The organism is Dietzia papillomatosis NBRC 105045, from assembly GCF_001570845.1.
Taxonomy (GTDB): domain Bacteria; phylum Actinomycetota; class Actinomycetes; order Mycobacteriales; family Mycobacteriaceae; genus Dietzia; species Dietzia cinnamea.
The window spans coordinates 1-43,874 of the sequence record NZ_BCSL01000031.1 but is presented as its reverse complement, the minus strand read 5'-3'; the positions used below and the strand labels follow the sequence as shown (position 1 = coordinate 43,874).

37 protein-coding genes and 3 tRNA genes are annotated in these 43,874 nt (G+C 71.1%); 13 read left to right on the top strand and 27 right to left on the bottom strand.

The features are described 5' to 3' along the window. Positions 1–11 precede the first annotated feature (11 nt). Positions 12–1,241 (bottom strand): L,D-transpeptidase, encoded by a 1,230-nt coding sequence (locus DPA01S_RS11635; protein ID WP_106385790.1) that lies wholly within the window; start codon positions 1,239–1,241, stop codon positions 12–14. Between the two features lie 235 nt (positions 1,242–1,476). Here DPA01S_RS11635 and DPA01S_RS11630 point away from each other — a divergent pair. Continuing rightward, positions 1,477–1,549: transfer RNA gene (locus DPA01S_RS11630), tRNA-Lys, on the top strand. 221 nt (positions 1,550–1,770) lie between these two features. Here DPA01S_RS11630 and DPA01S_RS11625 read toward each other — a convergent pair. Beyond that, on the bottom strand, positions 1,771–2,046 hold the full coding sequence (locus DPA01S_RS11625; RefSeq protein WP_061230180.1) for a DUF3618 domain-containing protein: 276 nt from the start codon (positions 2,044–2,046) through the stop codon (positions 1,771–1,773). 148 nt (positions 2,047–2,194) lie between these two features. On the opposite strand from DPA01S_RS11625, the gene DPA01S_RS11620 reads away from it, so the two are divergent. Both DPA01S_RS11620 and DPA01S_RS11615 read left to right on the top strand, forming a co-directional pair. After that, positions 2,195–2,701 carry a peroxiredoxin gene (locus DPA01S_RS11620; protein WP_061916409.1) on the top strand — a complete coding sequence of 169 codons (507 nt, stop codon included), beginning with the start codon at positions 2,195–2,197 and terminating at the stop codon, positions 2,699–2,701. Between the two features lie 7 nt (positions 2,702–2,708). Next, the gene (locus DPA01S_RS11615) at positions 2,709–3,455 is read left to right on the top strand and encodes a TetR/AcrR family transcriptional regulator (RefSeq protein WP_007626718.1); all 747 of its coding nucleotides are present in this window, start codon (positions 2,709–2,711) and stop codon (positions 3,453–3,455) included. Positions 3,456–3,510: 55 nt separating this feature from the next. On the opposite strand, the gene DPA01S_RS11610 is transcribed toward DPA01S_RS11615, so the two are convergent. The 3 genes from DPA01S_RS11610 to DPA01S_RS11600 all read right to left on the bottom strand — a co-directional run bounded on the left by DPA01S_RS11610 (position 3,511) and on the right by DPA01S_RS11600 (position 14,457). After that, complete coding sequence (locus tag DPA01S_RS11610) at positions 3,511–4,089, bottom strand: holo-ACP synthase (protein WP_061229723.1); 579 nt, start codon at positions 4,087–4,089, stop codon at positions 3,511–3,513. Continuing rightward, on the bottom strand, positions 4,086–13,535 hold the full coding sequence (locus tag DPA01S_RS11605) for a type I polyketide synthase (RefSeq protein ID WP_061916406.1): 9,450 nt from the start codon (positions 13,533–13,535) through the stop codon (positions 4,086–4,088). Before DPA01S_RS11605 ends, DPA01S_RS11610 begins: the two co-directional genes overlap by 4 nt. Before the next feature lie 358 nt (positions 13,536–13,893). After that, complete coding sequence (locus tag DPA01S_RS11600) at positions 13,894–14,457, bottom strand: hypothetical protein (RefSeq protein WP_061229721.1); 564 nt, start codon at positions 14,455–14,457, stop codon at positions 13,894–13,896. Between the two features lie 147 nt (positions 14,458–14,604). On the opposite strand from DPA01S_RS11600, the gene DPA01S_RS11595 reads away from it, so the two are divergent. Both DPA01S_RS11595 and DPA01S_RS16390 read left to right on the top strand, forming a co-directional pair. Further along, positions 14,605–16,278, top strand: coding sequence for a sodium-dependent transporter (locus DPA01S_RS11595; protein WP_061229720.1), 1,674 nt, complete (start codon positions 14,605–14,607; stop codon positions 16,276–16,278). 3 nt (positions 16,279–16,281) lie between these two features. Beyond that, positions 16,282–16,422, top strand: coding sequence for a methionine/alanine import family NSS transporter small subunit (locus DPA01S_RS16390; protein ID WP_082767821.1), 141 nt, complete (start codon positions 16,282–16,284; stop codon positions 16,420–16,422). Between the two features lie 47 nt (positions 16,423–16,469). On the opposite strand, the gene DPA01S_RS11590 is transcribed toward DPA01S_RS16390, so the two are convergent. Further along, complete coding sequence (locus DPA01S_RS11590; protein ID WP_061916401.1) at positions 16,470–17,864, bottom strand: glucose-6-phosphate dehydrogenase; 1,395 nt, start codon at positions 17,862–17,864, stop codon at positions 16,470–16,472. Positions 17,865–17,986: 122 nt separating this feature from the next. Here DPA01S_RS11590 and DPA01S_RS11585 point away from each other — a divergent pair, with 122 nt between their 5' ends. Together DPA01S_RS11585 and DPA01S_RS11580 are read left to right on the top strand one after the other, a co-directional pair. Next, complete coding sequence (locus DPA01S_RS11585; protein ID WP_061916398.1) at positions 17,987–18,826, top strand: maleylpyruvate isomerase family mycothiol-dependent enzyme; 840 nt, start codon at positions 17,987–17,989, stop codon at positions 18,824–18,826. Positions 18,827–18,840: 14 nt separating this feature from the next. Further along, on the top strand, positions 18,841–19,410 hold the full coding sequence (locus DPA01S_RS11580) for a gluconokinase (protein ID WP_083961537.1): 570 nt from the start codon (positions 18,841–18,843) through the stop codon (positions 19,408–19,410). Between the two features lie 28 nt (positions 19,411–19,438). Here the strand turns inward: DPA01S_RS11580 and DPA01S_RS11575 are convergent, their stop codons facing one another. From DPA01S_RS11575 to DPA01S_RS11565, 3 genes are all read right to left on the bottom strand, one after another. Further along, positions 19,439–19,963, bottom strand: coding sequence for a DUF421 domain-containing protein (locus DPA01S_RS11575; protein WP_061916395.1), 525 nt, complete (start codon positions 19,961–19,963; stop codon positions 19,439–19,441). A 70-nt stretch (positions 19,964–20,033) separates the two neighbouring features. Further along, complete coding sequence (locus tag DPA01S_RS11570; RefSeq protein WP_165001104.1) at positions 20,034–20,588, bottom strand: CAP domain-containing protein; 555 nt, start codon at positions 20,586–20,588, stop codon at positions 20,034–20,036. Positions 20,589–20,635: 47 nt separating this feature from the next. After that, positions 20,636–20,717: transfer RNA gene (locus DPA01S_RS11565), tRNA-Leu, on the bottom strand. A 59-nt stretch (positions 20,718–20,776) separates the two neighbouring features. Here DPA01S_RS11565 and DPA01S_RS11560 point away from each other — a divergent pair. Together DPA01S_RS11560 and DPA01S_RS11555 are read left to right on the top strand one after the other, a co-directional pair. After that, positions 20,777–21,340, top strand: coding sequence for a hypothetical protein (locus tag DPA01S_RS11560; protein ID WP_061229616.1), 564 nt, complete (start codon positions 20,777–20,779; stop codon positions 21,338–21,340). Further along, positions 21,337–21,711, top strand: coding sequence for a DUF3817 domain-containing protein (locus DPA01S_RS11555; protein ID WP_007630182.1), 375 nt, complete (start codon positions 21,337–21,339; stop codon positions 21,709–21,711). Before DPA01S_RS11560 ends, DPA01S_RS11555 begins: the two co-directional genes overlap by 4 nt. Positions 21,712–21,717: 6 nt before the next feature. Here the strand turns inward: DPA01S_RS11555 and DPA01S_RS11550 are convergent, their stop codons facing one another. The 7 genes from DPA01S_RS11550 to clpS form a co-directional block, all read right to left on the bottom strand. Further along, complete coding sequence (locus tag DPA01S_RS11550) at positions 21,718–22,404, bottom strand: non-canonical purine NTP pyrophosphatase (protein WP_061229615.1); 687 nt, start codon at positions 22,402–22,404, stop codon at positions 21,718–21,720. A 2-nt stretch (positions 22,405–22,406) separates the two neighbouring features. Further along, on the bottom strand, positions 22,407–23,192 hold the full coding sequence (gene rph / locus DPA01S_RS11545; protein ID WP_061229614.1) for a ribonuclease PH: 786 nt from the start codon (positions 23,190–23,192) through the stop codon (positions 22,407–22,409). Between the two features lie 46 nt (positions 23,193–23,238). Continuing rightward, positions 23,239–24,018: an MBL fold metallo-hydrolase gene (locus DPA01S_RS11540; protein WP_061229613.1), complete on the bottom strand. Its 780-nt coding sequence runs from the start codon at positions 24,016–24,018 to the stop codon at positions 23,239–23,241. A 73-nt stretch (positions 24,019–24,091) separates the two neighbouring features. Beyond that, positions 24,092–24,907, bottom strand: a complete 816-nt coding sequence (gene murI / locus DPA01S_RS11535) for a glutamate racemase (protein WP_061916392.1) — start codon at positions 24,905–24,907, stop codon at positions 24,092–24,094. Beyond that, the gene (locus DPA01S_RS11530; protein WP_061916389.1) at positions 24,904–25,593 is read right to left on the bottom strand and encodes a rhomboid family intramembrane serine protease; all 690 of its coding nucleotides are present in this window, start codon (positions 25,591–25,593) and stop codon (positions 24,904–24,906) included. The genes murI and DPA01S_RS11530 overlap by 4 nt, the downstream gene beginning before the upstream one ends. A 55-nt stretch (positions 25,594–25,648) precedes the next feature. Beyond that, positions 25,649–26,269 carry a DUF2017 domain-containing protein gene (locus tag DPA01S_RS11525; RefSeq protein WP_061916386.1) on the bottom strand — a complete coding sequence of 207 codons (621 nt, stop codon included), beginning with the start codon at positions 26,267–26,269 and terminating at the stop codon, positions 25,649–25,651. A 4-nt stretch (positions 26,270–26,273) separates the two neighbouring features. Then, positions 26,274–26,567, bottom strand: a complete 294-nt coding sequence (clpS, locus tag DPA01S_RS11520) for an ATP-dependent Clp protease adapter ClpS (protein ID WP_061916382.1) — start codon at positions 26,565–26,567, stop codon at positions 26,274–26,276. A 104-nt stretch (positions 26,568–26,671) separates the two neighbouring features. Between clpS and DPA01S_RS11515 the strand changes: the two genes are divergently transcribed. Continuing rightward, positions 26,672–28,030, top strand: coding sequence for a nicotinate phosphoribosyltransferase (locus tag DPA01S_RS11515; RefSeq protein ID WP_061916377.1), 1,359 nt, complete (start codon positions 26,672–26,674; stop codon positions 28,028–28,030). Between the two features lie 33 nt (positions 28,031–28,063). Beyond that, positions 28,064–30,172 carry an ATP-dependent DNA helicase gene (locus DPA01S_RS11510; RefSeq protein ID WP_061916374.1) on the top strand — a complete coding sequence of 703 codons (2,109 nt, stop codon included), beginning with the start codon at positions 28,064–28,066 and terminating at the stop codon, positions 30,170–30,172. 69 nt (positions 30,173–30,241) lie between these two features. Here DPA01S_RS11510 and DPA01S_RS11505 read toward each other — a convergent pair whose 3' ends face one another. From DPA01S_RS11505 to ctaD, 3 genes are all read right to left on the bottom strand, one after another. Continuing rightward, positions 30,242–30,883: an aminoacyl-tRNA hydrolase gene (locus DPA01S_RS11505; protein WP_232303113.1), complete on the bottom strand. Its 642-nt coding sequence runs from the start codon at positions 30,881–30,883 to the stop codon at positions 30,242–30,244. A gap of 104 nt (positions 30,884–30,987) precedes the next feature. Then, positions 30,988–32,217 (bottom strand): phosphoserine phosphatase SerB, encoded by a 1,230-nt coding sequence (gene serB, locus DPA01S_RS11500; protein WP_174705782.1) that lies wholly within the window; start codon positions 32,215–32,217, stop codon positions 30,988–30,990. Between the two features lie 137 nt (positions 32,218–32,354). Next, positions 32,355–34,115: an aa3-type cytochrome oxidase subunit I gene (ctaD, locus tag DPA01S_RS11495; protein ID WP_061916368.1), complete on the bottom strand. Its 1,761-nt coding sequence runs from the start codon at positions 34,113–34,115 to the stop codon at positions 32,355–32,357. A 264-nt stretch (positions 34,116–34,379) separates the two neighbouring features. Here ctaD and DPA01S_RS11490 point away from each other — a divergent pair, with 264 nt between their 5' ends. After that, positions 34,380–35,516 (top strand): ABC transporter substrate-binding protein, encoded by a 1,137-nt coding sequence (locus tag DPA01S_RS11490; protein WP_232303112.1) that lies wholly within the window; start codon positions 34,380–34,382, stop codon positions 35,514–35,516. Positions 35,517–35,615: 99 nt separating this feature from the next. Here the strand turns inward: DPA01S_RS11490 and nrdF are convergent, their stop codons facing one another. The 5 genes from nrdF to ykgO form a co-directional block, all read right to left on the bottom strand. Beyond that, positions 35,616–36,632, bottom strand: coding sequence for a class 1b ribonucleoside-diphosphate reductase subunit beta (nrdF, locus tag DPA01S_RS11485; protein WP_007627783.1), 1,017 nt, complete (start codon positions 36,630–36,632; stop codon positions 35,616–35,618). Positions 36,633–36,687: 55 nt separating this feature from the next. Continuing rightward, positions 36,688–38,769, bottom strand: a complete 2,082-nt coding sequence (gene nrdE, locus DPA01S_RS11480) for a class 1b ribonucleoside-diphosphate reductase subunit alpha (RefSeq protein ID WP_061229619.1) — start codon at positions 38,767–38,769, stop codon at positions 36,688–36,690. Positions 38,770–38,837: 68 nt separating this feature from the next. After that, positions 38,838–39,284 carry a class Ib ribonucleoside-diphosphate reductase assembly flavoprotein NrdI gene (gene nrdI / locus DPA01S_RS11475; protein ID WP_007627785.1) on the bottom strand — a complete coding sequence of 149 codons (447 nt, stop codon included), beginning with the start codon at positions 39,282–39,284 and terminating at the stop codon, positions 38,838–38,840. Between the two features lie 50 nt (positions 39,285–39,334). Continuing rightward, on the bottom strand, positions 39,335–39,565 hold the full coding sequence (gene nrdH, locus DPA01S_RS11470; protein ID WP_007627786.1) for a glutaredoxin-like protein NrdH: 231 nt from the start codon (positions 39,563–39,565) through the stop codon (positions 39,335–39,337). Positions 39,566–40,280: 715 nt separating this feature from the next. Next, positions 40,281–40,403 (bottom strand): type B 50S ribosomal protein L36, encoded by a 123-nt coding sequence (gene ykgO / locus DPA01S_RS11465; RefSeq protein ID WP_007626209.1) that lies wholly within the window; start codon positions 40,401–40,403, stop codon positions 40,281–40,283. 213 nt (positions 40,404–40,616) lie between these two features. On the opposite strand from ykgO, the gene nadE reads away from it, so the two are divergent. After that, a complete protein-coding gene (gene nadE / locus DPA01S_RS11460; protein WP_061229604.1) occupies positions 40,617–41,483 on the top strand; it encodes an NAD(+) synthase in 867 nt (288 codons plus the stop codon). Positions 41,484–41,505: 22 nt separating this feature from the next. Here the strand turns inward: nadE and DPA01S_RS11455 are convergent, their stop codons facing one another. The 3 genes from DPA01S_RS11455 to DPA01S_RS11445 all read right to left on the bottom strand — a co-directional run bounded on the left by DPA01S_RS11455 (position 41,506) and on the right by DPA01S_RS11445 (position 43,659). Then, positions 41,506–42,600 (bottom strand): serine hydrolase domain-containing protein, encoded by a 1,095-nt coding sequence (locus DPA01S_RS11455; protein ID WP_061229603.1) that lies wholly within the window; start codon positions 42,598–42,600, stop codon positions 41,506–41,508. 95 nt (positions 42,601–42,695) lie between these two features. After that, positions 42,696–42,768: transfer RNA gene (locus DPA01S_RS11450), tRNA-Ala, on the bottom strand. Positions 42,769–42,921: 153 nt separating this feature from the next. Then, positions 42,922–43,659: a DsbA family protein gene (locus DPA01S_RS11445; protein WP_082767804.1), complete on the bottom strand. Its 738-nt coding sequence runs from the start codon at positions 43,657–43,659 to the stop codon at positions 42,922–42,924. Positions 43,660–43,874: the final 215 nt, after the last annotated feature.

Below are 43,874 nucleotides of genomic sequence, written 5' to 3'. Positions count from 1 at the left end.
TCACCCGGGGCTCAGGCGCCCCGGTCGGCGTTGCCGGCCTTCCAGGTCTCCCACGGGACGTTCCAGTCACCGAGGCCGTCCCAGCCGGGCAGCGTGGGGCCGACGGTCCCGGTGACCTCAAAGATGTCACCGCGCTTGGCGTTGTCGTAGAACCACTTGGCGTCCGCCGTGGTGACGTTGAGGCAGCCGTGGCTGGTGTTCTGGCTGCCCTGCGCCCACACCGACCACGGCGCGGCGTGGACGAAGATCCCGCTGTACGACATCCGCGTGGCGTACTGCACCGGCGTGCGGTAGCCCTCCGCCGAGTCCACCGCCACGCCGTACGTGGACGAGTCCATGATCATCGAGGCGTGCTTCTCGCCGATCACGTAGGTGCCGTTGGGCGTCGGGGTGGCGTCCTTGCCCATCGAGGTGGGCATGGTCTTGATGACCTCGCCGTTGCGCTCGACGGTGATCATCTTGGTCGAGTCGTCCACCCGGGAGATCACGGCGTCGCCGATCTCGAAGTTGCTGTGGGCGTCCTGCTGCCCGTACATCCCGCCGCCGAGATCCTCGCCGTAGATGTCCACGTGGACGTCGATCTTGGTTCCGGGCGCCCAGTACTCAGCGGGGCGCCAACGGACCTCCTGGTCGGAGACCCAGTAGAACGCGCCCTCGACCGCCGGCTCGGTGGTGATGTGGATGTTCTCCTGCGCCGCGCGGCGGTCCGCGATGGGCTCGTCGAACATCACCGCGACGGGCTGGCCGATCCCCACCACGGACCCCTCACCCGTGGTCAGGTAGGCGGCCGTCATGATGTTCGGCGTCAGCGTGGTGAAAGTGATGTTCTTACGCGTCACGAGCCCGGCCTCGTCAGTGGCCGTGGACTCCAGCGTGTACTGCCGGCCGTAACCGAGATCCTCGGTCGTGCGCCACTCGGTGAACTCCGGGTTGAACTCGCCCTGCACCTGCACGCCCTCGGGGTTGCGCACCACGACGGAGTCGAGCTTGCCACCCTCGGCGGTGAGGACGATCGGCTCGGCGGGGTTTGCGTCGGTGGCGCCGTCCGCGACCGACAGGTCGATCACCGCGGCCGGATCCGCCGGCGCCTCGGCCACGGGGGTGTCCTCCACCGTGCCGTCGCCGATAGTGCAGCCGGTGAGGACCAGCGCGCCGGTGAACACGGCGGCCAGACCGAGACGGGCCCTCGACCGGGCCCCGGTCGCCCGCCGCGCCTTCCGATCCGTTGTGCGCAGGTTCACTGAGGGCCCCTTCCAGCTGTCTCTTCCGCCCGGACGCGGCCACGACCGGAGGATTTCTACACCAGTATGCCTGCCGGGCTGCGCGCATTCCATATCGAGTCACCGGAGGGTGTCACATCACGCACCTCCCGAGTCGGATGGCGACACGGTCGATGACCAGGCGATTTCGTGATCCGGACTCACGGCTGTTACTGTTTCTCTCGCACCACGGAAGGCCGCGAGGCCGGAAGAACAAGCGCCATTAGCTCAATTGGCAGAGCAGCTGACTCTTAATCAGCGGGTTCGGGGTTCGAGTCCCTGATGGCGCACAGAGCGAAAGCCCCGGGTTTCACGACCCGGGGCTTTTTCGCGTGCGCCGGGGGCCGCGTGGGGCCCGGCGGGGCCGCTGCACAACGAGAGGAGCGTCCCGCACACGTCGCCCGAGTGGAAGTGCGCGGGACGCTCTTCTGGAGGGAGCCGAGCGGAAGCCGGACCGACGCCTGAGTCGTGGCCCGACTCGACCTGACCGAGTCCGTGCCGAGCAGCGGGCTCAGAGGGCCCGGCGGGCCGCCAGGTACGCCTCGATGCGCTGCCGTTCCTTGCGCTTGTTGGCCATCGACACCGTGATCCCGCCGACGACCAGAGCCGCTACCCCGCCGAGCACGGCCAGTACCCGCGGATCCTTCAGGGCCGCGGTCGCGCGCTCCTTACCCTCGGTCGCGAGGTTCTTGGGATTGACCCGGTCGATGATCTCGTCCAGGGTCGTCGCGAGATCGTCACGCGCCTTGGCGATATCGCCCTCGATGCTGTCGTAACTCCTGGACACCAGACCTCCGTCGATCGCTCGTCCGCGGGTGCCCCGCGGGTCTTGACCACGCCCACGCTACTGCACACCGACGGGATGCGCGCCCGAGCGCCGGTGCATCGGATAGGTTGGGAGGGTCCGACGCCCCGACTCGACCCCAGGAGCACCGGTGACCACACCACGGCTCGAGGTGGGCCAGCCGGCCCCCGCGTTCACCCTCCCCGACGCCGACGGCACGCCCACGTCGCTGCAGGATCTCCTCGCGGAGCACGGGAGGGTGCTCGTCTACGTCTACCCCGCCGCCATGACGCCGGGGTGCACGACCGAGACCGTGGACTTCGAGAACGCCCTCCAGCAGCTGCGGGACGCGGGCATGGGCGTCGTCGGCGTCTCCCCCGACGCGCCCGAGAAGCTGGCCCGGTTCCGGGACAAGTACGGCATCACGTTCCCGCTCCTGTCCGGTCCCGACAAGACGATGCTCACCGAGTGGGGCGCCTTCGGCGAGAAGAAGAACTACGGCAAGACCGTCATGGGAGTGATCCGCTCGACCTTCGTGGTGGAGTCGGACGGCACCATCTCGATGGCCCGGTACAACGTCCGCGCGAAGGGGCACGTGGCGATGGTCGCCAAGCTGCTCGGTGTGGAGCTCCCCGAGCCGCAGCCGGCGGAGGGCTGAACCACCCATGCCGACCGAATCGTCCGAGCGCGCCCACGAGCCGTCACGGGATATCACCGACGAGGCCGTCCAGGACGAACCGAACATCCTCGTCCCCCGCCGCCGACCGATCCAGGAGCGCAGCCGCCGGAAGTTCCAGGCACTCCTGTCGTCGGCCCGGGAAGTGCTAGTCGAGGTCGGCTTCGACTCGTTCACCTGCGAGGAGGTGGCGTCGCGCGCGGGCGTGCCCATCGGGACGCTGTACCAGTTCTTCGCCAACAAGTACGTCCTGGTCTGCGAGCTCGACCGCCAGGACGCGCACGGGGTGATCGAGGAGGTCGAGCGCTTCGCGCAGAAGATCCCCGCGCTGGACTGGCCGGAGCTGCTCAACGACTTCCTCGACCATCTGGCCGACCTGTGGCTCCGGGATCCGTCCCGGCGCGCGGTCTGGCTGGCCACGCAGGCCACTCCCGCCACGCGGGCCACGGCCGCCGTGAACGAGCGCGAGATCGCCCGGATGATCGCCAGCGTCCTCGCGCCGCTCATGCCCGCCACCGAGCGGGAACGCCGCGCGTTCATGGCCGAGGTGTTGGTGCACGTGGCCTACTCGATGCTGAACTTCTCCGTCAGCGCCGGCCCGGTGCCCGGCGGCGAAGCGGGTGACACCGTCGGCTCCGCCGGCGGCGAGGACATGCACGACGCGACCGTCACCGAGCTCAAGCGGATGCTCACCGCCTACCTGTGGCTGGCGGAGAAGGAAGCCCAGGCCGACTGAGGCGGCCCCGCCGCCAGGCCACCTTTCGGTGAGCCCACAGACCGCTACGGAGCGCCTACCCGCGCAGCGGCCCCTCGAGCACCACGAACGCGATCGCGGAGCCGCCGTCGTGGCTGAGGGAGACGTTCCACCGCGTGTCGTCACCGAGGGTCGCGGCCACCTGCCGGGCCACCTCTCCCCCGAGACGCACCGTCGGCCGGCCCCAGGCGTCGCACACCGTCTCGATCTCGGCCCAGCGCAGCAGGTCGGGCGGGATCGGAGGGGGCATGCCGTACAGTGCCGCGGACCACGCCTTGATGACCGCCTCTTTCGCGGCCCAGCGTGCGGCGAGGTGGCGGGCCAGCGGGTCCTCGTGGCGGCGCGGGGTCACCGTCCCGGGCGGAGACGACATCCCCGGTGGAGACGACGCCGCGGGAGACGAGGACGCGGGAGACGCTGACGTAGATGACGACGGCGACGACGACGTGAACCCGGCCGCCCGGCCGGCCCCGCGGGCCTCGGCGCGTTCGCGGCACTGCCTCCGCTCGGTGGGCGAGAACGCGCGCGTGAGCCGCGTCCCCGGTTCGGCCAGAGACGCGGCGAAGGCGCCGAGGTCGACGATGTCGACCCCGACGCCTCTCACCCCGGTCGTCACCGCCCGGAGCGCTCCGTCCCGGCGACCTCCGCGGCGATCTCCGCGGCGACACCGGCCGACAGCACGCCGTCGGCGTCGACGCGGGCGGCCGGGTCGAGCAGGACCGCGGCCTCGCGCTCCTTGACCTCGTCGCCCGAACCCTCACCGAGGCGACGGGCCTCGGGGCGGGTGTAGAGCGCCTCGCCGCCGTAGATCGCGTCGGTCAGGCGCCGGGCGCCCTCGCGCTCGCGGCGCAGGCCGGCCTCGCGGATGCGCTCGGCCTCGTCCTCGCCGTACGCCGCGGCCACGGCCCGGTGGTAGGCCTCCGGGTGCACCACGGCGATGAGGCCGGAGACGTGGCCGAAGCCCAGCGAGGTGAGCAGACCGGCCTTGAGGGGCAGGTCGCCGCCCAGCTGCAGGGTCTCGCGCAGCCACACCAGGTGCCGGTGGTGGTCCAGCACGTCGTCGACGCAGTCCAGGGAGCGGTTGGGCGGGATGGTGCCCGACCGCAGCATCTGGGTGAGCCCGATGAGCTGGAACGCCGCAGCACCGCCCTTGGCGTGGCCGGTGAGCGTCTTCTGCGACACCACGAACAGCGGGTTGCCCTCGGACCGGCCGATCGCCTCGGCGAGACGCTCGTGCAGTTCCGACTCGTTGGGGTCGTTGGCCTTGGTCGAGGTGTCGTGCTTGCTCACCACGGCCACGTCGTCGGCGGTCAGGCCCAGCTGGGCGAGGCCGCGGGCGAGCGGCGAACGCTTCCCGCCGCGCCCGGCGCCCAGCGCACCCAGCCCGGGGGCCGGGATGGAGGTGTGCGCGCCGTCGGCGTACGAGCCGGCCCAGCCGACCACGCCCAGGACGGGCAGCCCCATGCGGGCCGCGACGTCACCACGGGCGAGCAGGATGGTGCCACCGCCGGCCGACTCGACGAACCCGCCGCGACGGCGGTCGTTGGCCCGGCTGTAGTACCGCTCGTCGATCCCCTTGGCCGCCATGGCCGCGGAGTCGGCGGTGGCGGACATGTCGGCGAAGCCCTGGATGCCCTCGATGGACAGGTCGTCGAACCCGCCGGAGACCACGAACTCGGCCTTGCCGGCGCGGATCTTGTCGAAGCCCTCCTCGACGCTCACCGCGGTGGTGGCGCAGGCCGCCACCGGGTGCACCATCGAGCCGTAGCCGCCGACGTAGGACTGCATGACGTGCGCGGCCACGACGTTGGGCAGCGCCTCCTGCAGCGTGTCGTTGGCGCGGCTGCGGCCGAGGATGCCGTCGATGTACAGCGAGCGCATGCTCGTCATGCCGCCCATGCCGGTGCCCTGCGTGTTGGCGACGTCGGCCGGGTGGACGTGGGCCAGCAGCTCGGCCGGGGTGAAGCCCGACGAGATGAAGGCGTCGACGGTGGCCACGAGGTTCCACGCGGCCACCCGGTCGATGCCGGAGACCATGTCCGCGGGGATGCCCCACGCCGTGGGGTCGAACCCGGTCGGGATCTGACCGCCGACCACGCGCGTGAGCATGGTGCGGCGCGGGACGCGGATCTCCGTGCCGGCCTTGCGGGTGACCGTCCACTCCCCGTCCTCGCTCTGCGTGACGACGGTGTTCTCCGGGTCGTCCGAGAGGTAGGCGCGGGCCTGGGCCTCGTCGTCCACGACGAAGGACAGGTCCTCCGGCAGGAACACCGAGGTGAGCTGCGGTGCGGCGCCCGCGAACATCTCGGCGCGGGCGTCGTCGGCGTACGTGCGCACGCCCACCCGGGCCAGGACCTCGTCGCGGAACCGCTCGGCGATGTCCGCCTCGTCGATCGCCTCGCCGGTGGCCGTGACGGTCCACCCCGCGCGGGGCGAGTCCTCCCACGTGATCAGGCCCGTCGACCAGGCCAGCTCGACCACGCCGGCGGCGGTGAGGTCGCCGGTGGTCTCCACCTCGAAGCGGGTACGGGCGCTGCCGTAGGGGCCGACCTCACCGGCGCCCACGATTACGACCATGTCCTCGAGGTCCTGGGTGACCTCGCCCCACTCGGGCCGCTCGTCGGCGGCGACCGTCGGCAGCGACGGCAGCGCGGCGATCGTGCCGGCCGTGTCCTCGTCCGGGGTCGTCGCGGAGGCGGTGGGCCGGTCCGCGGCGAGCGCGGACATGTCGAGGTCGGCCGTGCCGAGCCCGCCCGTGAGGTCCACGGTGACCGGCTTCTCGGCGGCGGCGTCGCGGAACTCCGGCGCGCACCAGCGCAGCAGCTCGGTGGCCATCCCGGCGGTGGACCACGTGGACACGCCCGCGGCCTCGACGGCCTCGACGAGCGGGTCGTTGTGGCCCATGAGGCCGGTGCCCCGGACCCACCCGATGATCGCGTGGACGAAGGTGACCCGCTGCGACCAGGCCTTCTCCGAACCCCACTTGGCGATCATGGCGTCGAGCGCGGCCTTGGCCTCGCCGTAGGCGCCGTCGCCGCCGAAGATGCCGCGGTTGGGCGAGCCCGGCAGGACCACGTGCAGGCGGGAGTCGACGTCGGTGTCCGCGCCGATCGCGCCGAGCCCGGCGACGAGCTTCTCCACGCTCCACAGCAGGACGCGCATCTCCGTCTCGGCCCGCGGGCCGGCGTCGGCCATCGAGCCCTGGACGCGCGGTGCGGCGAACGGGAACAGCAGCGTCGGCGTGAGCGCCGGCTTGAGGACGGTGGTCTGGCCACCGGCCGACTCGGAGTGCTCCGAGCCGACCCACTCGACCAGCGCGTCGACGTCCGAGTAGGAGGTCATGTTGGCGGGCAGGACCCACAGCGCCGCGCCACCGCGGGCGTTGGAGCGGTAGAGGTCCTTGAAGAACGCCAGCTTGCCCTGGTCGAGGCTCGAGGTGGTGGCCACCACGGTGGCGCCACCGGCCAGGAGGCGGCCGGTGACCGCCGCGGCGATGGAGCCCTTTCCGGCGCCGGTGACGACGGCGACGTCGTCCGCGTACGCGCCGACGAACTCCTCCGCCGCGGCCTCCGAGATCTCCCGGAAGGCCGTGGCCAGGGCGTCGCGGCGGGCATCGGTCGCCCGGGCCGCCCACCAGCGGGCCTGCTCGGCGACGATCTCGCCCGCGCCGCGGAAGGCCTCCGCGGCGTCGGCCGGCACGTCCGAGGCGGTCCACAGGCGGGCCAGGTCCTCGCGGGCCGAGGCCCAGCGGTCGTCCAGCAGGACGGCGCGGTTGGCGTCGAAGGCCGGGGCCACCACGCGGCGCCAGTCGGAGCCCAGCTCGGCGGCCACGAGGTCGGCGAGCTCGGAATCCGGATCGGCGTCGGCCAGCAGGTCGACGGCCTCCGGCTCGAGGTGCCCGAGCCGGGTGAGCAGGCCGCGCGCGGCCTCCGCCAGGACGCCGTTGCGGCCGGTGAGCTCGTCGGCGAACTCGGTCAGCGCGGCGGAGTCGACGACCCCGCCACCGCCGGCGCCCGAGGAGGGCATGGCCACGGACACACCGTGGGCGGCGCCGACCGCCTGCACGGCCGCGTCGATGAGCGCGTCCAGGCCGGCGACGTCCTTGACGCCCGAGGCGTCGAGGGTCGCGAGGTCGCCACCGCGGATCGAGGCGCCGTCGCGGGTGCCCAGCGCGATCTCGGCGGTCACGTGGTGGGCCCAGCCGGCGCCGAGCTCCCACGCGCCGGTCACGCGCTCGGTGATGTACGCCGGGCGCTTGCCGGTGCGGCCCAGGACCGCGCGCAGGGCCTCCCCGACCGCGTCCGACAGGACGGGGCCGAAGGGGGCGTAGCCGCGGGCCAGGCGCGAGACCTGGTCGGCCAGGGTCGGGAAGTCCGCCTCGGCGGCGCCGTCGATGGCGCCCAGGCTCAGCTCGGTGCCCAGGTCGAGCAGCAGCTGGTTACGGCGCGAGGACACGCCGTCGCACAGCGTCTCGATGGAGTCGCCGGCGGCGATCTGCTCGGGACGGACCTTGGTGCGCAGCGCCACCAGCATGCGGGTGGCCGCGGGTGCGCCGAACTCCAGGTCGTCCGGGCGGGGAGCGCCGGGGGCGGCGGCAGGCGCAACTGCCGGTTCGGATCGGTCCGCACCGGCCGTGCCGGGGGTGTTGACGGCCGGTGCGGGGTCTGTGGGGGCCGCCTGACCGGCGGCCGGGGTGGAGGCGGAACCGGTGTCGGCGTCCGCCTCGTCGTCGTCGCCCTCCACGCTGGGCGGCAGGGTGCCGTACAGCGTCGCCGAGTCGCGCTCGACGTTGATCACCTGGGCGCGCGGCCCGCGGTGGGTGGGCAGGTCGAGGGTCTTGGAGGCGAGGTTCGCAACGGTCGGGGCGTTGGCCACGCCGACCTCGATGAACTGCTCGACGCCGAGGCCGCCACGCTCGATCGGCGTGAACAGCAGCTCCTGCGTCTCGATCCAGCGGACCGGGCTCGCGAACTGCCAGGCCAGCAGCTCGACGAGCAGCAGGCGGCCCAGTCGCGTGGGCGTGGCGGACCAGGCGTCCCAGTTCGCGAGGACGTCGTCCAGGGCCTCCGCCGGCACGAGGTCGGCGATCTCCTGCACGAAGTCGCGCTCGAGGCTGAACAGGCGCGGCACGAGGTTCGGGATGTAGCGGCCGACGAGCACCGAGATGTCCACGTCCTCGGGGATCAGCGCGTCGAGGGTGGCCCGGAAGTCCGGGACGCCGCCGCGCAGCACCGTGGAGTGGAACGGCACGTCGATGCCGGGCACCAGGATGAAGGCGTTCTTGCCGCCCGAGCGCTCGAGCTCCCGGTTCACCGCCTTCTCCAGCGCGGCGCAGCCGGCGACCGTGCCGGCCAGCGCGTACTGCGAGCCCGCCAGGTTGTAGTTGACGATCTCGATGAACTCGCCGGACTCGCGGGCCACGTCGGCGACCCACTGCGCGATGTCCTCGTCCGAGATGCCCATCTGCGACGGGCGGATAGCGGCCATGCGGTAGTCCGACCGCCCCTGCGCGTCACGCGGGACCAGCTGGTGCATGGTCGAGCCACGCTGGAACACGATCTCCAGCAGCGGCTCGAGCTCGAGCACGCCGGAGATGGCGGCCAGGGCGTCGTACTCGCCGATCGAGTGGCCGGCGAAGTAGGCGCCGTCGACGAGCAGGCCGTCGGCCTCGAGCTCGGCGCGCTGGGCGACCGCGAGGCACGCCATCGCGACCTGGGTGAACTGGGTCAGGTAGAGCACGCCGTCGGGATGCCGGTGGACCTCGCCGCGGACGGTGACCTCGGTCGGGTTGTCGCGGACGAGCGCCAGGATCGAGAAGCCCAGGGCCTCACGGGTGTGCTTGTCGGCGCGGTCCCAGATCTCGCGGGCGGCGGGGCAGCGGGTGCGCCCCTCCATGCCCATCCCCTTGGCCTGGATGCCCTGGCCGGGGAACGCGTAGACGGTGCGCGGGGCCTCGGTCAGCGCGGTGGCGGCCATGACGGTGGCGCCGTCGACCGTGCACGTGACCTCGAGGACCTGGCCGCCGGCGTGGCGGCCGGTCTGCACGGCGCGGACGGTGATGTGGTCGCCCGGGCGGACCGGGGCGAGCATCCGGGCGGTCCAGCCGGCGATCCGCAGCGCGGGGGTCTTGCCGTCCGAGGCCTGCACGGCGTGCTGCGCGGCGGCCGAGAGCCACATGCCGTGGACGATCACTCCACCGAGCCCGGCCAGCTCGGCCGCCGTGTCGGAGACGTGGATCGGGTTGTGGTCGCCGGAGACCAGCGCGAACGCGGTCATGTCGTGCGGGGCCGTGAGCGTGGCGGACACGCGCTGCTGGCGCGTGGTCTCCGCGGGCTCGGCGACGCCACCGGACGGGGTGACCAGCGCGCCACCGGCCGGGCGGGGGTCGCCGACCTCGGCGCCGCCGGTGCGGCCACGGATGGCGAAGCGCTCCGACAGGGTGCACAGCGGGGTGCGGGAGCCGTCGCGTGCCTCCGCGGCCACCTCGACCGACACCTCGACGACGCGGCCGAGGTCGGTGTCGCGGACACCGCCGGACCGGGCGACGACGACGAGGTCGGTCGTCTCCTGCGGCAGCGCCGCGTGCATGCGGATGCCGTGGTCCAGGTGGACCAGGTCGAGCAGCCCCTCGACGACGGTGCCGGTGCCGCGCGGGCGACGCGTCTGGCCGAGCACGGCGAAGACGGTCGGCCAGGCGGCGCCCACGAGGGCGTCCGGGACGCCGGCGGACGGCACGAGCGAGGTGGGCAGGCTGCCGGCGGTGACGCCGGTGTGGTCCGTGGCCAGGGTGGGCTCGAACGTGAACCGCGCGGTGGCGACACCGTCGGTGACCTCGGGCAGCGTGTCGATCCGGGTACCGCCCGCTCCCCCGCGGCCGACGCCGGCGGCGGTGGCCAGCAGGGTGCGCATGGCGGACTCCGCGGCGTCATCGGTGATGACGGGCGCGGCACCGGTGGCCACGGCGTCGCCCACGGTGAGGGTGATGGTCATCTCGGCCGGGCCGACCGGCAGCGTCAGGTCGACCGTCTGCCCGTCCGTGTCCGGGGTGAGGACGGCGCCGGAGACCGGGTGGCGACCGATGCCGTCGGCGTCGATCTCCCACGCGTGCAGGACGCCCAGGCGGTGGACGGGGTTGACGACGAGTCGGCCGGCCCAGGTGACGTCGGGGCTGTTGAGCACGTCGGCGACGGGGCCGGTGGCGGTGGTGACGATGCCGCGGCGGCGGCTCGACACGGCCTCGGTGTCGGGCAGGTAGCCGCTGACCCGGTCGGCGGTGGCGGCCTCGAAGCGGTCGAGGAGCTCACCGACCGGCTCGTCGACGCGGGTGATGCCGGCCACGGCGGTGGTCCCGGGGATCACGCACACGGCGTCGGCGTCGTAGCGCGGGTCGTGGGCCTGCCACAGGGAGTCCGAACGCCACCAGCGGCGCACGTCGGCGTCGATGACGGGGACGAACGGCACGGGCTTGCCGGGCATACGGCAGATGTCGAGGAACTCGGCGGCGTCGGCCGGGTGCAGCACGGCGCTCGCGAGCTCGGGGTGGCGGGCGGCGAGGGCGTCGATCACCTCGGCGGGGCGCTCCATGGACTCCACGCGCGGGAACGCGGAGCGGATGCGGCCGGTGTCGGCGGCGTCGAGGCGGGCCTCGGTGCGCTGGACCATGCGGTGGAAGCGCTCGCGGATGGTCGGGTCGAGCCACACGGAGCGGGTGCCGTCGGCGACCGCGGCGGCGAAGTCGCCGCCCACGTCGAACGAGTCGTCGCCCCGGGCGACCGACCCGTCGGCGCCGGCGCCGGGCGCGAGCGAGAGCTCGACGAAGCGCCGCAGCCACTGCTCGTAGGTCATGGAGTCGAGGTCGCCGAAGTAGGGCTTGGCGGTGCCGTTGATCGCCGCGATGATCTCGTCGCGGCGGGCGGCCACAGCGTCGGCGTCGCCCGCCACCTCGTCGAGGAGGCGCCCGGTGCGCGCGGCGGTGTTCTCGATCTCGTGGATGTCCGCGCCGAGCTGGCTGCGGCCGGAGGCCATGCCTCCCTCGGCCTGGCCCGCGCCCACCCAGGCGTCGACGCCCGTGGTGTCCACGAGCAGCTGCTTGACCTGGGGGCTGGTGGTGGCCTCGAGGGTCGCCATCGCGGCGGTGCCCACGAGGATGCCGTCGACCGGCATGGCCGGGTAGCCGTGCGCGTTGGCCCACGAGCCGGTGAGGTAGTCGGCGGCCCGCTCGGGGGTGCCGATGCCTCCGCCGACGCACAGGACGACGTTGGGGCGCTCGCGCAGCTCACCGTAGGTCGACAGCAGGAGGGCGTCGAGGTCCTCCCACGAGTGGTGGCCGCCGGCGCGGCCGCCCTCGACCTGGACGATGACGGGCATGTGAGGGACCTCGGCGGCGATCCGCACGACCTGGCGGATCTGCGCGACGGTGCCGGGCTTGAAGCTGACGTGCCGCAGGCCGGCCTCGGTCAGCTCCTCGATGAGGGCCACCGACTCGTCGAGCTCGGGGATGCCGGCGGTGACGATCACGCCGTCGAAGGGGATGCCCGCGGCGCGGGCCCGCTGGACGAGCCGCTTGCCGCCGACCTGCATCTTCCACAGGTACGGGTCGAGGAACAGGGAGTTGAACTGGGCGCTGCGGCCGGGCTCGAGCAGCTCGGCCAGGCGGCGGGTGTTCTCGGCGAAGATCGCCTCGGAGACCTGCCCGCCGCCGGCGAGCTCGGCCCAGTGGCCGGCGTTGGCCGCGGCGGCGACGATCTCGGGGTCCACGGTGGTGGGCGTCATGCCCGCCAGCAGGATCGGCGAACGCCCGGTGAGGCGGGTGAAGGAGGTCTCCACGTGGACGCTGCCGTCGGGCAGCGTGATGAGCTGCGGCTGGAACGCCGTCCACGGCCGCTCGATCAGCGGCGTGGCACCCGGGGTGAACAGGTTGCGCAGGCCCCCGCGGGTGGCGGCGGGGACGACGCCCACGCCCTGGCCGCGGACCACGGACCGGTTGAGCCGGGTCAGCGCCTCGCCGGGGCCCATGTCGAGGATCCACTGGGCACCGGAGTGCAGGGCCTCGGCCATCTCCTCGACCCAGTCGACCGGCTCGATGAAGACCTGGCGCGCCAGGTGGACGGCGCGCTCGACGTCCAGATCGCAGGCGCGGGCCCAGCGGGAGACGATCTCGACCGCCGGCGCCATCGCCGGGTGGTGGAATCCGACCTCCACGTCGAGCGGGTCGAAGACGGGGGCGAAGACCTCGCCGCCGGTGAGCTTTGCCTCGCGACGACGACGCGACTCGGCCTCGAGGTCGGCGCAGTGACGACGCAGGTCCTCGAGATCGTCCGGTCGGCCGACCACGACGTGGCGGCGCTGCGCGTTGCGGATGGAGACCGACGGGCGGATCGACGCGTCGACGTCCGAGAACAGCTCGTCGACCAGCGATCGCAGGGCCTCGCCGTCGATCCCGGACACCCCGACCATGGGGCTGGCCTGGCCACGGCGGAACAGACCCACGCGCCGCCCGACCAGGGTGGCGGCGGCGCCGATGAGCTCGGCGACGGCCAGCAGCCGGTCGTCGATGGACCCGAAGGTCTCCACCGACTCCACGGCCAGCACGCCCTGGGAGTGTCCGACCACGGCCGCCGGGGCGGTGTCGTTGACGTCGAAGCCCTCGGCCGCGAGGGCACGCAGCGCGCCGATCTGGGTGAGCAGGACCGCGGGGAGGGAGACCGCGGCGGCCGACAGGGAGGCGTCGTCGGGCAGGTCAGCCGCGTCCTCGTCCTCGCCGGTGGTGGTGTTGGCCCACTCGATGGGCCGGAAGCCGTGGGTCCGCACGACCGCGATCTCGTCATGGACGGGCTCGGTGAGGGCGACGGAGGCGTCGACGAGGTCCTGGAGCTCCGGCCCGATCCCCGTGCCGTCGATGAGATCGCTGAGCGCGTCGCGCCAGGCGATCCCCTGCCCGCCGAAGGCGAGCGCATAGGCCGTACCCTCACGGAGTTCGTCCGCGAGGGCGCGGGCGGCGCTACGGGCCGCGAACCCGGTCTCGATCGGGCGGGGGGTGAGGTCGCGGTCGTCGATCGTCACGTGTGGAACTCCTTGGCACTGCGTCAGGGACATCGCCGGAATCGGTGACCGGTTTCGGCGCAGCGCACAGATTGCCACACAAAGTTGAGGGGCCCCTCAGATTGCGGGGGTACGACCGACCGAATCGCGGGTCAGCCGTCGGTCGGCGGCGGTGATGCCCGCCACAAAAAGACATGACGCGCGCCTCATATCTACAGGTGAGGCCACCCTCAGGTTCTGCGTTTGCGCGGTTATCGAATTGTTACATCTTTTCAGGGACTCTCGGGCTACCAGGGCGTGTCGTCCAGCCCATACGGGTGTGCTGCCGACGCGCCCGCGACCCGGTACGGGACGACGCGTCGCCACTGCCGTGCCGCGATCAGGCGCCGCAGCGCAGCTCCTCCATGGCCCGCGCGTCCAACCCTTCGGCAGCGCACAGATCGGCGGCCAACCGGCGCGGCCCGGACGACCACTCGACGTGGGCGGCCCGCGCGGCCCGCCCGAACGACACGGTGACCAGGCCACCGATACCGGGCGTCTCGTCCGGCGCGAGCGCCCCCTCCCCCACCCGGTCGATCGCCACGACCTCGGCGACGGTCGCTGCCCCGGGCGCGGGGATCAGCCGCAGCTGCACGAGGTGACCGTCGAACGCCCCCATCCAAACGGCGAACGTACCGGTGCCGTCCGGCCGGAGCTCAAGCGTGCGCCCGTGCGAGAACCACCGGCCGGTCTCGCGCACGACGTCCGTGGGCGTCAGGACGGCCGGGGGCGGTACGGACGCGGCCACCGGTTCGACGGGCGCCACCACGGTCGGAACCGCCGGCCCGCCCGGCGCGAGCGTCCGCGGGGAGGCGGCGACGGAGCCCGCGCCGACGGTGAGCGTCACGAGCGCCGCGGCGACGAGCAGCCGATTCGCGGTCCGCCCTCCTAATTGGTGCCTCATGGGATTACCCTAATCACACCAGCCACGTGACCGAGTACCCGACTTGCGTCGATTCGATCACCAAATGGCAACCGTCCGACTAGAAGTAGGGGACTCGGAGCACGGCTCGAATCCGAACCCGCCCGCTCCCCCGCTGAGGAGGAATCCATGTCCACACCCGCCGCCACGGGCGGTACCAGGAGACGCGAGGCCTTCTCGGGGCGCTCCGTCTTCGTGTTCGCCGCCATCGGCTCCGCCGTCGGCCTCGGCAACATCTGGCGTTTCCCCTTCGTCGCCTACGACAACGGCGGCGGCGCGTTCCTCATCCCGTATCTGGTCGCGCTGCTCTCCGCCGGTATCCCCCTGCTGTTCTTCGACTACGCCATCGGCCACCGGTTCCGCGGCTCCGCTCCCCTGAGTTTCCGCCGCATGAACCGTTTCGCCGAGCCGATCGGTTGGATCCAGGTGTTGGTGTCCTTCGTGATCGCCGTCTACTACGCGGTGATCCTCGCGTGGGCGGCCTGCTACGCCTGGTTCTCCGTCGACGGCCGCTGGGGCGAGACCTATGAGGAAACCGCCACCTTCTTCTCGGAGGACTTCCTCCGCGCCGGGTCCGGCTTCGGCCTGGACTTCGTGCCGCTCATCACGGGCGTGTTGGTCGTTGTATGGCTGTTCACTCTCGGCGTCCTCATCGCGGGAGTTCAGAAGGGCATCGGCCGGACCGCTCAGATCTTCATCCCGCTGTTGATCGTCTTGTTCGCGGCCCTGGTCATCCGGTCCCTGTTCCTCGAGGGGGCCGCCGACGGCCTCAACAACTTCTTCACGCCCGACTGGGGCGTGCTGACCGACCCCGGTGTGTGGATCGCCGCCTACGGGCAGATCTTCTTCTCCCTGTCGGTGGGCTTCGGCATCATGCTCACCTACGCCTCGTACCTCAAGCGCCGCTCCAATCTCACCAGCTCGGGGCTCGTCGTGGGCTTCTCCAACTCGGCATTCGAGGTCCTGGCCGGTATCGGCGTCTTCGCCACCCTCGGCTTCCTCGTCTCCTCCGCTGCGGGCGCGGGGTGGGACGACGTCAGCGGCGGGCCGGGCCTCGCGTTCATCGCCTTCCCCGCCCTCATCTCGCAGATGCCCGGCGGGCCCATCTGGGGCGTCGTGTTCTTCGCATGCCTCATCCTCGCCGGCCTCACGTCGATGATCTCGATCGTCGAGGTGGTCATCTCCTCCTTCCAGGACAAGGTGGGCGTCTCCCGCACCACCGCAACGTTGGCGATCGGCGGCCCGATGGCCATCGTGTCGATCCTGCTCATGCCCACCGAGACGGGCCTGCAGAACCTCGACATCCTGGACAAGTTCGCCAACAGCATCGGCATCGTGGGCATCGCGCTCATCGCCCTCATCGTGGTGATGTTCGCGCTGCGCCTGGGTCCCACCCTGCGCGACCACCTCAACTCGGTCTCTTCGTTCAAGGTCGGCCCCATCTGGATCGTGTGCATGGCGGTCGTCACCCCGCTCGTCCTGGCGTACGCGCTGTTCGGCGAGATCCGCAGCCTGGTCTCGGAGCCGTACGAGGGCTACGACGCCGCCGTACTCGGCGTCTGGGGCTGGGGCATGATCGCCGCGATCCTGGTGCTGTCGGTGATCCTGTCCCTGCTGCCCTGGCGCGGGGCCCGTCACCTCGACGGCCCGCCGGCGACGGACGACGATCCAAGCGACGTCCTCTACGAGGACCAGTTCGACGCGTCGGGCTCCCCCGTCCGGGCCGACGCGGCCAGCGCGACCCGCACGGCCGGCACCGGTACGCGCGGCAACCGTACCGAGACCACCCGAAACGAGGGCTGAACCATGGACACCGCAGCGATCATCATGATGGTGCTGTTCCTGCTCGTCATCTGGGGAGGCCTGGCACTGAGCATCGCGCACTTCGTCCGGCAGCCCGACGACATGACGGAGGAGAACGCCGCGCGCACGGCGCGGAAGGTCTGACTCCCGGTCATCGACCGTAGGCCCCGGTTCCACAGCGGAACCGCGGCCTACGTCGTCCCGGGGTTCCCCTCGACCGGGCCGTCCGAGCCCGCCTCGTACTCCTCCATTGGGACCGCGCCGGACTCCCAGGCCTCGATCACCGGGGTGAGGATCCGCCAGCACTCCTCGGCGACGTCGCCGCGGACGGTGAGGAGCCGGTCCCCGTCGAGGATCCGCCCGAGGACCTCCCCGTACGGGAGCAGGTCGCTGTCGCCGAGCTCGGTGTCGAGGTGGGAGTCCTCGAGCGCGAGACTGTCGCCGGAGGCGTTGGTCGCCAGGTCGAGTGCCACCCGGCCGGGCGCGATGCCCATCGTGAGCCGGCTCGGCGGGGCCCCGCCCGCGAACGCCTCCGGAACGTGTGGCGGCGGCCGGAACGTCACCGTCACCCGCATCGAGTCCTCACCCAGTGCCTTGCCTGACCGGAGCCGCACGGGCACTCCCGCCCAGCGCTGGTTCCGGACCTCGAGCACCACCTCGGCGAGCGTCTCGGTCCCCCGCGACGGATCGACGCCCTCCTCGTCGGTGTAGGCGACGACGTCACGGCCGCCCGCCCTGCCGGCCGTGTAGCGGGCGCGACGAGAGCACGCGCACGGGTCGTCCCGCCACACGTGGGTGGACCGGAGAGTGGTGGCGAGCAGGTCCTGCAGTTCGGTGGCGTCGAGTCGCGCGGGCGCCTCCATGGTGACCAGCGCCGTCACGAGCAACAGGTGCGACTGGAGCATGTCGACCAGCGCACCGGTCGAGTCGTAGTAGCCGGCACGGCCCTCGAGGGCGAGGGTCTCGTCGGCCACGACGTCGATGCGCTCGACGTGCTCGGCTGTCCACACGGGTTCCAGGACCCGGTTACCGAACCGCATTCCGAGGATGTTGAGGACGTTCGCGTCGCCGAGGAAGTGGTCGACGCGGTGGACGCGGTCCTCCGGGACGAGGTCGAGGAGCAGCGCGTTGAGGTCGCGGGCCGAGGCGAGGTCGGTGCCGAACGGCTTCTCGACCGCGAACCGTACGTCGTCGCGGAGTGGGCGGCCGCGCAGTCCCTCGCACGCCGTGGCGGTGACGGCCGGGGGCAGGGCGAAGTACAGCACCACCGGGCCGTCGAGCCCGTCGATGAAGTCGGCGAACGCGTCGGCGTCCGTGACGTCCAGGGCGACGAAGCGAGTCGTCGCCGCGATCCGGTCGGCCTGGTCCGGTCCGCAGCCGCCCTCGCGCAGCGCTGACCGGACGAGTCCGCGCCACTCGTCGTCGTCCATACCGGATCGGCCGGAGCCGACGACGGTGACGTCCCGCTCCGGGTCGCGCGCCAGGAGCGAGCCCAGGCCGGGGAGCAGGAGGCGCTCGGTGAGATCACCCCCGGCCCCCAGGATCGCCAGGGTGGGGCGGTCGTTCTGTGACGTGGTGGTCGGCATGCGGTCGGGCCTCCGGGCGGGTCGTCGCCCGGCGGCTCGGTCCGGGCACTACTCGGCTGCTCGCCCGACGCTACCCGCGCGATCGTCCACCGGCCGGGCGCGACGCCAGTAGCCTCGGCGGCATGGACAGCGAGTCGAGCGACACGGCACCCGTCGAGGTGCGCCACCTGGTGCAGCAGTGGAAGCGCCTCGACGAGGTGCTGGCGGGCCTGAAGAAGGACGACTGGACGGCGGCGACGGCGCTGCCGGGGTGGACCGTGCGCGACATCGTGGCGCACATCGCCGGCACCGAGCACATGCTCGCCGGCGAGCCGGTCCCGGACATCGAGTTGCCGGAGTCGGCGCGCGAGCACGTCCGCAACCCGATCGGTGAGCTCAACGAGAAGTTCGTCCAGGAGGCCCGGTCGCTGGCGGTCGAGGACGCGTTCGCCGATTTCAGGGAGGTCGTCGCCGAGCGCACGGAACAGCTCGCGGAGCTGTCCGCCGCGGACCTCGAGGCGGAGACGGACTCCCCCGTCGGTCGCGTGCCGTACCGCCGCTTCATGGGGGTGCGGGTCTTCGACTGCTGGGTCCACGAGGACGACATCCGGCAGGCGCTCGGCATGAAGCACCATCTCGGCGGTGACACCGGGCGGTTCGCCGTCGAGGAGATCGTGCGGGCCCTGCCGCGCATCGTCGGGAAGGGTGCCGGCGCCCCGGACGGGTCCCGTGTCCGGTTCCGCGTCGTCGGTGAGGACGACGCGGATCTGCCGCTGGTCACCGACGTCGTCGTCGACGGACGCGCGCGGCTCGCCGATGTGGACGACGCCGCGCGGCCCACCGTCGAGCTGGTCTTCGACACGGCGACCTTCGTGCGCGCGACGACCGGCCGCATCACCGCCGAGCCGGGTCGCGGCGTGAAGGTCACCGGGGACGAGGATCTCGGCCGGGCGATCCTCGGATCGTTGGCCTTCACCATCTGAGCCCTCGGGAGGTGGTGACGACGACGAGGAGCTCGGCAGCCGACGAGCCGGGGCACGCGCCCGGTCCGCACATCGTCGTCATGGGGGTCTCCGGCGCCGGGAAGTCGACGGTCGCGCGGGTCATAGCCGATCGAACGGGAGCGGAGTTGGTGGATGCCGACGACCTGCACCCTCCGCACAACAGGCGGAAGCTGGCGGACGGCGACCCCCTCACCGACGACGACCGCTGGCCGTGGCTGGAGGCGGTCCGCGACCGCATGAGGGACCACGACCACCCGCGCGGGTCGGAGGCGCCGGGGCCCGACCGCGGCCTCGTCGTCGCGTGCTCGGCGCTGCGCCGCGCCTATCGCGATGTGTTGCGCGACGTTCGCCGCCCGGTGTTCTTCGTCGAGCTCGGCACCGATCCGGAACTCATCGCCGCCCGTCTCGCCGCCCGCCGCGGCCACTTCGCATCCGATCGGATCCTTGAGTCGCAGGTGCTCACGCTGGAGTCGCTCGGGGCCGACGAGTACGGCATGGTCTGCCCGATCTCGCGGCCGGCGGACGAGATCGCCGAGGACGTGTTGGCCGCGCTGTCGGGATGAGGCGGCGGTCAGCCGGGCTCGGCCGCCGTCAGCCCCGGTGCTGCCGCGCCCACCCCGGGACGTCCTCGAGGACGGATCCGTCGCCCAGCGACGACCCGGTGATGACACTCATGCTGCCGTCGTTCTCGAGGATGACGGCCGCGACGTCGCCCCGGTCGCCGACGCCGGAGGAGCGGATGGTCTGGCGGATGTCGGCGTGGGTGAGGCGGTGGCGGGCGATCTGGTCGTCGAGGAAGACGCCGTCGCGCACGAGCAGCGTCGGGTCGGCGGTGAGGACGGCCCGCCCGGCCCGCGACCTCCTCAGCCGCGAGACGGCGTACTGCAGGACGACGAGCAACGCCATCGCGATCGCGCCCTCGGTCCAGGACACGTCGGAGCTGAGGATGATGGTCGCGAGCGTGGAACCGAGCGCGACGGTGACGACGAAGTCGAAGGCGTTGAGCTGCGTCAGGGTGCGCTTGCCGAACACCCGCACCACCAGCACGAGGAACGCGTAGGCGGCGGCGCCGACGAGCAGGACCCGGAGAACGTCAGGCCAGTTGTCGAACCACATGCCCGCACCGTACCGACGAGCCGGCGCCGACGAGCCCCCGTGCCGACGAGCCCCGTGCCGGCGGCCCGGGCTACCTCTCCGCCATCGGGGTGGCGAAGTGCTGGACGTAGAGATGCGCCTCCGGCAGGCCCTGGTAGGCGGCGGTCCGCATGCAGACACCCACGCGGGTGAAGTCCGGGTCGAGGATGTTCTCCCTGTGGCCCGGGCTCTGCATCCACTGGGCGACCGGGTCGGGCCCGCCGGTGGACGAATAGAAGAGGTTCTCCGCTGCCCTGTGGTAATCGACGCCGGCCTCGCGGATGAACGTGCCCGGGCCGCCGCTGCCGTCAGGCGCGTGATGCGCCCAGTAGTCCCTCGCGATCATGTCGTCGGCCTTCGCACAGGCACTGTCGCGGAGCTTCTCGCTCGCGTCCAGTGCCGGGAGCCCGTTCTCGCTGCGCTGCGCGTTCGTCCGCTCCTCCACCGGGGACGGTTCCGCCGGAGGCTCGAGCGGCGCCGCGCCACGGGGGTCCGTCCACGGGAGTCCCCCGTTCACCGCGAGATCCGACTCCGCGCAGCCACTCATCACCGACGCCACCAGGATCACCGACGCGACCGCCGCCCTCGCGACTGTCCGGTTGCTCATCCTCATCACCCGACATCCTGATCACCCGGTCCGAGTGGAGAGACCTGTGCGCCCGGGGAGACTTGAACTCCCACGTCCGTAGACACTGGAACCTAAATCCAGCGCGTCTGCCAATTCCGCCACGGGCGCGTCACCCGGGGGTACCGGGCGAGATGAGCTTACCGCGTGGTCAGCGGTACCGTGGAGGCGTGTCCGACACCCTGAGTTCCCGAGCGACCGGAGACGAGGCCGCGTCCGCGGATCCGGCGCCGTCCTCGGTCAAGCACCGTCCGGCGTGGATCGCGTTCGTCGTCCTCGGCGCGATCGTGTGCATCGGGATGGGCCTGTGGCAGCTCGCCCGCTACCAGGAGGCCAGCGGCACCGTCCAGAACCTCGGGTACACGTTCATGTGGCCGTTCCTCGGGGGCTTCCTCATCTACGCGTACCTCAAGTACGTCCGGATGGAGGCCGCCGAGGACAACTGGGCCTCCGCCTCGGACAGTGCCGTCGGTGCGCGGGGAACCGAGGACGATGACGACGACGAGGCCGACCCCCGCACGGCGGACCTGCCGGCCGCCGGGAAGAACGGGTCGGGCCGGGACCGCTTCGGCGTCCTGACGGAGATCCCCGCCGACCTGCTCCCGACCCGTCGTCCCGCGGCGGACGCCCGGGCCCGTGACGAGGGCCTGGACGCGTACAACGCCTATCTCGCCGAGCTGGCCCGGAAGGATCGGGCGGCCGGCGGCAACCACCAGGAGAGATCCGCTTCATGACCGCCGCAACCCCGCCGCAGACCGACAACCGCAGGCCGGACCCGGGCGGGAAGGTCGCCGGTGCGCTCAAGCGTTACCGCGTGCTCGCCTGGATCACCGGTGTGTGGCTGCTCGTGCTCACCGTGGAGATGATCTACAAGTACCTCATCCTGGCCGACTCCTCGGACGCGCCCGAGTGGTTCACCTACATCGGTCAGGCGCACGGCGTCTTCTACATCCTGTACCTGTTCATGACCCTGGACCTGGCGATCAAGGCCCGCTGGCCCGCGACGCGCACGCTGCTCACCGCGCTTGCGGGGACGATCCCGTTCCTGTCGTTCTGGTTCGAGCACAAGCGGACCCGCGACGTCCACGCCGAGTACGCGATCTGACCCCGCTCAGCCCTCGGCGCGCGCGGCGAGCACCCGCAGCGCCGGCGCCAACGCACGCAGCGCGCGGCCGCGGTGCGAGGCGGCGTCCTTCTCCTGCGGGCTGAGTTCCGCGGCCGACCGGTCAGAGCCCTCGGGCAGGAACAGCGGGTCGTAGCCGAACCCGCCCTCGCCGCGTGGCTCGCGGAGCACCCGTCCGGGCCAGCGACCCTCCTGCACGACCTCGCCCTGCAGGCCCTCGTCGGTGCCCTCACCGTGCACCCGCGGGTCCCGTGCGGCCCGGGCGACTCCGGGCACGCCCGGCCCGACCAGCGCGCACGCCGAGACGAACGCCGCGCCCCGCCGCTCGTCCGGGACGTCCGACAGCTGCGCGAGCAGCAGGGCGTTGTTCGCGGCGTCGTCGCCGTGACGGCCGGCCCAGCGCGCGGAGAGCACCCCCGGCATCCCGTTCAGGGCGCCCACTGCCAGGCCCGAGTCGTCCGCCAGGCACGGGAGCCCGGTCGCCAGCGCCCCGGCGCGCGCCTTGATCAGGGCGTTCTCGGCGAACGTGGCGCCGGTCTCGGGCTCCTCCGGGAACTCCGGCACCTCGTCCAGACCCACCGGCTCGATACCGACTACACCCTCGGATTCCAGCACCCGGCGCAGCTCGGCCAGCTTCTTGGCGTTACGGCTCGCGACCAACAGACGGACTGCCACGGCTACCGCCCCCGGTTCCGGGCGGCCGGCGGGCTGGGCAGCTCCCCCGGGTACGGCGCCGCGAGCGCCTCGCGCTGCAGCTCGAACAGGCGCTCGCAGCCGGCCTGCGCCGAGTCGAGCATCGCGTCCAGGACGTCGCGACCGAACGCGGCACCCTCGGCCGTGCCCTGGACCTCGATAAGTTTGCCGCCGTCCGTGCACACCACGTTCATGTCCACCTCGGCGCGCGAGTCCTCCTCGTACGGCAGGTCGCACAGCACGTGCTCGTCGACCACACCGACGCTCACCGCGGCGACCGCCCCGGTGAGCGGGTTGCCCGTCACCGCGCCGGAGGACTGCAGCCACGTGATCGCGTCGGCCAGCGCCACGTACGCGCCGGTGATCGCCGCCGTGCGCGTACCGCCGTCGGCCTGGAGTACGTCGCAGTCCAGCGCGATGGTGTTCTCCCCCAGCGCGGACAGATCGATGCACGCGCGCAGTGAGCGACCGACGAGCCGGCTGATCTCGTGGGTGCGGCCACCGACCTTGCCGCGGACGGACTCGCGGCCCGACCGCTCGTGGGTCGCCGCCGGCAGCATCGCGTACTCGGCCGTCAGCCAGCCCAGGCCCGATCCCTTGCGCCAGCGCGGTACCCCCTCGGTGACGCTGGCCGTGCACATGACGCGGGTCTGCCCGAAGGTGACGAGCACCGACCCCGCCGGATGCGAGGTGAAACCCCGCGTGATGGTCACGTCGCGCAGCTCGTCGACGCCGCGCCCGTCTGCCCTGCTGAAGTCTGAAGAGGTCACGAGCGCCGATCCTAGCGGGCGCTCCCCTGGACGGTGATCCGCAGATCTAGACGGTGATCCGCAGATCCGGCTCCGCGAGCAGGATCTCGCCGTCGAACTCGGCGGCCGCCTCCGCTCGGACCGCCTCGTGGTCGGTCCACGGCGGGATGTGGGTGAGCACCAGGCGACCCACCCCGGCCCGCCGGGCGGTCAGCCCCGCCTCGGAGCCCGACATGTGGATGCCGGGCGGGCGCCCCTCCTCGTGCGTCCACGACGCCTCACAGAGCAGGACGTCCGCGCCGACCGCGAGCTCGACCAGGGCATCGCAGTACGCAGTGTCCCCGCTGTACGCCAACACTCTCCCGTCACCGGACTCCAGGCGGAGGCCGTACGACTCCGGCGGATGCTCCACCCTCTCGGCCCGCACATGCAGGCCCACCTCGTCGTCGTCGCTCCTCATCGCCACCTCGGGCGTGACGTCCCACGTCGACACGTCGAACGTGTCCGACAGGTCGTCGACCGCTCCCGGCTCCTCCGCCGACGCGACCCCGATCCGGTAGGCCGTCCCCGACGGCCCCACCAGCGGCACCCGGCCCGCGCCCCGCGCGCCGGGGCCGAAACGCCGCAACACCAACAGGCTAGGCACGTCCAGACAGTGATCCGCGTGCAGATGCGACAGAAGGATCGTCGCGTCTTCGGGCGCGACGTGCCGCTGCAACGCGCCGAGCACCCCGGGCCCCATGTCGATCACCACCGGCGCCAGACCGTCGACCTCCACGAGGTACCCGGAGGCCGGCGACGTGGGTCCGCCGATACTTCCCGAGCAGCCGAGGACAGTCAGAAACATGGGCACTATCGTGCCACGCCCCGCCGCGTGTCGTGGTGATCGAGACCGCGCGCGCGCCGCGCGTGACAGCGCCTCACCGGGCGTCCGCCCGGCCCACCGCCACCAGCCCCGGCCCCAGGAACCGCGACGCCACCCGCCGGAACGCGTCCGGGTCGCCCGTGACGAGGTACTCGCGCGTCGGCGGGTCCGCCCGGTCGTGCGGCCGCAACAGATCCTCCGCCGTGAGCACCCGCAGCACGTCCTTGGCCGTCTCCTCCGCGCTCGAGACCAATGTGACGTGATCGCCCGCCGCGAGCTGCACCACCCCGGACAGCAACGGGTAGTGCGTGCAGCCCAACACCAGGGTGTCGACGTCGGCGTCCCGGATCGGGGCGAGATAGGCCTCCGCCAACCCGAGCACCTGACGGCCGCTGGTGATGCCGCGCTCGACGAACTCCACGAACTTGGGGCACGCCACCGACGTCAGCTCGACCCCGGCGGCCGCCGCCACCGCGTCGTCGTACGCCCGCGACGCCACTGTCGCCCGGGTCGCGATGACCCCGATCCGGCCCGACCGCGTGGTGGCGACCGCGCGTCGCGCCGCGGGCTGGATGACCTCCACCACCGGCACCGGATATCGCTCCCGCGCGTCCCGCAGCATCGCCGCCGACGCGGTGTTGCACGCGATCACCAGCGCCTTGACGCCGCGGTCGACGAGCTGGTCCGCCACCGCGAGCGCGTGCGCGCGGACCTGCGCCAGCGGCAGCGGCCCGTACGGCCCGTTGGCGGTGTCCCCGACGTAGACCACCGACTCGTCGGGGAGCTGGTCCACGATCGCCCGGGCGACCGTCAGCCCCCCGGCGCCGGAGTCGAACACGCCGATGGGGGCCCGCGGATCGGGGCGCGTCACCTCCGCGGTCCGGCGGGACGCCCCGCCCGGCCGGCGGTGAGGCGACGTGCCCCGCGGTCACGGTCGCGCCTGAGGCCGTACGCGGACGCCACGCCGCCGACCGCGCCGCCCAGGTGGCCCTGCCACGACACCCCGTCGAGCATCGGCGACAGTCCCGCCAACGCCTCGAGTCCGTAGTAGAAGCCGATGACCAGGCCGATCACCAGGTGCAGGATTCGTCGGGAGAAGAAACCGCGGACGATGACGTAGAAGATGTAGCCGAACACGATGCCGGACGCCCCGATGTGGATGGTGCCGGCGCCGCCGAGGAGCCACGACACCACGCCCGAGGCCAGCCACGAGATCAGTGTGACGCTGAGCAGCGGCCGGATGCCCGACAGAGCGATGATCGAGCCCAAGACGAGCAGGGCGATCGAGTTGCCGATGAGGTGCGCCCAGTCACCGTGCAACAGCGGTTGGAACACGATGCCGAGCAGCCCGTCCGTTGACAACGGCTGTACGCCGTAGTCGTCGAGGGTCTGCCGGGGGCCGACGAGCTCCACGATGACCCGGTCCGCGGCCTCCACCACCCACATCAGGGCGACGAACGACCACAACAGGACCAGTGCCGGCCACCGCCGCGGACCCGGGTCCGCCGACCGGGCCGCTCCGGTGCCCGGCCAGGGCGATCTCGGGTCACGGTTCACGGTGTTCTCCTCACTGCCCGGTGCATGACTGCCCGCCGCACTACTGGCCGGCGCACTACTGGCCGTCCAGGGCGGTGCACAGGGAGTCCTGCATGAAGGTCAGCCAGTGGTAGACGTCCAGCTGGGCCGACCGGGGATCGTCGTCCGGCACGTACTCGGGGATGTCGGTGGAGGGTGTTCCGTCCGTCGAGCCGGCCTCGAGGAGGACGGCCCCCAGGCCCAGGCGAACGTCGTTGAGGCAGCGCATCCACGCCCCCGCCTGGTCGAGGGTGAGCGACACGGTGCCGCCGCGCGAGGGCAACGAGCGCAGGACCACCCCCGCGCAGTCGAGCTTCGCGTCGATGATCGCCGGTTCGTGGATCATGCGCATACCCGCGTTGTGGGCGCGCGCGACGGCCGCCCGGTCCGCCTCGGACCCGTCCCGGCGATCGCCCGCCTCCGGCCGGTGGAAATCCGGCAGCAACCGCGCGAGCGGCGCCTCGGCCGGGAGCTGGGAGTGCCCGCTGCGCATACCCGTGATCTCCGCCAGCTCGTCCCTCGGCGCCGAGTCACGACGCTGCTCGAGCATGTCCACGATGTTCGACACCAGCGCGTGCAGAATCTGCACCTCGTGGCTCTCCATGACGGTCTTGATGCGCGTCCCGCCCAGGGACGACTTCCGCTGCCAGGCCTTCACCGGCTCACGCCTCCCGCTGCATCGTGGCCCACAACCCGGCCTCCTGCAGCTTGCGGACGTCGTTCTCCACCTTGTCGCGGCTACCGGACGAGACCACCGCGCGACCGTCGTTGTGCACCTTGAGCATCAACTCGTGCGCCGTCTCCCGGCTGTAACCGAACACCCGCTGGAACACGAACGTCACGTAGCTCATGAGGTTCACCGGGTCGTCCCACACGACGGTCAACCAGGGATTGTCCACCCCGCCGTCGAGGTCCGCGTCCGTGGTCTCCACGGGCGCGGCCGACGGCATCGCCATCACCGGGGCGGTGCTCCTGACGGCCGCGAGCGGTGTCGTCACAGGGTGCATGGGTCCCAGGATACGGATTCGCGGCGGGTCGGCCACGCCGTAGAGTCGGCCCCGTGACCTCGACGACCACCTCCCCTGCCACGCCCGGCTCCGGGCGACCGTCCACCGCCCTGCTCACGGACAGATACGAGCTCACCATGATCCAGGCGGCCCTCGCGGACGGCACGGCCGACCGGCCGTGCGTGTTCGAGGTGTTCGCCCGGCGCCTGCCGGCCGGTCGCCGGTACGGCGTGGTCGGCGGCACCGGACGCCTGCTGGAGAGGCTGGCCGACTTCCGGTTCGACGACGAGGAGATCGACGCACTGGCCGACTCGCTCGACGAGCGGACCATCGCTTGGTTGCGGTCCTTCCGGTTCACCGGCGACGTCGACGGCTACCCCGAGGGCGAACTGTTCTTCCCCGGCTCCCCCGTCCTGAGCATCCGCGGCGGCTTCGCCGAATGCGTGGTGCTGGAGACGCTCGTGCTGTCGGTGCTCAACCACGACAGCGCGATCGCCTCCGCGGCGGCGCGGATGAACTGGGCCGCGGACGGGCGGCCCATCATCGAGATGGGCTCGCGACGCACCCATGAGGAGGCCGCAGTGGCCGCCGCGCGCGTCGCCTACCTCACCGGCTTCGACGCCACGTCCAACGTCGAGGCGACCCGACGTCACGGGGTGCCGTCGGCCGGCACGTCGGCTCACTCGTTCACCCTGCTGCACACCGGCCCCGACGGGCCGGACGAGGCGGCGGCGTTCCGGTCCCAGGTCCGGTCCCTCGGCGTCGGCACCACGCTCCTCGTGGACACCTACGACATCACGGCCGGGGTCGAGACCGCGATCGAGGTGGCCGGGCCGGAGCTCGGTGGTGTACGCATCGACTCCGGCGACCTGGGTGTCCTCGCCCGACAGGTCCGCGACCAGCTCGACTCGCTCGGCGCCTACAACACCCGGATCGTCGTCTCCGGCGACCTCGACGAGTACGCGATCGCCGCGCTACGCGCCGAGCCCGTCGACGTCTACGGGGTCGGGACCAAGCTCGTCACCGGCTCGGGTGCCCCCACCGCGGGAATGGTCTACAAGCTCGTCGAGGTCGACGGGATCCCCGTGGCCAAGCGCTCCGCGCACAAGGAATCCCTCCCCGGGGCCAAGCGTGCGATCCGCCTCCACCGGCGCACCGGCACCGCGGTCGAGGAACTCCTCCTGCCGCGGTCGGCCGAGGCGTCCGAGGAGAACGGTCTGGAGAAGCGCGAACTCGTGATCCCGTTGATCCGGGGCGGGGAGATCGTGTCCGGGCCGCCGACCCTCGAGCAGTCGCGCGCCCACCACGCGTCGGTGATGGTCTCGCTGCCGTGGGAGGGTCTCGCCCTGAGCGAGGGCGACCCCGCGATCCCCGTACGGGTCGTCCCGCCGGGGGCCCTGCCCGGCGCCTGACCCGGTGTCCGGGTAGGCCGCTAGGGTAGCCGCGTGACCGACTCGCTCCCCACCGTCTCCGACCTGCTCGCCACCGCGGTCGAGAGCCTGGGTGGCAGCGAGCGGACTGGCCAGCTCGCGATGGCGGAGGCCGTCGGCAACGCGCTGTCCACCGGCGAACACCTCGCCGTCCAGGCCGGCACCGGCACCGGCAAGTCTCTCGCCTACCTGGTCCCCTCCCTCCGACACGCGGTCGCCACCGGCGGCACCGTGGTGGTCTCGACCGCGACCATCGCGCTGCAGAACCAGCTCGTCGACCGGGACCTGCCCCGCCTGGCCGCCGCACTGCGCCCCGGGCTGGGCGTGAGCCCGTCCCACGCGATCCTCAAGGGCCGCGGCAACTACCTGTGCCTGCACCGGGTGAGCACCGGACCGGTCGACGAGGCCGACCCGGAGGAGATCGAGACCGAGGAGTTGTTCGACCTCCCGATCGGTGGCGAGTCGACCGCCGCGCGCACCCCCCGTCAGGCCTCCACGCGCGACACCGGGCCCAGCTCCTGGCTCGGACGGGAGATCGCGCGGCTGCACGACTGGGCACAGGAGACCGACACCGGCGACCGCGACGACCTCCCCCGCGGCGTCTCCGATGCGGCGTGGCGGCAGGTGTCGGTGACGAGCCGGGAGTGCCTCGGGCAGGTCTGCCCCGAGTTCACCGAGTGCTTTGCGGAACTGGCACGTCAGAAGGCCGGCCAGGCCGATGTCGTGGTGACCAATCACGCTCTCCTCGCGATCGACGCGATGACGGACGTGTCGGTTCTGCCCGAGCACGACGCCGTGGTGATCGACGAGGCGCACGAGCTCGCGGACCGGGTCACGGGCGTGACCACCGCGGAGCTGACCGGTGCCGCCGTCATCCAGGCCGCGCGCCGGGCGGCCAAGCTCGTCGACCAGCAGACCGCGGACCGTATGGTCGCCGCCGGCGAAGGCCTGGCGACCCTGCTCGAGATCTGCCCCGAGGGGCGGTGGGACCTCCTGCCCGAGGGTGCCGACCTCGCCCTGGCCGCCGTACGCCACACCGCCGAGAACTGCCGCAGCGCCGTTCCGGGCCCCAAGCCCGGGGAGATCGCCAACGATCCGCAGGGCGCCTCCGACCGACAGAAAACCCTCGCCGCGCTCGACGAGATCGCCGACGCGGCCGACCGCATGCTGTCCTCCTACGAGAAGCCGGTCACCGAGCGCGTCGAGATCGTGTGGATGAGCGTCGAGGACCGTCGTGGCCGGATCCTGCGGGTGGCACCCCTGTCCGTCGCCGGACTGCTGCGCGCCCGACTGTTCGCCGAGTCGACCGTCATCCTCACCTCCGCGACGCTCACCACCGGGGGAAGGTTCGACGGGCTCGCCGCCACCTGGGGCCTGCCGCCGGCGGTGTCCGCGCGCCCGGACACCGCGAGCGCAGTCGCGCTCGAGCCGCCGTCCGACGACGACGCGACCTCCCTGCGCTGGACCGGACTCGACGCGGGGTCACCGTTCGACTACCGCCGCAATGGCATTCTCTACGTGGCCGCGCACCTGCCCGCGCCCGGTCGGGACGGGACCTCACCGGCCGCCGAGGACGAGCTGGTGGACCTCATCACCGCCGCCGGCGGCCGCACGCTCGGTCTCTTCTCCTCGATGCGCGCGGCCAAGGCCGCGGCCGAGCTCCTGCGCGAGCGCCTGGACACCCCGGTGCTGTGCCAGGGCGAGGACTCGACGGCCAACCTCGTGGCGCAGTTCGCCGACGACGAGGAGAGCACCCTCGTCGGGACCCTCTCGTTGTGGCAGGGCGTCGACGTCCCCGGGCGGACACTGTCCCTCGTCGTGATCGACCGCATCCCGTTCCCCCGGCCGGACGATCCACTGCTCTCCGCGCGACAGCGTGCGGTGGGGGCCCGCGGGGGGAACGGCTTCCTCGCCGTCGCCGGCAACCACGCCGCTCTCCTGCTCGCCCAGGGCGTCGGCCGACTGCTCCGACGCACCGAGGACCGCGGTGTGGTGGCCGTGCTCGACTCCCGCCTGGTCACCGCGCGGTACGGCGGCTATCTTCGCGCCTCATTGCCCCCGTTCTGGCAGACCACTGACCGTGACGTGGTGATCGGCGCGCTGGAACGCCTCCGTAACGCCTGAGGCATCGGCGAGCGCCCACCGGGACACCGCGCGCGCCACCGCCAGCGCGTCACCGCCAGCGCATCACCGTTATCGGTCGACAGCGATCACCGTCAGCGAACCGGGAGCCACCTCGGTGTAGCCGGCGTCCACCACAGCGGCGACGCCCGGCGTGCCCGCGGCGACCGCCTCGGACAACGCGCGCCAGCGGGACCGGTCGGCTTCCCGCACAGCCACCGGGCGGCCCTCCTCGATCCATCGGCCGAGGCGGGCCCTGTCCATCTCGGCGATGAGCAGCATGACGCCGTGGCCGACCTGGGCGGCGGCCTTGCCCACGGACATCTCGAGTGCCCCGTCGATCCACACCACCGGAGTGCCCGCGGGCGGCGCAGCCGGCTCGTCGCGGGCCAGGTCGGTTCCGCCGATCTGCAGCTTCGCCAACCGGGGGTCGACGTCGTCCACCGGGCCGGGTACGCAGGCGCGCGCCGCACAGCCCTCGACCTCGTGGGTCACCCCGGGAACGTCGAGGGCAGCCCGCCACGGGGCACCCCGCGCACGCCGCGCGATCTTGCGCATCCGGGCGTCCAGCCAGTCGGCGTAGGGTCCGTGCCACGGCCCGCCCGGAGCCACGCGCTCGTCGAGGCAGACGGCGGCGACCGCGCCGGCCACCGCCTCCAACAGCGGGGTGCGGGCCGGGGGTTCGTTCTTGGGCAGGTGCAGCACGATGGGCATCGACCGCACCGTCGAGCGGTCCTCGGGGTCCTCCGCGCCCCGCGACCCCGCCCTCAACCGCTCGTGGCACCAGTCGAGCGCCGCGCCGGACGCCGCCCCGCCGGTCACGTGAGCGGAACGCGTCGGTACGTCCCGGCCGCAGTGTCCGCGGCCTCGATCTCGTCGCGGGTTATCCCGAGGACGAACAGCACCGTGTCGAGGAACGGCTTCGACAGCGACGCGTCCGCGACCTCGCGAAGAGCGGGCTTTGCGCAGAACGCGATGCCGAGCCCTGCGGTCGTCAGCATGTCGATGTCGTTGGCGCCGTCCCCGACTGCGACGGTCTGGCTGAGCGTGATGCCGAGTTCGTCGGCGAACGAGCGGAGATACGCCGCCTTCGCCTCGCGGTCGACGACCTCCCCGATCACGCGGCCGGTGAGGTGGCCGTCGACGATCTCGAGCGTATTGGCCTTCGCGAAGTCCAGACCCAATTCCTCGACGAGGCCCGAGATGACCTGGATGAAGCCGCCGGAGACCACGCCGCAGCGGATCCCCAGCCTCTTGAGGGTCCGGATCGTGGTCCGGGCGCCGGGCGTGAGGACGATGCTCGCGGCGACCTCGTCGAGGACGGTGGCCGGGAGCCCGGCCAGAGTGGCGACCCGCTCGTGCAGTGACTGGGCGAAGTCGAGCTCGCCGCGCATGGCGCGTTCGGTGACGGCGCGGACCTCCTCCTCCTTGCCGGCGTGGGCGGCGAGCATCTCGATCACCTCGCCCTGGACGAGGGTGGAGTCGACGTCGAAGACCACGAGCCGCTTGGAGCGACGACCCAGGCCCGCCCCGTCGACGGAGATGTCCACCCCGTGCGCGTCGGAGAGGGGGGCGAGCGTCTCTCGCAGCCGCGCGTCGTCGGCCGCGTCGCGACGCGCGGTCGACACGTGGAGTTCGATGCCGGTGACGGGGTAGTCGGCGATGCCGCGGATGATGTCGATGTTCGCGCCGATCGAGGCCAGCGCGCCGGAGACCGCGGAGAACGCCGACGCGGTGACCGGGCTCCCCAGGATCACCACCGCGTGGGTCGACGGCGGGGCCGCGGGCGCTATGTCGTCGAACTGCACCTCGAGGTTCATCCCGAGGTCGTGGACCTGCTCGGTGAGCTCGCGGACGACCGCGACGACGTCGGCGTCACGGTCGACCCGGACCATCAGCCCCAGGGACAGATGCCCGTTGACGACGACCTGTTCGACATCGACGAGGTCGGCGTCGTGCGCGGCGAGGACGGACATGACCCGCGCGGTGACTCCGGGCCGGTCGGGCCCTGTGACGGTGAGGAGGGCCGGGGTGCCGGAGGTGCTCACGTGTGCTCCTGACGAGTGAATCGTGGTGGGCGGCTGCTGGGTGGTGCGGTGGGCCGACAGACGGGAACCCCGCCGGTGGACGAGCCAGCCGACGGGGTTCCCGGGACCTGTGCCCGTGGGTGAGTACGGGCGGGTGGTCAACCCTTCTGCGGAGAGGTCCCGCGCTGGGCCACGTCCTTGACGGCGTCCGGGTCCTGGGACTTCTTCCGGCCGCCCACGTGGGCCTCGGCGCGCATGCGCTCACTCATGTGCGGGTAGTGCAGCTCGAACGCGGGGCGCTCGGAGCGGATGCGGGGCAGCGTCACGAAGTTGTGGCGCGGCGGCGGGCAAGAGGTGGCCCACTCCAGGGAGTTACCCGCACCCCACGGATCGTCGACAGTGACGATCTCGCCGTAGCGCCAGCTCTTGATGATGTTCCAGATGAACGGCAGCATCGCGATGCCGAGGATGAACGAACCGACCGTGGAGATCTGGTTGAGGACGGTGAAGTTGTCCGTGTCCAGATAGTCGGCGTAGCGGCGCGGCATGCCCTGGTTGCCCAGCCAGTGCTGAACCAGGAACGTGGTGTGGAAGCCGATGAAGATCAGCCAGAAGTGCCACTTGCCCAGCGTCTCGTCGTACATCCGGCCCGTCATCTTGGGGAACCAGAAGTACACACCGGCGAACGTGGCGAACACGATCGTGCCGAACAGCGTGTAGTGGAAGTGGGCGACGATGAAGTAGGTGTCCGAGATGTGGAAGTCGATCGGAGCCGCGGCCATCATGACACCGGTCAGACCACCGAAGAGGAAGGTGATGATGAAGCCGAGGGCGAACATCATCGGGGTCTCGAAGGTGATCTTGCCCCGCCACATGGTGCCGATCCAGTTGAAGAACTTCACGCCGGTCGGGACGGCGATGAGGAACGTCATGAAGGAGAAGAACGGCAGCAGGACGGCGCCGGTGACGTACATGTGGTGTGCCCACACCGCCATCGACAGCGCGGCGATGGCCAGGGTCGCGAAGACCAGTCCGGCGTAGCCGAACAGCGGCTTACGGGAGAACACCGGGAAGACCTCGGAGACGATGCCGAAGAACGGCAGCGCGAGGACGTACACCTCGGGGTGACCGAAGAACCAGAACAGGTGCTGCCACAGGATCGCCCCGCCGTTGGCCGGATCGTAGATCCGCCCACCGAAGGTGCGGTCGTAGAAGACGCCCAGGGCGGCGGCGGTGAGCAGCGGGAAGATGAGCAGGATCAGCACGGACGCCACGAGGACGTTCCACGTGAAGATCGGCATACGGAACATCGTCATGCCCGGGGCACGGAGACAGATGATCGTGGTGACGAAGTTGACGGCACCGAGGATGGTGCCGATACCGCCGATGCCCACGCCCAGGATCCACAGATCGGCGCCGACGTTGGGCGAGTGGATCTTGTCCGCGAGCGGCATGTACATCGTCCAGCCGAACGACGCCGCACCACCGGGGGTCAGGAAGCCCGACAGCATGATCGTGCCGCCGGCGGCGAACAGCCAGAAGCCGAGCGCGTTGAGACGCGGGAACGCCACGTCCGGGGCGCCGATCTGCAGCGGCATGATGTAGTTCGCGAACCCGACGACGATCGGGGTGCCGTAGAGCAGGAGCATCACCGTGCCGTGCATGGTGAACAGCTGGTTGAACTGCTCGTTCGACAGGAACTGCATGCCCGGGAAGAAGAGCTCCGCCCGGATGAGCAGGGCCATGAGGCCGCCGATGAAGAAGAAGATGAAGCAGAGGACGATGTACATGATGCCGAGCATCTTGTGATCGGTCGTCGTCAGCATCTTCCACACGAACGAGCCCGGCCGGGAGTTGCCGGTAGGTTCACCCGGTGGGTGGTCGAGTTCGTGGACCGGCTTGGGGGCCACTGCGGTCATAAGGGTCCTCCTGAACGCCTCACCCGACGTCGCGGGTCGAACCACCGACCCCACGTCGAACGCATAGGAATAGTGCGCGAGAGCAATCCTAACCCTCGGCTGAGAGCGACGCCCACCCGCCCCGTCCTTCTCGTCACCAGTAATCACCCCCGTTAACCGCGGCGCGGGCCGCCGCGCGGGCCAGGGTCGCGGAGCGGCCCCGGGGACCCGGGTCGACCTCGGTGGGAACGGCCCCGTCGGGCCCATCTCCTAGGCTGTTGTCCCATGACCGATTCCGTTCCCGTCCTCCGCCGGCGCTCCGGGCGGGGGTATACGCGGCGTGCTGTTCGGGCCGCGGCGCCGCTGGCGGCCGGTCTCGCCCTCGCGGCGTGCGGCCCCTCCCCCGTCGACATGGTCGAGCACCCCGTGACGACGACCCCGTCGCGGATGGCCGGTGAGGAGCTGCAGCGCTCCGCCGAGCCCGAGGAGTCGTGCGCGCCCGCACCGGTGCCCACGGAGTTCCCCGGCGCGGGCACCCGCAGGGTCGACACCACCGGGCCGGGCCCGGACAGCGTGTCGGTGCCGCGGTCGCCCGAGCGCATCCTCGCCCTCGGGGTGGGTGCGGTCGACACCGCCTGCGCTCTGGGACTGCAGGACCTCGTCGTCGGCACCTCCGGGCTGCCCCGCGACGCCGACGTCTACCTACCCGCTCCCCTCGTGGCTCTCCCGACCATCGACCTCGGCGGAGGCGCGGACGCCGGCGCGGTCGCCGACGCCGCGCGCGGCCTCACGCCCGACCTCATCGTGCTGGCCGGGTCACAGGATCTCGATCCCGCGGTCGTCGACGCGCTCGCCGACGTGGCGCCGACCGTCGTCTACTCCGCAGACGTCCTCGAGTGGGCCGAAGCGACCGAGTCCGTCGCCGACGCCTACGGCCGACCGCGGGCGGGCGGCGACCTGTTACTGGACGTCATCGACCGGGCGCGATTCACGGCCGGGGCGACCACGCCGTCGGACTCCTGGGTGTCCCTGGTCTCGGTCGCCGACGGCTCGGGTGCCGGGGCGCGGGTGCAGGACGCCGACACGCTCGGCTCGCTCATGTTGGAGGCGGTGGGCGCCGGGCGTCCGCCCGCGCAGCGCACCCGCGACGGCGAGCGGGTGCCGCCGCTGCCCGAGTCGCCCCCGCTCGGTGACGAACTCGACGGAGACGTCATCTTCGCCGTGGTGGGCGGTCGCCCCGATTCCGAGGAGGCGGCGCGGGAGGTCTTCGCCTCGGATCGGTGGACGGAGTTGGACGCGGTGGGCGCCAACCGGGTGTTCGTGGTGGACCGGGCCGTGTGGGAGGGCGCCGGTCCGGTCGCGGCCCGTGCGGTGCTGGAGGACATCCGGGGGTCGATCAACGGGATCGCCCCCGACGGCTAGTCGCGGACACCGCCCCCGACGGCTAGCACCGGAACAACGACGAAGCCCCTGCGACCGCTATCGGTCGCAGGGGCCCCACGGCGTTCTCGGGCGGCTGGGTCAGAAGTCCCAGTCCTCGTCCTCGGTGGCCTCGGCCTTGCCCATGACGTAGGAGCTGCCGGAGCCGGAGAAGAAGTCGTGGTTCTCGTCGGCGTTGGGGCTCAGCGCGGACAGGATGGCCGGGTCGACGTCGGTCTCGTCCTTGGGGAACATCCCCTCGTAGCCCATGTTCATCAGCGCCTTGTTGGCGTTGTAGCGCAGGAACTTCTTGACGTCCTCGGTCCAGCCCACCGGGTCGTAGAGGTCCTCGGTGTAGTCGGCCTCGTTGTCGTACAGCTCGAAGAGCAACTCGAACGTGTAGTCCTTGAGTTCGTCCCGCTCCGCCTGGGTGACGTGCTCGAGACCGCGCTGGTACTTGTACCCGATGTAGTAGCCGTGCACGGCCTCGTCCCGGATGATGAGCCGGATGACGTCGGCGGTGTTGGTGAGCTTGGCGCGCGAGGACCACCGCATGGGCAGGTAGAAGCCCGAGTAGAACATGAACGACTCGAGCATCACCGAGGCGATCTTGCGCTTGAGCGGGTTGTCACCGGCGTAGTAGCCGAGGATGATCTTCGCCTTGCGCTGGAGGTAGGGGTTCTCCTCCGCCCAGCGGAACGCCTCGTCGATCTGCGGGGTCGAGCACAGGGTGGAGAAGATCGTCGAGTAGCTCTTCGCGTGCACGGACTCCATGAACGCGATGTTGGTGAGCACCGCCTCCTCGTGCGGGGTCGAGGCGTCTGGGATCATGCTCACCGCGCCGACGGTCCCCTGGATCGTGTCCAGCAGCGTGAGTCCCGTGAAGACGCGGGCGGTCATCGTCTGCTCGTACTCGGTCAGGGTCTGCCATGACGGGATGTCGTTGGAGACCGGCACCTTCTCCGGAAGCCAGAAGTTCGTGGTGAGCCGGCCCCACACCTGGTCGTCGACCTCGTCGGGGACACGGTTCCAGTTGATCGCCGACACGCGGTCGACGAGCTTCGGCTGGATGCCGGCGGCGGGGCTGTGCGAACCCGGAGCGTGCAGCTCGGCGGTCATCGGTTCTCCTCCTGAAAGCAGGTGTGGATTGTGGCGCGGGACCGGGCCCGGAGGGTCAGAGCATGCACGAGACGCAGCCCTCGACCTCGGTGCCCTCGAGCGCGAGCTGACGGACACGGATGTAGTACAGGGTCTTGATGCCCTTGCGCCACGCGTAGATCTGCGCGCGGTTGACCTCGCGGGTGGTGGCGGTGTCCTTGAAGAACAGCGTCAGCGACAACCCCTGATCGACGTGCTGGGTGGCCGCCGCGTAGGTGTCGATGATCTTCTCGTAGCCGATCTCGTACGCGTCCTGGTAGTAGTCCAGGTTGTCGTTGGTCAGGTAGGGCGCCGGGTAGTAGACGCGCCCGATCTTGCCCTCCTTGCGGATCTCGATCTTCGAGGCCACGGGGTGGATCGACGACGTGGAGTTATTGATGTAGCTGATCGACCCGGTGGGCGGGACGGCCTGCAGGTTCTGGTTGTAGATGCCGTACTTCTGCACGTCCGCCTTGAGCGCGCGCCAGTCCTCCTGGGTGGGGATGGCGACCTCGGCCTCGGCGAAGAGCTGACGCACTCGGTCGGTGGCCGGCTCCCACGTCTGGTCGGTGTACTTGTCGAAGAACTCGCCGGAGGCGTACTCGGACTCCGGGAAACCGGCGAACCAGGTTCCACGCTCACGCGCGATCAGGTTGGAGGACCTGAGGGCGTGGTAGAGCACGGTGTAGAAGTAGATGTTCGTGAAGTCGATGCCCTCCTCGGATCCGTAGTGGATCCGCTCGCGCGCGAGGTAGCCGTGCAGGTTCATCTGCCCCAGGCCGATCGCGTGCGACTCGGAGTTGCCGCGCTCGATGGACGGCACCGAGTTGATGTGCGTCTGGTCGGACACCGCGGTCAGGCCACGGATGGCGGTCTCGATGGTCCGGCCGAAGTCGGGCGAGTCCATGGCCTTGGCGATGTTGAGCGAGCCGAGGTTGCAGGAGATGTCCTTACCCACGTGCGAGTAGGTGAGGTCCTCGTTGAACTCCGACGCGGTGGAGACCTGGAGGATCTCCGAGCACAGGTTGGAGTGCGTGATCTTGCCGGCGATCGGGTTGGCCCGGTTCACGGTGTCCTCGTACATGATGTACGGGTAGCCGGACTCGAACTGCAGCTCGGCGACGGTCTGGAAGAAGTGCCGGGCGTTGATCTTGGTCTTCTTGATCCGGCTGTCCTCGACCATCTCGTGGTAGTTCGCCGAGATGTCGACGTCCGCGAAGGGCTTGCCGTAGATCCGCTCGACGTCGTACGGCGAGAACAGGTACATGTCGTCGTTGCGCTTGGCGAGCTCGAACGTGATGTCCGGGATGACGACGCCCAGCGAGAGGGTCTTGATGCGGATCTTCTCGTCCGCGTTCTCCCGCTTGGTGTCGAGGAACTTGTAGATGTCCGGGTGGTGCGCGTGCAGGTAGACCGCACCCGCGCCCTGGCGCGCGCCGAGCTGGTTGGCGTAGGAGAAGGAGTCCTCCAGCAGCTTCATCACGGGGATGACGCCCGAGGACTGGTTCTCGATGTGCTTGATCGGGGCGCCGTGCTCACGCAGGTTGGACAGCAGGAGCGCCACGCCACCGCCGCGCTTGGACAGCTGCAGGGCGGAGTTGATGCTGCGGCCGATGGACTCCATGTTGTCCTCGATGCGCAGGAGGAAGCAGGACACGGGCTCGCCGCGCTGCTTCTTGCCCGAGTTGAGGAACGTCGGGGTGGCCGGCTGGAAGCGGCCGTCGATGATCTCGTCGACCAGCTGCCGGGCGAGGGTCTCGTCGCCGGCGGCGAGGGTGAGCGCCACCATGCAGACGCGGTCCTCGTAGCGCTCGAGGTAGCGCTTCCCGTCGAAGGTCTTGAGCGTGTACGACGTGTAGTACTTGAACGCGCCCAGGAAGGTCGGGAAGCGGAACTTCTTGGCGTAGGCGTGGTCGAACAGCTCGCGCACGAAGTTGCGCGTGTACTGGTCCAGGACCTCGCGCTCGTAGTAGTCCTTCTCGACGAGGTAGTCGAGCTTCTCGTCGAGGTTGTGGAAGAAGACCGTGTTCTGGTTGACGTGCTGGAGGAAGTACTCCCGCGCCGCCTGACGGTCCTTGTCGAACTGGATGTTCCCGTCCGCGTCGTAGAGGTTGAGCATGGCGTTGAGCGCGTGGTAGTCCAGACGCTGGCCCTCCCCCGCCTCTCCCGCGGTGGTGCTCTCAGGGTTCACGGTTGGTGCTGCCAAAACTCTTCCAATCCCTCTCGGACGCGGATGACGTCCTCGTGTGTGCCCATCAACTCGAAGCGGTAGAGGTACGGGACCCCCAGCTTCTTGGCGATCACGTCGCCGGAGCGACCGAAGTCCGCTCCGAAGTTGGTGTTGCCGCCGGCGATGACTCCCCGGCACAGACTTCTGTTGTGCGCGTTGTTGAGGAACGCGACCACCTGCCGCGGGACCGCGGCCCCGCTCTTACCCGTGATCTCGAGGCTTCCCCCGTAGGTCGGGACGATCAGAACATATGGGTCCGACACGACCGGCATGGGCTCGGTCTTCCGCACGGGTATCCGCACCGCCGGGAGACCGAGCTTGTCGACGAACCGCTTGGTGTACTCCGAGATGTTGGAGAAGTAGACGATCCTCACCGGCTGATCGGCCGGCAGCGGAGCCGCCATCGACGCCCCCTTGTCACAGGAACTCGAAAGGTGCTGGTGTCCTCGGGCCGTCAGGCCGCCACGGAGGCGAGGGCCTTGATGCGGTCCGGGCGGAAGCCGGACCAGTGGTCGGAACCGGCCACCACGACGGGCGCCTGGAGGTGCCCGAGGGCCATCACGTACTCGCGGGCCTCGTCGTCCACCGAGATGTCGACGACCTGGTACTCGATGCCCTGCTTGTCGAGCGCCTTGTAGGTGGCGTTGCACTGGACGCACGCGGGCTTGGTGTAGACGGTGACCATGTGTGTCTGGACCTCTTTCGGCACGGCGCCGGACGGCGCGAGGGGCTCTTCTGGTGATGGCCGTCTCGTCCGGGGTTTCGGCCCGGACGAAGGGTCGGCCGCGTGTCTGTCGGTGGTCGTGCGCCGAATCGCATGGATGGCATTCATCGGTGCTTCAACACCTCCCAACACTACCCCTAGTGGCGAGAAGGTCAACTGACCACAACATTTTGGTCTTACATCCCTGGAATTCCCAGGTCGTGATCCCGCCTTGTGGGATGCCCCTGCTCAGCGTGGAACCGGGGGCACCGGGGCCCTCAGCGGCGGGTGCACCACCCCATCGTGGCATCCCGGAGCGCGTTCCGGAACACGGTTTCGGCAACCCACAACGCGCCCCCAGAGCCCTCACAACGCGCCCCCGGTTGTCCCCATCCCTTCCACAGGTTGCCCACCATTCCGCTCGATTCCGCACCCTCGCCGTCACCCCCGCCGATCGGAGCGTCGGGACGTCGCGGGCGCAGGGTCGGGCGCCCTCTGAGGCCACCCTGGGAAGCCGTAGGACACCGCTGGTGGGCGCTGCCGACGGCGGCGGCGGGCGGCGGCGCGACGCCGGACCCCCGCCTAGTCGCCGGGCGGCGGGTCACCGCTGCGGACGAGACGGGAACGACGACGAGGGCCCGCCTCCGGCGAACCGGAGGCGGGCCCTCGGGGGTGCGTGAGTACTCACGCGGTCGACTCAGCCCTGGCGGGCCTTGAACCGGGGATCCTTCTTGTTGATCACGTAGGTCTTGCCGCGACGACGGACAACCTGGGCGCCCGGCTTGTTCTTCAGCGACCGAAGGGACTTGCGGACCTTCATGTGGCGCTCCTTAGGCTCTCGGGGCGGCCGCGATGGCCGCCGACACGACTGGGAATCACTGTGCGACACGTCCGACCACGGGGTCGGATGTACGACACACAACTGGTCCATCGTAACGGACCACCCGGCAAGAACTCCAACCGGCGAGGGACCGCACCACGGACCGCGCACTGATGTCACGTGGACGTCACACGCGGTTCCTAAGCTGACCGCATGAACCAGACGCCACCCGACTCCAGTGCGCTGCGCGCCTCCATCATCGCCGAACTCGGCGTGCGGCCCGACATCGACCCCGCCGAGGAGGTCGAGACGCGGGTCGCCTTCCTCGTCGACTACCTGCGCTCCACACCCGCCTCCGGCTTCGTCCTGGGCATCAGCGGCGGTCAGGACTCGACGCTCGCGGGGCGACTGTGTCAGCTCGCGGCCGAACGCCTCCGCGAGGAGGGGATGGAACAGGCCCGGTTCATCGCGATGCGCCTTCCGTACGGCGTACAGGCCGACGAGGCCGACGCGCAGATAGCCCTGGAGTTCATCCGCCCGGACGCGTCCCTGACGGTGGATGTCCGTGCAGCGTCCGACGCCGCCGCCGAGGCCGCATCCACGGCCCTGGCGGCACTCCCCGACCAGGCGGGTCCGCTCCGGGACTTCGTCCGCGGCAACGTCAAGGCGCGTGAGCGGATGATCGCCCAGTACGCCGTGGCCGGGCAGGTGAACCACCTCGTCGTCGGCACCGATCACGCCGCCGAGGCGGTGACCGGCTTCTTCACCAAGTACGGCGACGGCGGCGTCGACCTGACCCCCCTGACCGGTCTCACCAAGCGCCAGGGCGCCGCGCTCCTGCGCCACCTCGGCGCGCCCGAGTCCACCTGGCGCAAGGTGCCCACCGCCGACCTGGAGGACGACAGGCCCGGTCTGCCCGACGAGGACGCGCTCGGCGTCACCTACGCGCAGATCGACGACTACCTCGAGGGGCGCGAGGGGGTCCCGGCCGACGCCGCCGCCCGCATCGAGTCCCTGTTCCTCGCCTCGCGGCACAAGCGCACCGTCCCCGCCACGCCGCTCGACACGTGGTGGCACTGACCGGCGCGGTGCCGCTGATCGCTCACCCCAACAGCGACCACACCGTCTCCAGCGCCTCCGCCGTACCGGGCACGTCGAAGGCCTGCGAGGTGAACACCGCCGCGGACCGGCCGGCGCGGCGGTCGACGTAGCCGATCGTGCCCAGTCCCCCGGCCCAGCCCGCCGTCCCGTCGGGGCGGACCTCGACCTGGAACCCGTAACCGCACCCGGGCTCCAGGAACCCCTCGGCGGATGCCCGCTGGTGCTCGGTGAGGTGGTCGGAGGTCATCAGCCGCACGCTCTCCGCGTCGAGGAGCGGGCCGCCGTCGACGAGCACGTCCAGGACCGCGAGATAGTCGCGCACCGTCCCGGCGAGACCGCAGGCGAGCGAGTCGAACACCGGTCGGCCCGTGAACCTGGCCGCGGTGTCCACCGGCGCCACCCGACCGTCGGGCCCGAGTCCGTACGTGACGACCAGGCGGTCCGCATCGGCCGTGAACCCGGTGTCGGCCAGACCGAGGGGCCCGGTGACGTGTTCGGCGACCAACTCCCCCACCGACGCGCCTGTGGCGCGGGCGAGAAGGACTCCGAGGATGTCACTGCACGTGTGGTACCACCACCCGCCGCCCGGCTGTCCGGCGAACGGGAGCTCGGCGAGCCTGCGCAGGTACTCCCCCGGCGGGACGGCCGGTGCGTACGGGCCGGGCGCGACCCCTCGGGCGGCCATGGCCTCGCCCAGGTCGGGGTTGCGTACCGGCCACCCGACGCCGGCGGTCATCGTGAGCAGGTCCCGGACCGTGACAGGTCTGTCAGCCGGCACCGTCCGGTCCAGCAGCCCGTCGGGTTCGGCCAGCACCCGCGGCCCCGCGAGCTCGGGCAGCTGCGCGTCCACCGGATCGTCGAGGGCGATAACGCCACGCTCCACGAGCCGCATCGCGAGGAGGCCCGCGATCGGTTTGGTGTTGGAGGACAGCGGGAACACCGCATCCTCGGGCATCGCGGGCCCGCCCATGGACCGCGTACCGCCCGCGGCGAGCCGAGAGCGTCCGTCCTGCCGGACGCCGCAGACGTACCCGATCAGCCGGCCGGCGTCGACGAGCTCGTCGAGCACGGCGGTGATCTCCCGCGGCTCCGCCATGTACCGACCCTACGTCCGCGCGCACCGCCGCGGAAGACGGCGAAATGACGAGATCCCGGGCGATCGTCTCCGACCTCCCGGGATCTCGTCCTCGGTGGAGCTAAGGGGACTCGAACCCCTGACCCCCACACTGCCAGTGTGGTGCGCTACCAGCTGCGCCATAGCCCCGTATCCATTTCTCTGCCGTTCCCCTCTCGGTGACCGGCCCGACTTAAGTTACACCACCACGGTCCGGCCTTCCAAATCGGCCCCGGCCCCACCGGAAAAGGCGAGGCCGGGGCACGAAAACGGTGGGCGCGTGGCCCGCGGGACCGCAGAGGATCAGGCGACGATCTCCTGCAGCCAGGCGGCGTTCGCGAGGTCCACGACCTCACCTTCGAACGCGACGGTCGGGGTCGACACGCGATCGGTGATCTCCCGGATGGTCTGCTGGGCGTTGTCCGCACTGTCGGAGGCCTTGTCCATGCCGCCGTTGGTCTCCACGTTGCCGATGCACTCGACCGTGTCCGGGTTCGCACCGGCCTCCTCGGCGATCCCGGCGAGTTCCTGCGCCGAGAGGTCGCCGCCACCCTCGGTGGGCTGCTGGGCGAAGAAGGCGTTCTTGACGTCGAAGAACACGGGCAGGGAGTCCTTCGCCGCGACGCACTGGACGGCCGCCAGGGCGCGCGTGGAGTACTCGCCCGACCCCGACTGGCCGTTGAGGAAGTTGAGGGTGTGGAACTCGACCCGCAGATCCCCGGCCTCGACGGCCTCGGAGATGGACTCGCCGTACTGCGCCTCGAAAGAGCCGCAGGCGGGGCACATGTAGTCCTCCCAGACCTGGATGGTCGGGGCGTCCTGCTGGCCCACGATCACCACGCCGGTGTCCGTGATTTCGATCTGCTCGTCGGCGGTCTCACCGAACGTGATGGGGTTGGCCTCGCCGCCCCTCTGGGCCATCCAGACCACTCCACCGAGGACTACCACCGCGACCGCGATGAGCGCGACGACGGTGATGATCATCCCGTTGTTGGACTTGGTCTGCAGCACTTTGGTGCTCTTGTTGGGCTTGGCGTTCACGTGTCCGCGGGCCTTTCTCTACTGGGAGACCGTCGACCCCTTCCGGGTGACCGGCACTAGGGAGAGGGTACCGAAGCCTTGGTCACCGACCCCCTGGGTGCACGTGCGCCGGCACCGTCAGCGATACAGACGAAGCTCTTGTGGTGTCGAACACGTGGACGTAGAATAGAACACGTATTCGACATGGTCGCGGGGCGGCCGCGCGGTCAACCACA

What these genes read in the sequence shown, in the direction of transcription:
- DPA01S_RS11615 (WP_007626718.1), top strand. Translation starts at nt 2,709, where the DNA reads ATGCCGACCGAATCGTCCGAGCGCGCCCACGAGCCGTCACGGGATATC.
- DPA01S_RS11600 (WP_061229721.1), bottom strand. Translation starts at nt 14,457, where the DNA reads ATGAGGCACCAATTAGGAGGGCGGACCGCGAATCGGCTGCTCGTCGCC.
- DPA01S_RS11595 (WP_061229720.1), top strand. Translation starts at nt 14,605, where the DNA reads ATGTCCACACCCGCCGCCACGGGCGGTACCAGGAGACGCGAGGCCTTC.
- DPA01S_RS16390 (WP_082767821.1), top strand. Translation starts at nt 16,282, where the DNA reads ATGGACACCGCAGCGATCATCATGATGGTGCTGTTCCTGCTCGTCATC.
- DPA01S_RS11590 (WP_061916401.1), bottom strand. Translation starts at nt 17,864, where the DNA reads ATGCCGACCACCACGTCACAGAACGACCGCCCCACCCTGGCGATCCTG.
- DPA01S_RS11585 (WP_061916398.1), top strand. Translation starts at nt 17,987, where the DNA reads ATGGACAGCGAGTCGAGCGACACGGCACCCGTCGAGGTGCGCCACCTG.
- DPA01S_RS11575 (WP_061916395.1), bottom strand. Translation starts at nt 19,963, where the DNA reads ATGTGGTTCGACAACTGGCCTGACGTTCTCCGGGTCCTGCTCGTCGGC.
- DPA01S_RS11570 (WP_165001104.1), bottom strand. Translation starts at nt 20,588, where the DNA reads ATGAGCAACCGGACAGTCGCGAGGGCGGCGGTCGCGTCGGTGATCCTG.
- DPA01S_RS11555 (WP_007630182.1), top strand. Translation starts at nt 21,337, where the DNA reads ATGACCGCCGCAACCCCGCCGCAGACCGACAACCGCAGGCCGGACCCG.
- DPA01S_RS11540 (WP_061229613.1), bottom strand. Translation starts at nt 24,018, where the DNA reads ATGTTTCTGACTGTCCTCGGCTGCTCGGGAAGTATCGGCGGACCCACG.
- clpS (WP_061916382.1), bottom strand. Translation starts at nt 26,567, where the DNA reads ATGGCGATGCCGTCGGCCGCGCCCGTGGAGACCACGGACGCGGACCTC.
- DPA01S_RS11505 (WP_232303113.1), bottom strand. Translation starts at nt 30,883, where the DNA reads ATGCCCATCGTGCTGCACCTGCCCAAGAACGAACCCCCGGCCCGCACC.
- ctaD (WP_061916368.1), bottom strand. Translation starts at nt 34,115, where the DNA reads ATGACCGCAGTGGCCCCCAAGCCGGTCCACGAACTCGACCACCCACCG.
- DPA01S_RS11490 (WP_232303112.1), top strand. Translation starts at nt 34,380, where the DNA reads ATGACCGATTCCGTTCCCGTCCTCCGCCGGCGCTCCGGGCGGGGGTAT.
- nrdF (WP_007627783.1), bottom strand. Translation starts at nt 36,632, where the DNA reads ATGACCGCCGAGCTGCACGCTCCGGGTTCGCACAGCCCCGCCGCCGGC.
- nrdE (WP_061229619.1), bottom strand. Translation starts at nt 38,769, where the DNA reads ATGCTCAACCTCTACGACGCGGACGGGAACATCCAGTTCGACAAGGAC.
- nrdI (WP_007627785.1), bottom strand. Translation starts at nt 39,284, where the DNA reads ATGGCGGCTCCGCTGCCGGCCGATCAGCCGGTGAGGATCGTCTACTTC.
- nrdH (WP_007627786.1), bottom strand. Translation starts at nt 39,565, where the DNA reads ATGGTCACCGTCTACACCAAGCCCGCGTGCGTCCAGTGCAACGCCACC.
- ykgO (WP_007626209.1), bottom strand. Translation starts at nt 40,403, where the DNA reads ATGAAGGTCCGCAAGTCCCTTCGGTCGCTGAAGAACAAGCCGGGCGCC.
- nadE (WP_061229604.1), top strand. Translation starts at nt 40,617, where the DNA reads ATGAACCAGACGCCACCCGACTCCAGTGCGCTGCGCGCCTCCATCATC.
- DPA01S_RS11455 (WP_061229603.1), bottom strand. Translation starts at nt 42,600, where the DNA reads ATGGCGGAGCCGCGGGAGATCACCGCCGTGCTCGACGAGCTCGTCGAC.